This window comes from Clostridium sp. Cult2 (assembly GCF_021655075.1).
Taxonomy (GTDB): Bacteria; Bacillota; Clostridia; order Tissierellales; family Tepidimicrobiaceae; genus Schnuerera.
Genome location: NZ_PPXX01000059.1, coordinates 1 through 43,366, shown reverse-complemented (window position 1 = coordinate 43,366; position 43,366 = coordinate 1). Strand labels below are relative to the sequence as shown.

Below are 43,366 nucleotides of genomic sequence, written 5' to 3'. Positions count from 1 at the left end.
TCTTTCTATAAACAAATTCATCTTCTTTCATATTGTTTCTAAGTCGCATAGATGCAAAAAGAGTGTTTTCATAGGCTGGCGGAAAAGGATTTCTAATCCATTCCCAATTTTCCCTATTGAAAAAATCTATTTTCTCCTTCCCCATAATTAAATTTAAACTTCTTTGGATCATGGTCTTTTTTCTCCAATAGGATGCAGGGCTTCCTAATACACTGTCATTTTTTTGAGATAGTATATTCATTAGATCCCATAATTCTATTGGATACATTTGAATAGGAGTTGCAGTAGCTAAAAGCATACTTTTAGTTTTAATAGAAATATTGAGTAAAAATTCATAGAGATTATTGGGATCTGGGCTATGCTCCTCTTTACCTTCTCCTAAATTTCTCCTTCTAGCTCTATGAGCCTCATCAACAATTACACATTCATATTCTTGTTCTAAAAGTTCTCCAATAACTTTTGATTTAGCCACAATCAATCCTTGAGAAATAATTCCTACCCTTCTTGGACACTTTTTTATACCTCTGCCTATATATTCATGACCTTCTTCATCAACCCAAAACTTACCATCCCAAACAGCAGAAGGCATATCTAAAAGTGAATTCATTTCATCTTGCCATTGCCAAATAAGTGTCTTTGGTACTATTATGAGTATTGGCTTGTCTCCATATAATGCCATTAGTTGTGCTGCCATAGCCAATTGTATAGTCTTGCCTAATCCAACCTGATCTGCAAGTATATACCTTGCACCATAGGACTTTTTGTGATCGTGAAAAACCCTATCTACAAAATATTTCTGATGTTCCCAAAGTCCTAGTTGCTCCCTATATACTGGAGATTCTACAGCCACGACCGCTGGTTCTGGTTCTTTTTCCTTCCAATCTTCTACATTTTCTATAACTTCTCTTTCTGAAATTCTTTTTATATCCTCAATTATGAATTCAGAAAGAGGGATAGCAGTTTCATCATTCCAAAGAGAATCAAATTCTTCTTGAACCCATTCTATAGCTTCTTCTGAACTATCTTCCCATACTAGCTCATAGTTTAATTTCCATCCAGATAGGGATTCATTAGCACTGCCTAAAAAAGATGTTTTTGTGCCATCCTTGAAGGTTATAACCCCTGCTTTACCATGAATAAGCCCAAACTTTTCATTTGGTAATACTCTTACTTCCATCTTGCCACTTGATAGCAATTCATATAATTTTGCAAACCTATCATGTCCATTTGCTATCTTTTCTGGTTCAGACTTACACCATTCTCTTCTCAAGGCATTATTTGCAGCTTTTGCAGTTTTCACATCTCTAATATCTAAATCCGAATTACAAACTACTCTTATTTTCCCTTCGATATCATCTACATACTCCCCTGCAATCTCTAATATAGACGAATTAAAGTATCCAGCAATTCTATCATAACTCCTTGCATTTTTTAACTTTTTGTTAAAGAGAGAGTCGGATAATGACTCTCTCCTAGATGAATATCTTTTAATCAAAAGACCACCCCTTATACACCATCATTTCTTAGTGCTTCTCTTAAAACTTTTGCATAATAACCTGTGTTTTCCCAGTGTTCCATATGGGGTATGTTTTCTACCCTTGATATAAAATCTAATATTTCTATCATTCTAGATTTTAATGACCAATATTTATTGTCTTCTTGATAGATATTCTTTAAATAACTTATTCCCACTGAGGTTTTGCCTTCTTTTATACTATCATTTATAGCTACAAGTAAATGGCGAGTTAGAGTACTACCAAATTCTTCTCCACCTATATTACTTCTTCTAAATTCCTCTGCAGTTTTAAATCTAGTTTCATTGGCTTTTGTGGATTTAAACATATCTTTGTAATCTTTTACTCCAAATCCACGGGCTAGTTCTTGATAAGCACCATTTTCATATATATTGTTCATTTCCAGCTCTAATCCTCTTATAAAAAACCTTTCAGAGGCTTCTAAATCCCTCCAAATAAATTTATCAAATCCATCTGGTATTAAATAATCATAGGCTATTTTTTGTGCCTTTTTAATTAGTGCTTCTATTGGATTTTCTTCTTTACTATCTCTTCCCTGTCTTAACCAATAGTCTACATCTATTCCAGCAATTTCACTATAGGAGGTAATAGCCTTAAGGGCAGCTGCATAGGAAGCTAGTATAAAATCTGCATCATTAAAATCTGGATCCTCTTTATCATTTAAATCCTTCATACTATCTATCATGGATTCTACTTCATATTCTATTTCATCATAAAGTTCATCTGGAAAAATTACATCATCATCTAATTGTTTTTTAAGTGTTAAAAGTACAGTACCTGTTACATAATTTCCTGACTTTAATCCTCCAGTGGCAGTTTCTGTAGAAATTGTCCAAGCTGAAGATACTCTAAGGCCTGAAGCCCAAAGAATCATTGCAAGCTCTGCCCAGACTCTTACATCTTGATGTGTAAACATTACTACTTGAGTTCCATTATCAGGCATGTTCTCTCTTAAATTAGAATAAATTTCTATCATAGATTCATTAAATTCTTCTCCTACCCCTCTAACAGCAAGTATTCTTTTGGAATCTGTGTACCATTCTGAAAAGGCTCTTTCTAAAAGTGCTTTATCCCAAGCTAAAAAGAATTCTGTCAGTTCATGGTAGTTTACTGCATCTGCATAGGGTGGGTCTGTAATCCATAAATCGCAGGATTCGTTGTTATCTCTTGCATCTTTAGTTTTAATATCAGTTTTTGAAGTTATTTTTGAATTGTTTATATTAAAAATCCATGTAGTATCCAAAGCTATTATTGGTCTAGTAATATAATTATACATAGTATTTAAAGCTTGATTACTGAAAACTTCTTGTCCTTTCTCTACACCTATTCCCGGATTCCATCTTGATAATTTTGAATTCCAATTTGTTAATCTATTAACTCCCAACAATCCCATAGCTTTTTCCTTCTGTCCACTAGCTATTTCACTAGCCACTTTTGCAAACAATCCATTAATAAATAATTGTCTAGGATTAAATAATTGATGCCAATATGCCCATCCTCTTTCACGCTTTAATCTTGTAGTCTCAACACCATCTTCAATTGTTGCTGATGGAATATATCCTGCTTCTTGCCATTCACTAAATCTTTCTGAAAGTAAACTTACTACTTTTTCTTCTCTTTTTAAATCTTCCTCTGTTGGTACTATATAATATCTCCCACTATCCGAAACATATCTTATACAATACAGCCTTTCTTGAAAAACATCATCTTCTCTTGGTATAAATTCATCTCTTTCCCATTGTCTCAAGCCATATATAATTTCTCCATCTTTATCTTTTCTATCTCCTCTGATGGAAGTTATAGGTGTTTCCATCTTACAATGGGGACAATATATATTGTTTCCTCTCACTGTTATATAAGAGTCTGCATTTTTCATAGCTTCTTTACTTACATTTGACTTTATATCTATATCAAATCCATCTATCCCATTATCTTCAAGTATAGCTATGGTCTTGGTACCTCTTCCTATTACCCAAGAAGGGGCAAGGGGAACTTTCCATCCACACTCTGGACAAATGGTTTCCATACAGTAAAGATAAGAGTCTGCCCTATGACCCTTTTCATTGTATTCTATTTTTAACTCTGTTACTATTCTGTCCACTTCACTATATACCTTTTCTTGAAACTCCTTTAATCCTGCCACTTCTTCATCACTGGAACCAGCTATATTTAAACTTGACCAAGTTAAAAGAGAAGCTACAGGATTAAGATCTGATGCATATACATCTGCTCCAAGCCTTGCAGCTTCAAAGGGGATACTCCCTCCACCTGAGAATACATCTCCTATTTTAGGTCTTCTTCCAAATCTTTTCATTCCTAATTCTTCTATTAAAGATTGAAAACTATCTGCATTAGTATCTAAATGTTCATTTATTTCATCCCATGTAGATTGTGGTAATTTTTTTATATGCTCTGGTCTATTACACAATCTTAATTTTTCATCATAAGTTAGTTTGCTAAAAGCATTTTTTTGAAGCAATTCCTTTTCATCTTCCTCTATTCCTTTTATATATACAGGCTTTCCTTTGTCATTTAATTCCATATACCTTCTTTTTAAGCCCTCATCACATAGTTCAAAAAGCTGTTTTTGGGTGAAGTTTTTATTTTTTCTTAAATATAGCCCTTCTTCATCCATAGTCATTAACTTTAAGAAAATTTCTCTATCTTTTTCTGGGTTATCAGATACAGGTAAAAGAGCACCAAGTATTGCAGCTCTTACCAGTACTAGTGGCTTTCTTCCCCACCATTTACCAAGGCCTGTTAGTGTTTGACCTAAATTAGCCATTCTCTCTTTATAGCTTTCCTTAGATACTTTAGATACTGGAAACTGGGTCTCTATAAAAGATCTTTCATAATCTAACATTTTTTCCTCCTTATAAATCAAATAATTTAATTTGTCCTTTTTCATCTATTGGATTTTCTGTTATTGCATATCTTATAGCTTTTCTCCATCCACGTTTATCATCGGCATGTCCCGTGGTTGCATTAGTCATAGTAAAAAGCCACCATCTTTCTTCTCTACTAAAACCTAACCAATTTCTTATGGCAACTGGTATAAGACTTGGATCAGAATCTTCTATGGCCCAAAGCAGTAGTACCATTTCTTTCCCTAATAGCCTTTCAACTGGTATTTCATCTCCTACTTTAAATCTACCTACTATTGTATTGTTTTCTTTTAATGTATTATTTAATTCATTTTGTATAGCATCTTTTACTAAATCCCATTTGTATCGTGAAATTATAATCTTTGTATTTTCATAATTCATATCTGTCTTTTGTTCACCATCATCCCAATGAAATCTTTCAAATACTTGTACTTTTTCCTGCTGACTTCTTGGTATCTTAACTAAGAAATGATGACTTGTTTCTTCGGGTATAAATCCGAATCCAATTCCTTGGATTTTCGCCATCTTAAAACCTCCCTATTGCCTAATCTTGTCTTTGTAGTTTTCTATATTTTCTTTTTTACTGGAAACCCATCTTTCAAAGTCAGCTCCTGTTTTAAATGTAATTTTATTTATATTTAAATACACCTCAAAATCTTTTCCATCAAAGAAATTTTCTATAATATTTTCCAATTGCTCTTCTAAAAGTTTTGGACTATCAATATCAAATCCGCCCATGGAAAGTTCTATAAATTCATTTACCATATTATTTTTATCATTGGATATTCCCAAAGTAATGCCTGATATAGAGGCATTAAATTCTTCTAATTCTTCTAATCCATTGAAAACTTCTGCTGTACTATTATATGGGGTAGGCTCTGTAATTTCGACTTTTTTATCCTTATCTATTTCAAACTTTTTATCTTTTATTTCTATTTGTAATGGTTCAGAGTATATGCCTAATTTTTCATTTACAGCTACTGCTTGAACAAATTTTGTACCTTTTGGAATTTCTATCTCTCCATCATAGACTCCCCCATTTTCCCTAGGATTAGAACCATCAGTGGTATAAAGTATTTTTACACCAGGCGCAGTAGCTTTAAGCTCAATAATTTCTTTTTCCCCTTTTGTATATGGTGGATTATATTTAACCTTAATTTGTCTTGTCCATTCCACTGGCTTACCTGTTGGGTTTTTCCCTTTACTATCTACACATAGGAAAGATAATTTCAGTTCAGATGTTTTAAAATTAGATAAATCCTCTACTTTAGAAGAAGATTCTGTTGCATCTTGACCTATTTCATAATATACAATATCCCCATATTGTGGTGTTAATTTTAGAGTTACATCTCCAGTTTCTTCATCTTCATAAATTTCTCTGACTGTTACTGTAGTTTCAGGAGCTGGAGGTTCTTTATCAATATATCCTCCCGTTTCAATCCACTCACCACGTCTTAGCATATTAGATTTTAAATCCTCTAATGCATCTGGGTGATGCCAAGACCAAGAGGTTGTAGTAGCTGCTCTTTCTTTTATATGATTCCATAACATTTGTCTATTTGTAAATATTCTAGCTTCAAATTTTTCCCTAAATTCTTTGCTATCAATATCTGTATCAAATTTCATCTTGTCTATTAAAAGATTTTTTATCTGTTCTTCTAAATCATATTTGTTTTCTTCAAATTCCATTGTTATATCGTCCTGTACAAGCCCTCTTCTCTTAGGATAGTATAATGTAACAAAGGATTCCCTTAAATTACTTAATAATTCTAGATTTACTTTATCATATAAATCCAATGCTTGTTGGAATTGGGGATCTGATTCTGGTAATTTATCTTCATATTTAAGATTATAGATTATTTGATTAATGGCTACATAATTTTTCCCTACCCTAACTAGATTATCCATTGAATTTCTCTGTCCTGTTAAAAACATCACTCTATTTTTATATGTTGTATCTTCAAAAAACTTTTCTAATTCTTTTTTAAGTCCACTAGCATCTTTAGAAGGCTCTGTTAATACTAGTGTAACTTTATCTCTATTTAAATCTATTTCATCTATAGATGGGAAAACTAATACTTCTTGATAACAATCTTTTTGTGTTGGCATAAATTTTTCCTCTAAAAATTCTTTTATTTTTGCTTTTGAAAAATCATAAGAGTAGGTATCTACTAAAGATATTAGTTCTGCATTAACATTTTTTATATCTTTAAAGAATAGTCTATTATTTTTATCTTTATATAAATACCAAGCTCTAGTACTATATTCATCTAAACTTTGTTTTAAACCTGTTAAGTCTCTTCCTGGTTCTACTATATATCCCATTAATTCTTGCATAGAAAGACCTATTATGGCATTTGACACATTTCCTAGGGAAGATACTAATATCAATTTACTAATATCTTGAATATCAGTCTTTCCCGTATCCCTATCTATTATTTCTGCTACAGAACTACCATTGTCTGCTATATCATGGGCTATAGCATTTGATATACTAGACTTTATTCCTTTAACAGTTGTAACTAATTCCCCATTATTTAGGTCCATATCATAGGCATTTATAAGGGATTTTTCTTTAGCTTTTATAATTCCATTCTCATCCTCTGTATATAAATCCTTAACCATTAATCTTGTAAGTCTTATATAGCCTCTAGTTTGTTGAAAACCTGGATTCTCCTTAAATCTTGCAAATAAATCCCTAATGGAAGGATGGAAGGGGTATGAATTCTTTATGCCCAAAGACAATTCATCTACAGTATAGTTTGTATATTGCATTTGCCTTGCTTCATTTAAGGCATCTTTATACTCCTCTATTATTTCTAATACATCTTCCTCTGTACCTACTTCTTCAAAAAGTCTAGTTCTTAAAATATTATATAAATCATCTGTATTAGCCCCTACTGGCTCTATATTAATGGCAGATCTGCCAATTTCATTGTCTAATTCCTTAAAAGAATGTTGAAGTATTTTGGAACCTTCTTCATAGGTTGCTTGTAAATCTGAAACTACTATACATACATTGTGTAGTTCCGCTTTATTAACTGCATTAAATAGATTTGATAATGCCGTTGTTGTTATATCTGCTAATGTTCCCGTACCTATGGGTACAGCTCTAGCGTTTTGTAAATATGGTGGTAATTCATCTAAAAGAATTAAAGTTGGCTTTTCATCTTTTAACAGATTAATCCATGCTGACTGACCTGGGGCCATAAGGGGACTATAGTAATCTTTAAAATAGTCTTTTTTCCCCAATTGTTCTGCTATTTCGCCCCAAATACCAAATTTTAAATCGCTTTCTCTTCCAGTATAGGCCACAACATTTATATCCTGATCAAAATCCTTGAATTTACCATCTAATACCTTTTCTCTTGCCTCTTTACTTTTAGCTAAAAGCCCTAACGCAAGCATATTGTGAGTCTTGCCGCCTCCCATTGCCTGAGTTAGTTTAATGATACCACTAGAAGACTTTCCTTCAAATCTTTTAAAGGCTGTGTCAAATAAGAGATTCATTCCCTCTGTTATGTAAGTCTCCCTAAAAAATTCTTCGCTATCTATTGAATCGTCTAATAAATTGGATAAATCCAATGTATCATCTCTTTTTGATTCATCAAACACAGTTTCTCTTGGTTTACAAACATCATATAGTATTTTCACTCTAATCCCCCCAATAATTAAGTATTTTAATCTAATCTATATAGTAATTATTTGTAAATTATTAAAGTCTAATTATGCTATTAATTACCTCTAAAACATTCCTTTAACATATAGTATCTTATTATAGGGAAGTAATTTAAAACATAAATAGGCGAATCTATAATTCTACTATATTCTCTTCTATATTTCTTTTCCCAGAGGAAGTCTCGTATTCCATTCCCTTGGCTGATAATCACCTCTATATTTTTTAAATCTTTCTTTCAAAGTTTTATGTTTTTTTGCAGATATTTTGATTACTTTCCTATCCTTGGATTTCAATATTAAATGTTTTTTGTCCTTATATGCACAGGCACCACCAACTTTTATAAAGTAATATATAAATATTTTACCATAAGTAGACATCATTCTCTAATTTTTTAGGTCTTTTGTACCCCTAATTTTCTCCAATTCTTCTACGCTCATCCCTATTAATGGTTTAATGAACTTCTAATACCTTTTCTTAGAATTTTTACTTACTTTATTTATATATAATATTCTACATGTTTTTATTTTCATTTTATTTAGTTTATAAATTTCTCATCTACTTCACTGCATCAATCTTATAATCACAATGAATTGTATCTAAAAATTGATTACTTACTGTATACCAATAATAAGATACGTTGGCGTCATATTCATATCCATCTTCAAATTCCTTTGCTTCTTTTTCAGCTATTTTAGATGGTATAAATTTTCTTTCTCTTTCCCTAAAAAGCTTATCATGGCCATTGTTTGGCATTTCTGCATATAATACTTCATGATATACTAAAAATTCCATTACAAATCTAAGTACTTAACGTTTAACTTTTACTCCTATTGTTTTAGCTAATAACTCTATTATCACTTAATCAACTTTTTTCAAAACCAAAATATGTCAAAATTAATCCTATTGTACACGTTGTTATATACATATTTCTTAGGATTTCTAATTCAACCATACTCTCTTGGTATTTTGAAAATACCTCTGTGTACTATTTGTCTTTTGATGCTGGTTCAGACTCCTATTCTCTTTTTATACTTGGTTTTCTCATTCCAAATTTCATTATATCCATCTCCTAATTGGGATACAGAATTATCTATGTGTTGTTATGTTACATAATGTTTAAGGTGATGTCAATTTTCCTTGATTATTCATGCTATTATATTACTTTATCTTTTCATATTAAGCAAAAACCACCAACTTCCTGTTGGTTTCAAATTATAATCACTTTACTCTATAAATTATTTCCTCGTTGTAACCTGCCAGGGCTCTTATATATCAATGACCACCAATTAGCCGCCAACACATTATAAATATTTAATGGAGTATCATTCTCATCCAATAAAAAGCAATAACTCCAAGGGCATATCTAACATCCTACTTGCCTCTCCTATATCCTAAGATCCTACAGTAGATTTTCTCTTAACTATTACCTTAGGTTTTAAATCTAATGCAATTATTTCTTTATTATTCTTAATATATATCCCTACAAATCTTTCTAAAATGCTTCTCTAACAATTTTCCACGCATTAGAAACAGCAACTTTAAGCAATCTATCAGGTACTAATATAGCATTATCATTATTTTTTATTGAAGAAACTGCACACATAGCTGGATAAACTTTTATTGGTTTGATTGCTCCATCAATATTTACACTGAAATATGAATCTCCGCTACCTTCAATTATTCCATAATTATCGCCACATTGTAATTTAATTATCATATCTATAATATCTAAGTGTTTTCGTTGTTCATTTTTAGGAATATTTGTCTCAACAACTCCATCTCTAACCCATTTTAATAATTCTAATCCTGCTTTTCTATCTAAATTTTCATGTACTGATTGGTTCCAAAAATGCCTTATACATTTTGGACAAGAAGAATCACAATCACAGGAAATTAATCTTTTCTCAACTTTATCTAGTACATTGTCTATTAAATACGCAACCCTACTTGAATAACCTGCTCCACTTGAAAGGCTATCATATAAATATACATCTGCATAAATACAATTTTCACCATAGCGAATTCTATATCCAGATTTTAAGTCGCTAAATTCTACATCCAGTTCCTCACTAGCAGATAGTGCTAAAACCTCGGCAAAAGTTGTTAATGCAGGAATAAGCCATAAGTTTAAATTTTTTTCCTCTATATTTATTTTATGTCCCTCAAGTTTTAACTCTATAACCAACATATCAGTCTTAAAATCATATCCAAGAAAAACATTTTCTCTATTATGAGAACAATCCTGAGTATCATTTTTAGGAAATGAAACCTTATAGGGTCGTTTTCTATTCCTTTTTTCATCCTCTAAACATATTGCTGGATCAGTAGCTCCACATTTATTACATAAATCAAATCCTTTTTCCTTAGGTCCCTTATTTATCATTATTATTTGTTGATCTTGTCTGTTTTCCATTTTCATTAAACCAGTTTTAGATATTATTTTCATCTTACTTAAATCCTGAGGCATTGATGAATATGATGGTATACTTATAGTTGAATATTCTTGACTATCACGTGTTTCTGGTATATTTTTCCCTTCTCTAGCTGCGAATCCCCAAGGCTTAATCATAGTATGCTTTTCTACTGTAGAACCACATAGCAGGCATCGTAAATTCTCATTTTCCAATCCAAACCAACCACAGTTTTCATTGCTACAACAGTATATATCTTTATTATACTCTTTCATTTCAAGCCATGGTTTAGCTGCTTTATATTTAAATTCTTTATCATATTTTGTATAATGATTATATATGGCTCCAGAAATATATGATTTTTTATTTACTACAATCATTCTACCTGGTGCATATTCACTTAAAGCTATATCTATACTTCTTTCAGGACTTTCTCTTATTTTCCCATATTGATCTTCTATCCAAAAATTGACTACATTTCTTGGGAAAGAATATGTTGGTAAAAAGCTTTCGGTAAACAATGTATCTAGTAACATAATATTATTATCTTGTTCGCTCTCAGAATTATCTGTTTTAGATGTAATTTTCCTTTTATATTTTATTGGATTGTCTTTAACATTTTCACCCAACAAATTTATTTCTTCAATAAACCCTTTTTTATAATTAGTCCAATTAAAATCATTAGAATTAGGAATTAAAATTTTAGTTCTTTTTTCTTCTAATGGAATTTTTAAATCTAACCATTGAATAAAATCTTCATAGTTATATGAAATATTAGGATTAAAAAAGTTTATAGTGTCAACTTGATCAATACTCATGTCTTTTTCTATAAAATATTCTTGAAGGAGTATCATATTTAAATGTCTTTTTATAAGCTTATGATTGTCATAGTCAATCCAAGGTATTCTTGGTTCCCCCGATATCATTTTATCTGGCTCCTTATAATACCACGAATCGTGGGGACCATCTTCTGTGTAAGTAACTATAGTTGATACTGCTGAGCCCTTTCTCCCAGCACGTCCTGCTCTTTGTTGATAGTTTTCTCTCATAGGTGGAACATTTCTAAGTCCTACTGCTGTTAATGATCCAATATCTATACCTACTTCCATAGTAGTAGTACAACTCAAAATATCAATAGGTTCACTGTCTTTTTCTACCACGATATCTCTAAATCTCATCTCATATTCTTCAGTTGTTGACCAAGCTTTTTCTTTTTGATCTTTATGAGATAATTGGGCTGTATGCTCTTCTGTTGTAATGTTTTTTATACTAGCACCATTTATTGCTTGAATAACAGGCTTTCTCCAAAAATCATACCTAGATAATTCTTCATCAGATATTTTATTTATATGTTTATTACTTCCACAATAAATACAACTATCAAACAAAGTAAATGTAGATGTACCCGCACATCTATTACACCTATACCAAATACCATCTTCATTTGTCTTTAAGGTCAATAACCCTGGTAATATATATGTCCTATTGTGATTATTTTCAGTATCATCTCCCTTCTTAGTAAATAAATGAAACCTATCTTTCATAATATCCATTTGTTCTTTACAAATACCATTCTTCTCAAGTAATTTCCTTAAAAATAATGGAAAATTATCATCTTCATCTACTCCAAAACCCGCCCTATCAAAAGGAAGAATACTAGTTCTAACACTATCTTTTACTTCTGGAAATATGGCAATATCTTTTACTATTAAACCTTGTATCCAAGCATTATATATATCCCTAATAATATCAACATCTATTTGAGTTTGTTCCTTAACTATTTCTAATAATTCATCAACATCTTCACCACCCTCTCCACCTTCAATAAGAAGAACTTGACCTAAACATAGATTATTGAAAGATCTAAAACTATCACTTATATTCTTTAGCAATAGTTGATAAAACATTTCTGGTGGATTTCCAATAGTATCTTTCATTCGATGATATCTAGGACTTGTCCTATGTCCATATAATTCATAATAGGTATAAAGTTGGGATTTAAATGTATCTTTTTCATCTCCATAGAAAAAGCTTACATTATTATCATAAACAACTTTTAAAAAAGCATAATACAATAGATTTATAGGTACATTACCTCTGCCATAGTGCTCTTCTAACAACTTATCTGCAAGAAATAAAGCTTGTCTTCCTGCATCACCATCACTAGCTATGGTTAAATCACGTGCTAATGTAGCTGCACGTTGTCTACTATCTGAAAAAAGCAATACTTTCTTTCCCTCATTTTTTAAGTTTTTACTTCTTGAAGGTTGAGTCCATAATTGTTCTATAACAATATTTGCAAATGGCTCATTTCCTCTTGTCCTAAATGGGGTTAATTTGGTTTTATCTCTTCCACAATTAGGACAAGTTGGAAAAGTAAATGCTTTTAAGGTTTCATTCATCTTTAATGGAATTAAAACTTTTATAAAATTTTCATCATTTTCATATGTATCGTCATAAAACAAGATACCTGTTCTTGAATCAATATAACCGAATTTTGAATTTTCTCTAGCTTTACTTTTCTTAACAGTATTTTTGAAAATATCTGTCCTATCTTTTGGTGCTATCCATAAATGTATCTCTTCTGGTTTATGCAATAATTTATTCTGTTCTTGCCATAAAAAATTATAAGGATCACTATTATCTTTAAAAGCACGTATAAATAACGTTCCACATCTTCTATCTCCGATTAACTCAAACACCCTTGCTCCACACTTTGGACAAGTAAGATGACCTTCCTCATATATATTTCCTATTTTAATGCCCATAACCTCATGACTATATTTACAGTTTGGATTTAAACAAGCAAATATTCCATTTAGCCCTTTAAATAAAAGATGTACTCGAGATGGTAGCAACACTTTGTTTTCCTCTGATTTGGCTAATGTTCCAAGTGAAAGCAATATCTCGGCTGCTTTTTCAGCCTCCATTTGATTTGTATTTTTAAAAACACTACTGGTTATTTTACTAAACTCTACACCCTGTCCACTACATAATTTTATCAATTCTAACATAGGTGGATATTTAGATAAATTATCATATAAATATTCATAAATGTTATCATCTACTTCTTTCCAACCTAATCCTTGGGCTAAAATCTCAACTTGAGATTTTAATTCTTCATCACTTCCTTGCAATTTATCATAATCTAATCTTGTTAAAATTTCTATATCAGTTACATTTCCTTTTCTATTCCCACTAATTTCTTCAGTTTTCCCCCGTATAATAGAAAAATTATCTTTTATTAAATCTTGTCCTGTTAATCCACAGGCAAATTTTCTCAGTTCATCATCTTTTCCCTCTGGTACACTTGCACTTGTCAATATGCATCTAAGCTTATCTCTACTAATTTCTAATTTATCCATGAGCCTCCTTATTAATAACGAAACTTCACCACCAGAGGCACCTCTATACATATGTGCTTCATCTATTACCAATAATAGCCTATTTTCATCAGAACTATTTAACCACTGTTTTGTTTGTTTCCAAAAACAGTGTTCTATAGGCCTCATAAGCATAAATTCAAGCATACTATAATTGGTTATCAATAGATCAGGACATATCATTTGCATTTCTCTACGGGTAAATAATTCAGAATCATCTACTCCTGTAACCTGCTCTCCTCTCAAAAGATTTGCTGCAAAGGTATTTAGATCTTTTGAAGGCATTCTTCCTATTTTATATAATTCTTCTTTAATTTCATCTGTGCAATTAATATAATTTTCCGATATTACTTTCCCTAAATCTTCATTCTTTTTAGGATCATCTATTCCAGGATAAGGCGTTCTTCCAGTATACATTCCAAATCGTGGTCTTCTAACATGTTTCTTTGATAAAGATTTAATAATGTTCATATAAGCATCATCTTTACTTCCAATAATATTTCTAATTCTACCAAGTTGATCAGATACTAATGCATTCATGGGATATAGTACTAATGTTCTAATACCTTGCATTTCCCATGTTTCAGGAGAAGTATGAACTTCTCTAATCATTTCGGTTAACATTGGCCATATAAAACATTCAGTTTTACCAGAACCTGTACCTGTGGTAATTAGCAAGTCTTTACCTTTGTAAAAATCCTCTAATGATTTCACCTGGTGGTAAAATGGAGTATTAAATACACCAAGATTTCTTTCAATAAGTAAATTTAAATATCTTCTTATATTCTCTGGCAAATCTGCATTATCAAATCCATCTTTTACAATTTCATAACTTTTCGTTGCCTCTATATAAGGTTCTTGAAAAAGCACCCCTTCTCTAGTTAATAAATCTTTAGTTGCTTCAAGCAACAATTCATTTTCAGCAAAGTATTGTGCTTTTATATAATTTGACAATCGTTTCTTTAATACATCATGTGTTTCCCTAATACCAAATTCACCCATATTCTTTCCCCCTTTAGCTATTGATATATTCAATTTTAATTCCCAAATTAACTAACATATCTTCTATATCATTCCAGAGAAATCTAGGAATTATCCTATAAAAGATATCATTATAAAATCTTTTAGGCCATGATGACATTAATAAAATTCTCATTTCAGGATTGGGTAATTTACTATGACAATGAAGAATTACATAATTATCATAAATTTCTACTTGAAAAGTTGCTGGTGTTTCATTATAACTATCAAGAACATACATAATTCTATATATTTCGTTTTCATCGTAATACCATTTATCAAGTCTAGCAGTAGATACGGCATCCTTATTCTTCTTTACTAATATATAGCCACCGTCAACTTCAATGTTTTTTAGTAGAGATATACCCTGTGGAATTTTCGATATATTTAAATCCTGCCAAGCTTTATAGTAGAAAAAGTTTGTACCAACTTTAAAAATTTTGTATCGACCATTTAAATTACTTTCTTTCCAAAATGCAGATTCCACTAATGTATTATAATATTCATCAGATGAATATTTAGGTATGTTAAATATTTCTTTATAGTTTTCAGTTAATTTTACAGTCTGTATCCATCTTCCAAGCCCAACAGAGGTCAGCTTTTTGCCAGATATTTTCCACTGTTCCCCGCCCAAAACAAGTTGGTTGTTTTTAAAATTAGCATGTCTAATTGGTGAATTAGTTAATCTTCTAGAATCATTAAGTTTAGATAATTCATAACAAAAAATTAAATTTTCAATTATAGTACTAGCAAGATCACTACATTGGTCTTCAATGCTGCTATTGATAAACCAATCTTTAGAATGTGGAATTGACATTAGAAATCCATAAGCAATTTGTGTTAATCTCACTTGAATATGCATTATATCTACATTGTGATAATTAGCATTTACATATTTAGCTTCATAATATAAGTCAGTATAAGATTTACCCAATACGAGGGTTCTTGCCCAAGCTGCAAAAGCAGTATATATAAGTCTGTTTCCATATTCTTCATTAGATTCGTTGTTATATTTATTAATATTTAAATCAGAGGATATTTTTCTAACTATATTTTTATTCATCTAATCCTCTCCTAATAATTTCTACCAAGCTATCGTCTAATTGATATTTTTTTATATTGTTTTCCAAATTAACAAGTGTGTTATTACAGCTACATATAAACATAAGTTCAGACCTTAGGTATCCCTGTAAAGCTGCTTTAGAATTTGATAACTTTTGAGAATATGCAATAATTTTAGATCTTAGTATTTCATATGGATTCCCTAATTTTAAATTAAATAAAAGCTTTTCAATAATTCTATATTCATTTTTAAAACTATTTAATGATGTAAACTGTTCTAATACATCTCTTGCATCACTAATTTCATAATCAGTATTTTTACTAATGTCATATTTACTTATCATTACAAGAGCAACTTGATTTAATAGGTTAGACGGCATATATTTTATAGAGTCTATATTTTCCGTTGATAGCAATAAAATTTTAGTTAAAAATCCCTTCTGTGCCCTTTCTCTTAGTAATGGCATTAAAGCATTTTCATTCATAGTTCCAACAGCATCCTCAATTAAAACAACATTAGACTCTGCTAAATTATATATTTCTACTAATTCTTTTGAATTTGTATAGCCATTTGGCAATGTAATTATATATGGAGTTTCTCCACTATACGAAGTACTAATTGCAGTTGCAATTTCTCTAGCCTTATATCCACAAATTAATGGTGTCATGCCTGCTGCCAAAATACCAATAATATAATTTGCAACTTCATCAGCTGTACTTTTTACACCTATATTTTCTAAATTAATTGCAATATTTTCTGCAAAATCATTTACTTTGATACATTTATTTATATTTGTTGCCCTTTCATTCTTTTTAATATATAAATTAGTAGATTTATTATCTATATTTTGAACTTGTATCAAATTATTAGAATTATATTTTAATAATGAATCATATAAAGCCTTCTCAATTAACTTTTTATCAATATTGTCAATGAAGTTGTAAGTAATATTTTTATATTCTGAAATTTTATCTTCTAATTGAACTTTTTCAACTTCTAACTCCCGAATACTCTCGACTAATTCATTTTTTATTTTTTCTAAATCATTATAATTTTTTTCTAAGTTTTTTTGTTTTTTCAATAAACTCTCATTTTCTATATTCCATTTTTCTTGGGCAATAAAACAATATTCATCATATCTTAATTCTAAATCCTTATTTAGATTTTCTATAATTAAATCTTTTTTTTCAATATTAAATTTTAATTTGAGCCTTTCATTTTCTATATTATCAATTTGAAAACATAGTTTCTCAATATGCTTTTCCAAAACATTAATTTCATCATCTTTTTCTGTTTTTATTTTTTCTATATCTTGCATTAATGAACTTGAATGCCTATTCTCCCTGGAAAGCTCTGCTTTAATATTATTTAATTCTTTTTCTATTTTTTTTATTTTTTTATCTTGGTTTTGTTTTTCTACTTTATTTGCATCCTTAATATTCTTGATTTCTACCTTATAGTCTTGGGCCAACTCTTTAGATATTTCTTCTCTTAAACCTCTTTCTATTATCATTTTCTGCGATTTTTTATCAATATAATTATTTTGTTCATCACTAAGTTCCTGATCCATTAACTTGAAAAATAATTTAATGTACTCAGGCCTTAATTGCTCTGAAATGATATCCATTAGCTCTCTAATTTTACCAATATCATTACTAGCTATTGTTTTATTTAAAAAATTTTCATCTGAGGTCACTTCAAATATATGTTCATTAACTATAATTAAATCATTATTTGCACTCATCCTTACAATTTCAATAATATTGCCATCACTCTTTTTTATTCTATTAAAATATATACTAGGAAGCCTATTTATTAACATTTTTGATTTTTCATTTATCCAACACCCTTTTGTTTCTTCTCTAAATTCTTTTGGATACTTTTTTATGGGATATAAAAGCTGTTCATTTGGAATTGCATCTATTAGTAAGTATATTTCTTCATCACTTAGCTTGTCTAAAAAGTCATCAGATAATTTAATCCTATTATTCATTTTTTATACCTCCTCTAAAGACTTAAATATTCTATCTAAATGATTTATCGCTGAAACAGGGATAGAATTGGTTTTTATCCAAGTTTCAAGTAGTCTGTAAAGCTGTATGTTTTTTTCATTAATATTCTGGGATAATAGATATAATAATTGAAAATGCTGATTATTAGCCTTAGTAATTGGTACAGTGCATCTGTAAAATCTGGTATACTCTAGTTCCCAATCTAAATTACTTTTTGCTATTATTTGAGGTTTCTCCCTTTTATATTTATAGCTTTTTATTCCAAATGCCCTACTATTGATTTTTAAGTCCACCAGATAATCTATATTTTCAAAACATTTAGTACTTGAAGATATTACATAATTTTTATTATTTACTGTAGTACAAAAAGGGATGTTGGATTCTATATAGAGTTTTCTATCCTTAGGTAGCTTTAGGTTTTTTTCATCAAAATTCATTTCTATATTATTTATATCTTTTATTTTAATTACTGGTTCAATTGATTGTTTTTTTACTAAGGATTTATTATATATGGTACTATATTTTATTTCCGAATTATACTTTCTTATTTCTTCATCTGATATTACTATAGATCTATCGTTATAAACTTGTAGTTTTACAATAGAATATCTCTCGTTTTTTATGTCCCTAATTTCTAACAAACTATTATATAAAGTTAAGTACAATTTCTCTTTTCCTGAATTATTGATATGTAAAAAAAATGCTTCTCGTTGATTAAAGATTATTTCATTTCCCTTAAATACTGCTGGAGGCCATAATGGTATTAGTTCATTTGATTTTTCTACTAAATGGTATCCTTTGCCTTCAATAAATTCCTTAGCAGACTCTGTATAATTAAATATATTCATCTCATAAATACCAATGAGTTTTCTTATTGACTTTTCTCTAAGCCAAATTTCACCTATTCTTTCAAAATTTATCCCTTCTATTTTAGGTGGATATTTATCAAACATAATTCTATAAGTTTTCCCCATAATAATATTAGATTTTAGGGCAACCCTATAGCCACCATCTTTGTTAGAATGATATATATCATTTTCTATATCAACTCCTCTGATACCCCATAACCATTTTCTGTGTACATCTATCTCGGAAATACATGGTTTACATTCCACATAGATCCATTTTTCAATTGTATTTATAGGATAAAAATTTAAATTATCAATATTATATATTTTTCTATCTATTTTTGAATAAGCCTTAGTATTAACATAGACCTTGGCTCCTAATTTTCTTAACTTGTTAAAGCTATCCTCACTAATCGTTGGAAAATAAGCTCTAAGTTGAAAATTTTCGTCACTATTACATAAATATAATGGAATCCCACCATTATTTATATAAAGAATATCTATTAGATTATCAATTTTGCCATAACGGGAGGTCCCCTCATGATATTCTGGACATGTTCTCTGTAACGGCGTTCTATCGGGAATAGGTCTATGATAAAAGCAAGCATTCTTGCCTGTACGAATGAATACTTTTTCTAAACAGTCTGGACATTTATATAAAACCGATTTTTTTGCATTAGAATGATGTACATGGTTGCCACTTTTATCTATAGCATATTCCATAATTATCGCCTCACTTTTTCCTAATGATAAATATTTTCATATATATTTAAAAATAAAGAAAAGAAAAATTAATAATTAGTATTTATAGCTAAAATTCATATCTTTTCCCCTATAACCGTCTCCCCTTCCCCTCCAAATTTCCATATTATATTATATAATTCTACAAATGTTTAATATTTCCTCCTATTGTTTCAATTAATAACTCTATCTTCACTTAAACAACTTTTTCAAAACTTTAAATATATCAAAGGTAGTCCTATTGTACGCTTTATTATAAACATATTTTTTAGGATTTCTAATCCAGCCATATCCTCTTGGCATTTTGAATCCACCTCTATGGACAATTTGTCTTTTGATGCTGGTTCTGGCTCCTATTCTCTTTTTTATACTTGGTTTTCTCATTCCAAATTTCATTATATGCATCCCCTTTTTTGAGATATTAATTTATCTATGTAATATTATATTACATAATAATAGAGTCTCTGTCAATTGTATATGGATTATAGTGCTATCATATTACGTTTATCTTTTCTAATTAACAAAAACCACCAATTTTTTGGTGGTTTTAAATTACAATCCTTTTATTCTATAAATTATTTCTTCATTATAACTTGTGAAGACTCTCATATATCTATTGAACATTTTATTTACCTCATCATCGCCAGTATCTACTAAGATTGGTTGTCCTCCTAAAGAGACGATTTTGTTTTTTGTTGCAATAATCCGTATATTATCCTTTCCTACCATCCTAATAACATTTCTACTCAGTTGTTGATTGCCTCTACCGAAGATATATCCTTGACCTCCAATGACTGTAACTATGATTTGAGCCTTTTGACCATTGATAATTTCCAAAATTTCTTTTTCCCCAACATCAGAAGCTACAAGTTCTTTGTTTTTTACTATGTCTATACCTAAAAGGGTATTAGGTAATCCTAACTTTTCCATAATAGGTCTTGTAGAGGTTCCAGACCCTATTATATAAAAAACATCAGGCTCCATTTCAGAGATTATTCGATCTGCTATTGCTTCTCGTGCTGATTCTTCTTGTTCTGGTCTTCCCGCTTTAAGGCTTTGGACCAATTGACGTTCATAGGGTACCTTCATATAACCATATAGTTTTGCTGTTATTTGTCCTTTCCTATAGGCTTCTTCATCAATATCCATTACTTCAGCTTCCCTTATTGTTTTAAGTTCACCTTTTAAATATTTTAATGCTACCTCTCCAGCATTTCTAGGATGATTAGCATAAACTGCTGAATGAATCTTTACCCCTGCTGGTATACCAATGACTGGTAGCTTGTCACTAATTACATTATATACATTTCTTGCAGTACCATCTCCTCCTGCAAATAGCAACAAATCCACACCTATATCTAGCATCTTCCTTGCTGCTTCTTCAGTATCCTCGGGCCCTAGGATAGACTTTCTTTCCCCTATAACCTTAGGTTTAAATCCTAATTCAATTGCTTCATCTTCCCCCATGCTACCAGGACAGGTTATTATTTCAATTTGGTCATTGAGGGGAATTAGAATTTGTAAAGCTTTTTTAGCTTTCTCTGGTGCTTCGGGATATGCACCTAACTGGCGAGCTTTTTCCAAAACCTCTTTTCCATCAGTACCCTTTAAACCTACTTTGCCTCCCATGCCTGCAATAGGGTTTACTATAAATCCTAATTTCAAATTTTTACCCCCTTGTTATGATAGTAGATTTTTATAACGCCTGCAAAAGTCTGCAGACCTTTGCAGGCGACTCACTATAACTTTAACAATTACCCCTTATTGTGTTTCTTTAAATATGCTCTCCAAGTTACTGCCCATTTTTCTGGATCATTTAATTCTTCTGGCTTAGCTATTACATTGCTTGCACATTTATGTGGGGAAGCTTTTACAAACTCGGGGTCCTTTCTAGCTTCTTCTGCTATTCTCTCTAATACTGCTGCATATTCATCAAGATCTATCTTTGAGTAGGTTTCGCAAGGTTCAAGGGTAAAGGGTTCAGGTACTACCCAAGGGTGATGACTAGTCCAGTAATGCTGTATACCATAATCCCCTATCCTACGCATTATATCATCGGTACCTACTCCTGTTTCTTCTTCAAGTTTCATCCAATTGTATCTTACTTGTTCTAATCGACGACGGTCTCTAGCATACCAAACATCTACACCTGGAATTTCTTCTATCTTCTTCTGTAGATAATTATTGTTTAATACAGAGATTTCAGCTACTTCCTTAAGTCCTTCAGCACCTAGCATCATTACCCAACTGTATGCTTTAAGAACTACTGGTGCAACTCCAAAGAATCCTCTTACTTTTCCAATGCTTTCAGGTCTATCATAATCCAGATAATATCTATCTCCATCAAATTCCACTGTAGGAACTGGTAAAAATCGAGCTAAATGTTCTCTAACCCCCAATGCCCCTGTACCAGGACCTGAACAACCATGAGGTGTACCAAAGGTTTTATGTACATTGAAATGGCACATATCGAAACCAGCTTCCCTAGCCCTAGCTATACCTAACATGCCGTTAGCATTAGCTTGGTCATAGAAACATAGGCCTCCAGCTTCGTGTACTATTTCAACAAATTCATCAATTTGCTTATTATAGATTCCTGTATCCTCAGGATTTGTTATAAATACTGCTGCCGTACGTTCAGATACTGCCTCCCTTAAAGCTTCTATGTCTGGAATACCAGTTTCTTCGTTTGGAAATAGTGTTACGACTTTAAATCCTGCAGTAGCAGGTGTTGCAGCATCACAGGGATGTGAAAATATTGTAGTAATAACCTCATCTCGCTGTTCTAGTTCCCCATTTGATTCATGATAAGCTCTAATTATTGATGCAGCTGTATATACTGCATGGGAACCTCCACCAGGTTGTAATGTGAATTTATCCATTCCTGATATTTCTTTCAAAAAATGTTCAAATCTATAGTAAATACCTAGAATCCCTTGCATAGTGCTTTCATCTTGTGATGGGTGTACGTGATGAATAAGGGTTGTCAATTTTTCATTAATTCTAGGATTATATTTCATGGTACAAGTACCTTGACTTATATCATTATTTAAGTTGGAACCTAATGTTTCTTGAGAAAGATGTAGATAATGGGCTAAAACATGTTTTTGAGATATTTCAGGTAAATTGGGTTTTTCTTTTCGACGCATATTTTCTGGTAGCCTTGATAATACATTTACTGCTTCATCCTTTATCTCCTTATCCGGTTGTGGAACCAATATCCCCCTCTCTCCAGGTGTGGAAAGTTCATATATAATAGGTTCGTCCCATCTTGCTTGATGGTAATTTTCACGTATCTTTAATTTTGCCATATTAATACCTCCCTTATCATTTAGACTTTTACGCTAATACTTTCTTAAGGGTATCTGCTAATCTATCTATATCTGACTTTGTATGAATTTCTGTAATACAATATAGGGCACTATTACCTAACTCTGGGAATTCTTTGGAAAGGTCTTTCCCACCAAATATTCCATAATCCAATAAACTTTTATTTATCTCTGATACTTTTTTACCTGTATCATCAAAATTTATTATAAATTCTTTAAAGTTAATTGAGCTAAATATTGGCACCTTTACTCCTGGAATTTCGCTTAATATCCTTTGGGCATAACTTACTCTCTGCATTATTCCTTCTCCCAATTCCTGCATACCCCAAGGTCCCATTAGAGCAAGATATACACCAGCTGTTATACCCCATAAAGCAGTTTGAGTACCTAAAAAGTCCTTAGCATTTTCTCTAGAAGCATAAGAAGTTCTTTCAAAACTTACATCTCCAAATCCATATTCTCCCTCTTTTGTAGTTTCCGTTATTCCCCAAAGTTGAGTAGGATATTCTGCAACATGTTTTTCTTCATCTCTAGAAGCAATGAATCCTGCAAGACCTCCCCCAGCATTCATATGGATACCTAAAGGTTGCAATTCTCCACATGCAATGTCTGCTCCATAATGGCTTGGAGGTGCTAATACTCCCAATGAACTTGGGTCCACTCCGACTATGCTTATGGCATCTTTTTCATGGGTGATCCTAGAGATCTCTTCTACTTGAGTCTCTATAAATCCAAGATAGGATGGATTTTCAAAATAAACAGCTGCGGTATTATCTGAAATCTTGTTTTTTAAATCTTCTAAGTCAAGTAAACCCGATTCCATATCATAATCTATTAGTTTAATATTAATAGTTGGTTTACATAGGTTTTTAATACATAGATAGCGATCTGGTGCTATAGTTTTAGGAATTAATACTTCATTTCTTCCTGTCATCCTTGCTGCCATTCTTATTGCATAACCTGCTGCCATACCCCAATCATATGTAGGCGTACTAACAACATCAAAATCTAATAACTCTCCTAACATACTGGCAAATTCAAACATAGCTTGGTATTTGCCATGGTCTGCATAAGCTGCTCCTACATAGGCTGTTAAAAATTCATCCCTTGAATTAATAGTGTTACATACCTCTGGTACATAGTGCTGCCAAGTTCCTCCCCCTAAGAAACTCAAATATTCCTTACAGTCCTTGTCTTGTGCAAGTATTTCTTCTACATGTCTTTCTAGTTCATATTCTGATAAAAGAGGTTCTGGTAAATCCATTTTACCTTTAAACCTTAAATGTTCAGGAATTTCTGCATAAATATCTTCCACATCTTCTAGACCTAGTTCTTTTAGCATCTGTTTCTTGACTTCTGGTGCTGAATTAGGTATGTAAGGATATACTATTTTATCCATATTCATCCCTCCATTAATGATTCTTTTTGTTTATTACTTTGCTTGAAAATTCACAACATAATTAACCTAATCTATAGAGACCACCCCCTAAGTATAGGTAAATTTAGAAAGTAAAATATTAACTTGATTATTTAATTTGATATTTTAAGATATAATATAAATGGGAGAATGTTACAATAATAGATATTCATTTATACTTGATTTTATTCTATTTTGAATTGAATTTTTGAGTTGTAAAATAATGTATTTAGTATTTTCGATTTAATTATAGCGAATATTTTGAATATTGTCAAATAATAAAAGCCTAAGCAACATGGCATAGGATTTGATTTATAAATTCTAAAGTATTTTTCAATTCTTCGTTAGAAGTATGTTTCAACTTTAAAACCCTTTTTAAGTTCTTCCGCTTTATCTATTTAAAACTCTGTCGACTTATTGAACGTATCATATTGATAATTTGATGTGAAGTTCTTTGCCCCTTAATCTAATCCTAAACATATAACATTCTCCTAACCTAGTCCATCTAATTTTGTATTATGTTATAATAAACTAGGGTGAGTATATGAAAATATTTGTAGATGCTGATGGATGTCCTGTAGTAGATTTAGCCATAGATATTGCTAAAGAATATGGGTTAGAAATAGTCGTTGTAAAAAACTATGCCCATGAAATTTCCGATTCCTATGCAGAAATTGTTTCAGTAGACATATGTCGTGATAGTGCAGACTTTTATATTGTAAATAAAATAGAGAAAAAAGATATTATAATAACCCAGGATTATGGATTAGCTGCCTTGTGTTTATCTAAAGAGGCTTTCCCAATAAACCAAAATGGTATAATATTTTCAGAAAATAATATAGATGGAATGTTGAATCGTCGTCATATCCACGGAAAACTTAGGAGACAAAATAAATATTATGGCAAAACTAAAAAAAGAAATCCTAGGGCGGATGAAATCTTTGAAACAAATTTAAGAAAATTAATTGAAAATTTCTTTTAGAAGCATAAGAAAACCTCCTTGTAAGATAACATTACAAAGGAGGTTTTACTTGTCAATATAGATTTATGGATATTTTAATAAATATTTTTTCGCCGATTATGGTATCATACCCTTTGGGAAGTTTTATTTACACTAACTTCTATATTAATTTATTTGTTAATTATTCTGGTATATATCCAGTTGTTGTGTCAATTCCTATTGTTTTAGTTGTAGAATCCCATGTTATTCCAAAATCGAAGGTTTCTCCTATATCCCTAAGTTTAAAATAATTGTTACCTTTGATTGTATATGCTTTTAAACTAATAGCTTCACCGTCCTTGAATATAGTTGCATTTGATTCTACTGGTTCTTTTTCACTGCCATCTCCTTTAGATAATTCACCACCCACTACTGTATAAGATTCACCAGATATAAGGTTTATTACATTTTTTGTACCATCCCAGGTGACTTCAAATTGCTTCTCAGTTCCACTTAATACTTTTGCAATATCTCTTAATTTAAAATAGTTATTCCCTTTTATTGTATATGCATCAAATTCAATATTTTCACCATTTACTAACACCTTAGAACTATTAGGTACTGCTTTTAATTTTGGTGTTGTTTGTACCGATTTTTCAGCATTACTGTTAATAAGTCTTGGATTTGCTACCAAAACACTGGCTGAGTCATCGATGGAAAAATAGAATGTCAAGCCATCAAAATCGCTAATATCTAATTCTACAGTTTCCCATTGGTTGGACGCTACAATAGCATATCTGGTGTTAAATTCTCCGTCTTGTATCCAGATTTGAACTGTTCCTTCTAAAGAAGGAAATTCTCCATTGCCTATTGTTTCAATATTAAACTTATCATTAGTTCCTGATGTAAATATATAATCTTTTTTATAATCATCATAATTTGGTGATTCTTCCTTATGAAATTTATTCCATGATATGTACGCTTCTAAATCGTTGAACTTTTCTTGTGTTAAGCCACATACATCAAATACTAGCTTATCATAATCCTTTACATTTTCTACTTGTAAAAATTGTTCAGATGATCCTGGTCCATAATTTCCCCAAGGAAAAAATTCAGCATAAATTCCTTCTTTAAAATCAGTTTTCCCTGTTTTTTTAATAGCTTCAATTATTTCTTTATCCCCTTCTGCAGTAATTTTACAAGCATTGCCATATGACATTGCCAAATCCCCTGTATCCCTTACTAGGGATTTTTCTCCCGCTGCAAATACTGTTGATACTGATAGTATTATCATTGCAAAAATAATTAATGATATGTTTTTTAGTAATCTGCTCATTTTGTCCTCCTTTAGTTGTTATTTACTACTATAGTATATATTATTAGACCGTCAAAAGTCAATTTTTATTAATTTATATATTTATTTAAAAGTCCCTACATCCTCCACCCTAGTTTTTCTATTTGATTGTATTTGGCGTACCATCCGTCCTTTCCTGCTAGTTCTTTTGGTGTACCTGTTTCTACTATTCTACCCTGTTCCAGCATAATGACTTTGTCTGCGTCGATGATTCCTGATATTCTATGGCTTATGGTTAGGATTGTTCTATCTTTAGAAACTTCTTCTAATGCTTTGAATACCTTCCCTTCCGTTATAGAATCTAAACCAGAGGTTACTTCATCAAGGAGGAGTATAGGTGGATTGCATACCAAAGCACAGGCAAGGGTTAATAGCTGATATTGGCCGTAGGATAGTTTTATCTCACCTTCTCCAATAACAGTATCATATCCTTTGGGAAGTTTTATTATATCTTCATGAAGCCCTACAATTTTAGCTGCTGCTATGACCTCTTCCTCTGTAATGGATTCATCATATAATGTTATAGCGTCTCTAATAGTTCCATCATATATTGGGAAGGATTGGGGTACGATGCCTATAGTTCTTCTCCGGATATTTGTAGGCATTTCAAAGGGATCAAATTCCCCTATTTTAATACTACCTTGATCAGGTTTATATAAACCTGCTACAAGGTTTAGAATAGTACTTTTCCCTGCTCCTGTTCTCCCTACTAGTGCAACCTTAGTTCCAGGTTCTATATCAAAGGAAATATCTTTAACTATATTTTTACCTTCTTCATAGGCAAAGGTCAAACTTTCTACGGAAATTGATAGTGGTTCCGAAACCTTTTTATTCAATAATGGTTCTACTCTAATTTCTTCCTGTTCCCTATGGAATTCATTTATTCTCTCAAGTCCCGAAAGGGCCTCTTGTATGGTTTGAAACTCTATGGCTATGGCTTCAATTGGTGCAAACATCCTAGATATTAGATCTACTGCTGCTGCAACGGAACCAATACTAATACCTAGCGCACCTAAATCCGTTGGTGCAGCAATTATAACTGTAATAGCTATGATAATCGCCCTAAGTATTTGCATCAAACAAGGGAATATAGAATTCAGTGTGCTGGTTTTATTTACTGCTTGAAGGTTCTGGTGTAAAGGGTTTTGAAAATCGGATATGGATTGGTCCTCCATTCCAAATATCTTAATGGTCCTTGTTCCATTGAATATTTCTTGGACAAAACCATTAATATGTGCTACTGCCCTTCGGGATTCCATTTGTGCTTTGAAAGTATTGGATTTAAAAAACTTGGTTATTAGATATATTATAGGAATTAATATCAACATACATAGTGCTAATTCAGGACTTAAAATATATATGGATATCAAAATTCCCACTGCTTTCAAGCCATCGGATAGTAGGCCTATTAGACCAGATGTAAATAGAGTACCGACAGCATCTACATCTGAAGTAAATTGACTCATTATCTCCCCAACAGCCTTGTTTGAAAAATATGATATGGGTAATCTTGATAGTTTTTTGGCCATATTTAGCCTAATATTTAATAGTATATCTTGGCCAAGGATTGCCATCATATACTCTCGCATAAAATCAGCAGCCCCACCTAATACTACAGCTAGTAGATAATAGTAGGACAATTTTAGTACCCCTTCATATATTCCTTTTGAAACATTGTTATCTATTATGCTTCTTAATATTTGAGGTGGAAGTAGTTGCATTAGTATTCCAGCAATAATAGCAATAATCAATAGTATAATATATGCTGATTTGTTTTTACAAGTAATTTTAACCGCATTAGATACCAATCTGTTTCTCAATTGCTCCACCTCCCCAAAATTGTTGTGAGTCTACAATTTTACTATAGATACCATATGTATTGATTAGCTCATTATGAGTTCCTCTTTGAACAATTTTCCCTTCATCTAGAACTAAAATCATATCCATATATTTAAAGGCATCTAGTCTATGGGAAAAAATGAATGTAATCTTATCTCCTGTGCTTTCCCTTAGATTTTCCATTATCTTAGCCTCTGTATTAATATCTATGGCAGAAAAAGGGTCATCTAGTATTATTATATTGGCATCTTTATATAGGGCTCTTGCTAAGGCTACCCTCTGTTTTTGCCCACCAGAAACTTTTATGCCTTTTTCTCCTACTTCCGTATCTATACCTTTTTCAAAGTTTTCAATATCCTTATTCAATGATGCAATGTTTAATACTTTATCTAATCTTTCAACATTATTATCCTTCCAGGTAATATTGTTCTTTAAACTGTCTGAAAAAAGAAATGGGTCGTGGCCCATATAACTGATAGTTGCTAATCTTTGGCCATAGTCCAAATCCTTTATATCCACATCATCTAGAAGAATCTTTCCATCATAATCATAAAGTCCCGTTAAGGCTAGGGCTAGAGCTGATTTCCCTGAACCTACGGAACCAGTTATACCGACTATCATACCAGATGAAGCTTCAAAGGATATATCCTTGATGGTATATTCATCATTAGTTGGATATTTAAAGGAAAGATCTTCTACGGATATCCTATTTGGATTAAGTCCAACTGCTTTATCAATAGACCCTTGACTTTGATTATTTATTAATCCCAAAACTCTATCCCAGGATGCCTTTGCTCCTTGTTGAATATTAAAAACCTTTGCAGCCGTTGTGGTCCTAACTGCTAAGGCTGTAAACATGGATATATAAGCTGTAAAGGTACCAATGGTCCAATTGCCATCTATAACCTTATTACCTCCTAAAAATATAACTAGGATGATTCCTACACTGGCTAGGGAAGCATATATAGGTGCTAGCCCATTTTTTAAGATTGTAACTACCACATTTCTATTAGCTTGATGGGATAACCTTTCTTTTAATCTTTCTACCTCCGCCTCTTCCCTTCCATATAGACGCAATATATTTACTTCTGAAACCATCCTTCTAATTTGAATAGTTGATTTTGATGTAGCTAATCTAGCCTCTCTGGATTTGGAGTGGACTGTTTTTTTCATTAGTTGGGTCATCAGTATTACTAACGGAATAGGAATAGAAGCTATTAATGTTATTTTAGGGTCATAATACATCAATGCAATCCAGTAGGCAGCCATGAGTACCCAAGTATCCCATAGTTCAGTAATGGTCTTTCTTACTGCTTCTACAACTATATCCACATCTCCTATGGTAGTAGACATCATATCCCCAGGATTTTGTCTTTCTAAAATATTTAAATCCATATATAATATGGATTCCATAATACCTATGCGCATATCACCACTCATCCCATTGGCCATATCCCTAACGAAATATCGTTTGAAAAATCGAGCTATCTGAAAGGATAGGGTAACACCAATAAGTTGTAATCCAGCTCTTTTTATTCCCCCTACATCTGGTGAATTCACTGAAGCATCTAGTAGTTTCCCTTGAAAAATTGGTCCTAATACTATTGCTGAATTAAAAAATATACCTGAAATAGCGGTGATCAAAAATTGTTTATGATATTTTAGTATATAGGATAATAGTCTATCCTTATATTTAGGTGGAGAAAATTTATATTTTAACTTTTCTTCTTTCATTAGAATTCATCTCTTTTATTATATTTAAACCGTATATACTATATATTTTAGCACTAAATATAGTTTTTTCCTATGGGATTAATAAATTTTAAAGCTTCCTTTAGCTCATCATAGGATATTTTTCCATTTTCATAATTGGCTTTTACATACATAATATATTCTTGAGGAATATAGTTTTCCTTTGAAGGAACTATTAAATCTATATTAAATCCTTCTTCTTTGGTTATTTCCTGAAGTCTATCCTTATTTTCCAGAGAAGAGATTTTAACTAGTTCTGAGTATTTGGCCTTTGAACATAGATTAAGTTGAATAAGTCTTTTGAGCATTGCCTTGTAACTTACTTTGAAGTAGTTATACATTCTAACTACATGTTTAGGTTGGATTTTATTTTTATCGACATTTGCAATTTTGTAAAATACCTCTTTTACATAATCTTCAGACATTAAAAATTCAGCAGCAAATACATCTGCTTTTGTCTCTTCTTCTTTATATTTTCCTTTGTCTAGAAAGACTTTTTCTTTTTTTAATATATCTTCATTGTATATAATATGGTATAGCTCATGGGCAGCTGTGTATCTTTCATGGCCTAAGGTAAAATTGCTATTTAAATATACAATGAAATGTTTATCAAAATAAGTAATAAAACCAGAAAGGCCTTCTATATCTAAGGGCTTTCTAATTAAAAAAGCAGTTTCTGAGAGGATGTCGAATATATCAGATAACCCTTTTTTAGCAAATTTAATCCTAACTTCTTCTGCTAATTCTTTGATTTTTAGTCTAAATAATTCATCAGGAATATTAATATTATTTTTCATGGCTCTTCCCTTCTTTATATATCTTCTCTTGATTTATAAACATTTTCACCATATCTTGAAGCTTTGAAATTTCCTCTAATGTGTTTTGAGAAAAATTTCTTTTTCTAAAAAAAGTTACTAAATCATCCGAATCTTCTTTATTAAAAAAATCCCTTATATCCACGTCCAAAACATCTGATATGGCTTTTAGTTCTATAGCGGAAATAGACCTATTATTGTTTTCAATTTTACTTAGCGTTTCTCTACTCATATTTATATCTTGTTCTTTAAGTTTTTCTACTACTTCTGATTGGCTTAATTCTTTTTCTTCTCTGATGGTTTTTATCTTTTTTCCAATCTCAAACTCATTAGCCATTTAAAAACCTCCCTTGTAATATAATATTACATAAGAGGTTTCAACTTGTCAATATAGCCTATTACATTGTTGTTTTTTATTACTCGATTAATTCTTAATGGATAAAATACTATCCTAAAATTGTAGAACAAATAAAGTGTTAATGATACAATATACTTAATATTATCAATTTTAGGAGGTCATATTTATGATTAAAACAAATAAAGACAAGCTTGTTATTCAATCGGTACAGGGTAAAATATCTAGTCCATCTGCTGGTAACAATCCCTATAGAATTGATAAAGAAGGTTTGGCTCATATACTTCCAGCAACTGGCGGCATTTGTTATAATGTCAAAATAGGGGATTCTTGTATGAAATGGGTGGGAGACCATATTGAGCCTGGTGTTAGTATTAAAAGCGATAATGTTGCAGAAAACAAGGCATTAATGCTTCTAGCATGTATAGGAAATGAAGCTAAAGTAATAACAGGTGATGCAAAAGGAGCCAAAGGTTTTGTAACAGGTATGCATGGTGGAATCGATCACACTTTGATATACTTTAAAGGCGAGGATTTAGAAAAAATGGCCATCGGAGATACTATTTTAGTAAAAGCTTGTGGCCAAGGTCTATCTATAGAAGATTATGAAGATATTAAGTGTATGAATATAGATCCTGAACTATTTGACAGATTAAATATTAATATAACCTCTAGAGGAACTTTAGAAGTTCCAGTAGTTGCAGAAATACCATCCTATCTAATGGGTTCTGGTGTAGGAAGTTCTACTGCCTTTTCTGGCGATTATGATATAATGACTGGAGATAGAAAAGCTAATGAAAAGTTTGGAATTAACAAACTTAAATTTGGTGATTTAGTTTTGCTAAAGGATTGCGACAATACTAATGGTCGACAATATTTAAAGGGTTCTGTTTCTATAGGAGTTATAGTACATAGTGATTGCATTAAATCTGGTCACGGTCCAGGAGTTACTGTTATTATGAGTTCTAAAACTTCTAATATTAAAGGGGTTATAGATGAGAAAGCTAATATAGGCAATTATTTAGGAATTCTTTAAATAAAATATACCTTCCATATCTTATAATTATTTAATTATAATATGGAAGGTTATTTATTTGCATTATCTTATTTCAGCTCTAATTTAGTCACTTGATTTAAATTGTTTTTTTCATAGTATTCAATATTAACTTCATCATCAACTTTTATAAAGGGTAATTTTTCTGATACTCCAATATTAGCTATAAATATTTTGTTGCTACCATCTAATATGAAATAATAGTGGGTGTTTCCATCAATAACCACAGATTCTATACTTATTATTTTACCCATTGTATTAAAAATTTCCGTTGGTTCTTTATCTTCTTCAGACTGAAGGTCAGTTATGTCTTTTCCTATATGAGTGCTAACAACATTGCTTACCGTTGTACCTATTGATACCTGTTGATAGTTTTGAGCATCGACTAAGGCATACATTTTAACCAATCCTGCTTCATCTTTTAAGGACATGAAATAGGTTGGTTTATTATCTATATTTAATAGTATTGGAAAAGTTGATATATATCCTTTTTCTTGTACTGCCCCTTCAGCACTTTCCATAGCTGAAAATTCTTCTGCTGATGACATTTTATAGAATTTAGTTTCTTTTGTTCTTAAGTTTACAAGTACAAAGCCAACATTAGATTCATCAGCTCCTACAGAAGTCATGCCTGTATACAGATAAACATCATCATCTATAGCTAGATAGTTATATCCTTCCGTTGTTTGCAATACTCCTTTCTGAGCAAATAGGGAGTTTAGAAATCCTGATTGAAGTCCCCCATTCCAATTAAGCTGTCGAATTATTTCATCAGCATTATAAATCCTATCCACCCATTTTGGTACATCCTCTATAGCATATTTTGTAGTTTCTCCATTTGTTGCATTGGTTAATATTACCTCTTTTACATCTAATCCTCCAAACCAACCAATTGTATTATGATATACTGGTGCTATCCAATAAGGAATTCCTTCTTCGTCTATTTCAAAATTGATTTCAAAAAACATATCCAATGGATATTTTAGTCTCAAATATCTATAAATATCCCTTGAAAATTTATCGGATTTAGAGAATTTTATATTGTTTTTAAGTTTCTTTAACTCTACTTTACCATCTATCATATCTACTATAATATAGTTGGGTATGCCTTCATTTTTGTTACCTAACCACTTTAAGAATCCATTATATTCTAATGGAGTAACCCTTACTGGTTTATCATCATAATTAATTTGAGTATAAGCATTAGATACATTGTATTGAGAGACTAGTTCTAACATTTCTCCCATTTTTCTACTGCCTAACCTTTGTGCTGTGTCCCTATCCACTGTAGGTACTTGTTCAAATGAGGCTTCTTTTATATCTTCCTCAAAAGAGCTACTTTCCTTATTAATTAAATTTGCATATCTTGTTGAATGAAACATTGTTGCTGAAAACACTTTTAGTACAAATAATAATCCGAGTAAAATTGCAGGTATTATAAAAAATTTATAATATTTTTTATCAAATGTAATCAAAATAATTATGGTATATACTAAATTAATTATAAGAAAAATCCAAAACTCAAAAGAATGTAAGTTGATTGCTGGTAAAAATATATACCACAAAATAAAAGCTAATAAAGGTATTGATACTATTGCTGCAACTTTTGCTAAATTCACTTGTTTTTTCATAGAAATTTCGCCTCCTAATATTAATAATTTTTTTATTATGTTACCAATATATCATAAATATTCACCCTAGTAAATATTTGACCCCGGCACTAACTTGTGAACTTATTTGTATTTAACTATAAAACCATAATATAATAATATAAAAATGTTATAATTGTATATGATGGTTAATATAGGAGGTGTAATTAATGCTAGTTATTAGCTGCAAAGAAATGAAAGCCATGGATAGTTATGCTATTAATAATATTGGTATTCCAAGTATTATCCTTATGGAAAATGCAGCATTGAGAGTAATAAAAAATATGGACTTGCATACTATGAATTCCTTTACTGTTGTTTGTGGAGTTGGAAATAACGGTGGAGATGGTTTAGCTATAGCCCGTCATTTAATATTAAATAATAAGTCTGTAGACCTATTTATAATTGGAAACTTAGAAAAAGGAACTAAGGATTTTAATATCAATCTAAATATACTTAATAATATGGATGTGGACTTTACATATATAGATGATGATAAAACTTTAGATAGGTTAAAAGATTCAATAAGCAACAATGATTTGACTATAGACTCCATTTTCGGAATAGGTATAACTAGGAATATTGAAGGATTATTCTATGATGTAATTGATATTATAAATAGGTATTCAAAAGATATATTATCTGTTGATATTCCCTCTGGTTTAGATGGAGATACAGGTAATATATTGGGTATATCCGTGAAAGCAAATAAAATTGTTACTTTCCACCATATGAAAAAAGGTGTAGAGAAAAATATAGATTGTATTGGAAAAATAGTAGTAGAGGATATTGGAATTCCTGATAAGGCTACTAAGGCAATTTTGGATACATAAAACCAACAAAAAACTACTCACATTATTGACGTGAGTAGTTTTTTAATATGTTAAGCTAAGCGCTTAGAGACATTGATTATCTCCTTTTATGGTTTATAAATCTTTTAATACTTTAGCTAGTCTTTTGATTCCTTCTATTATTTTTTCCTCATTCATAGTTGCATAGTTTAATCTAAAGTGATTTTTGTCTCCTCCATTAGGGAAGAATGAATCTCCAGGTACAAAAGCAACTTTTGCGTCTATAGCTTTTTCAAATACGTCCATTGCTTTTACATCTTCTGGTAGTTCTACCCATGTAAATAATCCACCCTTAGGATAAGTAAATTTAATATTATCAGGAAACTCTTCTTTCATTGTATTAAGCATAGCATCTCTTCTGCTCTTATAAGATTTTATTATATTGTTTACATGTGCGTCATAATCATACATTTTAGCAAAAGTAGCTATTTCTCTTTGAGCCATGGAGTTTACCTGTAAATCTGCACCTTGCTTAATAAGTACATATTTTCTTATTATATCAGGATTTGCTGCAACCCAGCCAACTCTTAGTCCTGGACAGAAAGTCTTGGAAAATGTACCTAGATGAATAACAATTCCTTCTTTGTCATAGTATTTGATAGGAGGTAGTTTTTCACCTTCAAATCTTACTTCACCATAAGGACTGTCTTCAACTACAGGAACACCATATTTACTAGCTAATTCAACTAGTTTTTCCCTTCTATCTGCACTCATAGTAACTCCAGTAGGATTTTGAAAATCTGGAATGGTATAAATAAATTTAGCATTTGGATTTTCTTTAAGAGCTTTTTCTAGTTCTTCAATTATCATACCATTTTCATCCATAGCTACTTCTACATATTTTGGTAGATATGGATTAAATGCTCCTATTGCTCCAACATAGGTAGGGCTTTCACAGATTATGACATCCCCCTCATTTACATACAATTTTGCAGAATATTCAAGACCTTGTTGTGAACCACTTGTTATGAAAATATTGTCAGCAGTTACATCAATACCTTTACCTTGCATTCTCTCAGCAATAAATTCTCTTAAAGGTTGATATCCTTCTGTTGGACCATATTGTAAAGCAGATGCACCATCTTCTTCCAATACTTTTTGACATACTTTTTCCATTTCTTTAGCTGGGAAAAGTTCTGGAGCTGGCCATCCACCAGCAAAAGAAATAACGCCAGGCTGTTTTGTAACCTTCATTAGTTCTCTAATTGCAGAAGGTTTTACATTGTTCATTCTATTAGCAAAATCGTTCCCTACACATTTTTTCATACAACCTACGCCTCCATTCCTATTTTTATACCTCTTTCTAAAGCTTCAATGTTTAAATCAATTACTTTTGGTTTGCTTGCGAATCTATCTTTTATAGCTTCAATAATTGATTCTTTTTTCAGAATCCCTGTTTTCTGAATTATTATTCCTACAGCTATTACGTTTGCAACAGCAACATTTCCTAGTTCTAAAGCTATATCATTAATTGGATATCCGAATTGTTTACCTTTGGATTCCTTAGTATCTTTAATCAAACTACAATCATATACTAAGATAGAATCTTCATCTAATTCAGATACATATTTATCATAAGCAACTTGTGCTAATGCTAATACTATATCAGGTTTGGAAACTTCAGGATAACTAATATCTCCATCACTTATTATTACATCTGATTTTGTAAATGTTCCTCTGGTTTCAACTCCATAGGAAGTTACTAGTGTAGCATTTTTATCTTCATATATTGTGGCTGATTCGCCTAAGATAGTTCCACTTGAGACTAATCCTTGTCCACCAACACCACTTAATATTATCTGACAAGTCTTGCTCATTTTTACACCTCCATTAGTTATAAAGTTTTTTTCGCTTTTTCAATAACTCTGTCATACCTAGTGCCATAATCGTCTAATTCTTTATCAATAAATTTACCTAGAACGAATTTCTTTTCTCTCTCTTCTGGAGATAATTTTTCAGCTTGACTAATAGAAACTGAATTATCCCTTAGCCATTTCATAGCACTTGCAGAAGTTTTCATTCCATTTCTTCGTCCATAATGAGTAGTACATGATGAAATAACCTCAACAAAAGAGAATCCTTTTTTCTGTAAAGCTTCTTTAATAAGTTTTTGAAGTTGTACTACTCCATATACAGTAGCTCTAGCAACAAATGGAGCACCAGCTGCTTGAACGAGTTGACATACGTTAAATCCATTTTCAACGTGACCATATGGTGATGTTGAAGTATTACTATTATAAGGTGTTGTTCCTGAGTATTGTCCACCAGTCATACCATAGTTTAGATTGTTTACCATAATTGCAGTTACATCAACATTTCTTCTTGCAGCATGTATTAAATGATTTCCACCAATAGTAGCACCGTCACCGTCTCCCATTAATACAACAACATTTAAATCTGGATTAGCTAGTTTGATTCCTGTTGCAAAGCCTAATGCTCTACCGTGTGTACCATGAAATGTATTTGTACTTATATAATCGTCTGCTTTACCCCAGCATCCAATACCAGTTACAACTACTGTGTTTTCTTTATCATAACCAAGTTCTGCAAAAGATCTTAAAATTGCGCCTAAAACTACACCATTACCGCATCCTGCACACCAGAAAACAGGTAATTTTTCCTTAATTAAATAATCTTCATAGGTTTTTATAGACATTTCTCTACCTCCTCTAACTTATCTAATATATCGTTAGGAGTTATCATCAAACTATCCACTCTATTAACGCCTTCTACTGGTATACCGTAGTCATTTACTTTTTTAACTTCACCAATTAGTTGACCTAAATTCATTTCTGGTACTATTACTCCTTTTACTTGTTTCAATACTTCTCTAACTTCATCGTCAGCGAAAGGCCATACTGTTACTAATTGTAATAGACCAAGTTTTATTCCTTTGCTTCTTGCAATTTTTACTGCTTCTAAAGCTGCTCTAGTTACGCAACCAAAAGTAATAATTGCATAGTCTGCATCTTCTAGGTTGTATTTTTTAACTATTGTAATATCCTTCTTATTCTTTTCGATTTTTTCTGTAAGGTGTCTAATGAATTTATTAGCGTTTTCAGGTGTTGAATTTGCCATACCTGTTTCGTTATGAGTAGTACTATTAATTCTGAAAATATATTTACTACCATAAGTAGCTAATGGTGCTATACCATCTTCTTGATCGTCAAATTTAAATGGTTGGTAATCCTTTGGATCACAAGTTGGTTGTTTTCTATTAACTATTTCTTCAGGTGCTACATCTCTATAAACTACTTTTTCTCTTAAATGACCAATTGTTGCATCTGATAGAAACATTACTGGAGTTCTATATTTTTCAGCTAAATTGAAAGCTTTAATTGTAAGATCATAGCAATCTTGTACAGAAGAAGGTGAAATAACAATTATTCCATGGTCCCCATGAGTTCCCCATCTAGCTTGCATCAAATCACCTTGGGCAGGCTTGGTAGCTAGTCCAGTACTAGGACCTGAACGTTGAACATTTATTAATACACATGGAACTTCACCCATTACTGCAACTCCAATATTCTCTGACATCAATGAAATACCAGGACCACTAGTAGCTGTATATGATTTCTTACCAGCTAAAGAAGCTCCTATTATTGCTGCCATACTTCCTATTTCATCTTCCATTTGCACATAACGACCCCCTACTTGAGGAAGACGTGTTGCTGAACCTTCTGCAATCTCTGATGATGGTGTAATTGGATAACCCGCATAAAACCTTGCACCTGCAGCTATTGCTCCTTCTACTACAGCTTCGTTACCTTGTGCAAATTTAACCTTTTTATTTGTTGTCATCTTTGTTCACCTCCACTTTTATAGCAAAATCAGGGCATCTTAGTTCACATAGTTTACATCCTATACATTTTTCTTCATTACTAATTACAGGAGAACCATCTAATTCTCTTGTATATACATTTACAGGACAAAATTCTACACAGATGCCACATTTCTTACATAGCTTCCTATCAATTGTTATTTTATTCATTTCATTACTCCTTTCTGTATATTATTTATAAAACTTATATAAGCATTATTTATGCTCTTCTGCCTCCCTATGAACTCCAACAGGATTAAGAGAGAAGATTACGAGCATTAAAATACTAGCAAGGATTCCAATATATAATGAATCAATATTACTCATACCAAAGATTTCCCATAATATTGTTGAAATTGGAGCTACTATTATTGCAATCAAACCTGCTTTTTCACTAACTCTATCTTTAAAGAAAATTGCTGCTAATAGAGGAATGAATACAGTAGTTCCCCTTAAGGCCATAGATAAAAAGCCCCATTTCAAAATAAGTGAATCAGCATTTGTAAATAACATAAGTAAAGCTAAAGCAGAAACTCCAAATACGGATAATCTTAAAACTTTTAATTGAGTTTTATCGTCTGCTTTAGGATTGATGAATCTTAAGTAAATATCCCTATTCACCATGGTGCTAACACCAAGAGTAAGACCTGCTCCTGTTCCAATTACGGAAATTATCAAAGCTGCTATTGTTATTCCTCCTACCCATGGATTTAAATAGTTCAATATAAATGCTGGTAAAGCTTCTCTAGGTACTAAGTTTGGATTTACTGTTCTCATATACATTCCAATCAATGTACATACAAAGCCTATAGGTGGAATTAATAAGGCTGATAAAAATGCACCTTTTCTTGATTCCTTCCCTGTCTTACCTGCAAACATGGCTTGTAAATATGTCTGTGTCGAAGCAACACCTACTACCATAGAAAAACCTTGAGCTAATCCAGCACTAACTCCATTGCTAAAAAGATTTAACCAAGGTTCCTTTGGAAAAGCTGCTACAAAACCTTGAGTTCCTCCAAAAAACTTTAATGTCAATATTCCACTAATACCTAATGTTAGATAAAGTAAAATCGTTTTCATAATTCCTACTATACTGGTACCTAAAAATCCGCCGAAAAAGATATAAGATATTATCATTGCAACTGTTATAATTGCTGCTAATGCAACTGCCATATTAAATAATGATGATAATATCGCAATTGAAGAAATAAATTGACCAGTTATGTGAATAAATATGGCAAACGAAGTGATAATGCTAGCTGCAACCCCAGCATATTCTCCATAACTTCTGGATAAAAACTGAGATACAGTATCTACTTCTGCCTTTCTAAGGGGAATAGCCAAAAATAATCCTAAAAATAAACAAGCTATACTACTTCCTAATGTAAACCACATAGCATTTATACCTTGTTGAAAGGCAAGCTGTGCAGTTCCTATAGTTGAAGCTCCTCCTACAATAGTTGCAATTATACTTCCTGCAATTTTTGTAGTACCTAACTTCCTACTACCTACAGCAAAATCTTCAGAAGATTCCACTTTTTTTGATGAAGAAAATCCTAAAAATGAAACTATAATAATTGTTATTAAAGTACTGATATAGTGGACTGGTGTAATCATAACATCCCTCTTTTCTTAATATGTTCATTAATAAATAATGCAAATTGTATGCCAACGCTATTTTTTTAGCTAATACTTCAGAAACCTCTAAATCAAGCTAAATGGAAATTATCGAATTTTTTAAATATATTGCTCGTTTAAATATTTAAACAATAAAAATAAAAGGTGTTTAATATATGAACGTACTATATATGGAAAATTATTTTATATAGCATATTACACAAAAAAAGAGACAGGTTAACCTGTCCCTTAAGTTAATAAAATATATAGAGAATATTTAATGGATTTCTTCTAACTCCTTCATTTTTTTCCATAAAGTTGTTCTGCTTATATCTAGTTTTTCTGCTAATAATGTTTTATTGTCATCAAGTCTATTGTTTAATTCGTTGATAATCTGTAACTCCATATTGTTTAATGTATCTAGCTTTACTTTAATAATATCATTATTGTTATCAATTTTTTCTATTTCACTTTCTTCACTAAAAGATTGATCAAATATATTTTTAATAAAACTTTTCTCTACGATTTCATAGTCTGATAATATAACCATTCTCTCTACAAAATTCTCAATTTCCCTTACATTCCCTGGCCAACTATATTCCATTAATAGCTCCATAGCTTTTGGTTCTAATCCTTTAATTTTTCTATTATGTTTCCTATTCATTTTTCTTATAAATTCGTTTACTAATACTGGTATATCATCCTGCCTTTGTCTTATGGGCGGAATCCTTAGGTTCAATATGTTTAATCTAAAATATAAATCTCTTCTGAATTTGCGTTCATTAACCATTTTATATAAATCAATGTTTGTGGCTGCTACTACTCTAACATCTACCTTAACAATATGATCTCCACCAATTCTTAAAACTTCTTTTTCTTGTAGCACCCTTAGAAGCCTACTCTGAAAACTTAGAGGAATTTCACCAATTTCATCTAAAAAAATCGTACCACCATGGGCTAGTTCGAATAGGCCTGGTTTCCCTCCTTTTTTAGCCCCAGTAAAAGCTCCTTCCTCATACCCAAAAAGCTCACTTTCCAGCAAATTATCAGGTAATGCAGCACAGTTTACTGCTACAAAAGGTTTATCTTTTCTATCACTAATATTGTGAATACTCTGGGCAAAAAGCTCTTTACCACTACCTGTTTCTCCTTGTATAAGTATAGTGGTAGACGTTTTCCCAAACCTTATTGCATTATTTATAGTTTCTTTTATGGCTTTGCTAACTCCTAAAATATCACTAAATGTATGTTTAGCTATTAGGCCTTTATTATAGAGTTTGTTTCTTACAGTTCGTTCTAGGCTTTGGAGCTTTGATACTTCCTGTAAAGTAATGATAAGTCCAGATTCTTCACCTTCCACCATGACTGGGATTCTATTTAAAATTAACTCAATATTGTTTATTTTAATTATTTCCTCCAATTTATAGTTTCCGTCACCATAGACCAAATTTAAATCACGCAAATGTCTTAAATCAGAAATATTTTTACCTAATACAAAATCTGCTTCTAATTCAAAAATTTCCTCTGCTACAGGGTTAAAAGTTGTAATAACCCCGTTCTTATCTATAGCTACTATTCCTTCAGAAGAGTAGTCAATTATCGTATTAAGTCTCTCAGCCCTCTCCTTTTCTCTTTTACTTAAATCACAAATATTTTGGGCATCAATAATAGCTTGTTTAACTGCATTTCTGCTACTTTTTATAATCACTGAGTCTATTTTTTTTCCTCTTGAAGTTTCCAATATACAGCTACCCATTCCAACTAATGCAAATTGATTTTTGCTAAAAATATTCTCCGTTTGCTCTACAAATTCTTGTTTATTTCCATAATTAACAACTTCAAAATCAACATTTAGTATGCTTTTTAAGTCTTGGAGTTGATTTAACTTCTCAGATCTATAACAAAATAAAATAATCTTTTTATTATACTTTTCTTTCGCTTCCAATAATGCTTTTAATATGTCTCCAGTAGTCACTTCTACAGAGACCACTGGTATGGAAACAACTTCTTTAATAGCTTCTAACGTTCCTCCTTGACTTATTATTACATCAAACTTATTCTCCATCTTTTTAGCATATAAATGCCCATCTTTCATTATTCCGCCTTTATAAATGCTAATAGCTATTCCTAATTCCTTAGATATCTCTTCAAACATTTCGGTTAGCTCAGGATAAATTGATACAACTAATATTTTTGGGTTCATATTTACCTCCATTATGGCTTTAATCCTCACAAATAATTTGATAAGTTTATGTATCTTACCATTTTATATTAAAAATAATTATTTAAATAATTTCAGCTTGAAACATTTATTTAATTATATCATATTATCCAGTTAGATTGTTATTTCTACATCTATGTAAATTTGCTGGAAACATTGATTCCATATATGGATTAGGGATAAGTTGAATAAAATTACCGCTTTCTGGATACGATTCAAGGTTTTGGATTAGAGTTCGATTTAACCTTAATATGGCTTTAAAAAGAATTTTCTATGATTATTTTGACTATATAGAATAGGTGATTTGCAATACTGAAGTAAGATTATTTGTTTGGATTAATCATTATACGCCAATTGTTAAACTGATAGTTCAGAAGTGCCTAGGCACTTCTGAACTATCAGAAACTATTTACTAATCGGAATTGTTATTTTAATACCATCCTCTTAATTTCATTACATCTGCTACCTTTTTAACTGAAAGCATATAAGCAGCTTGTCTTATTGTAACATCTTTCTCCTCTTTAAGGGCCCATATATCATTAAATGCATTAACCATTGCAATTTCTTGTTTTTCTTCTACTTCATCTTCTTCCCAATAGTATCCATATAGGTTTTGTACCCATTCGAAATAAGATACTGTAACTCCACCTGCATTTGTTAATATATCTGGTGTAACCGGGATTCCTCTTCTTTCTAGTACTTTGTCAGCGTCTGGAGTTATAGGTCCATTAGCTGCTTCACATACTAATTTAGCATTTATCTTTTCTGCAACTTCT

General features: G+C 31.3%; 29 protein-coding genes and 1 pseudogene. 3 read left to right on the top strand and 27 right to left on the bottom strand.

The features are described 5' to 3' along the window. The 13 genes from C3E90_RS06790 to gcvPA form a co-directional block, all read right to left on the bottom strand. Positions 1-1,495, bottom strand: a 1,495-nt coding sequence (locus C3E90_RS06790) for an SNF2-related protein (RefSeq protein WP_236914909.1), incomplete at its 3' end; no start/stop codon positions are given. 11 nt (positions 1,496-1,506) lie between these two features. Beyond that, positions 1,507-4,398, bottom strand: a complete 2,892-nt coding sequence (locus C3E90_RS06785) for an anti-phage-associated DUF1156 domain-containing protein (protein ID WP_236914908.1) — start codon at positions 4,396-4,398, stop codon at positions 1,507-1,509. A gap of 10 nt (positions 4,399-4,408) precedes the next feature. Beyond that, complete coding sequence (locus tag C3E90_RS06780) at positions 4,409-4,945, bottom strand: DUF3780 domain-containing protein (RefSeq protein WP_236914907.1); 537 nt, start codon at positions 4,943-4,945, stop codon at positions 4,409-4,411. 12 nt (positions 4,946-4,957) lie between these two features. Further along, entirely contained in the window at positions 4,958-8,074 is a 3,117-nt protein-coding gene (locus C3E90_RS06775) for a DUF499 domain-containing protein (protein WP_236914906.1), read from the bottom strand. 580 nt (positions 8,075-8,654) lie between these two features. Then, positions 8,655-8,891: a hypothetical protein gene (locus C3E90_RS06770; protein WP_236914905.1), complete on the bottom strand. Its 237-nt coding sequence runs from the start codon at positions 8,889-8,891 to the stop codon at positions 8,655-8,657. 700 nt (positions 8,892-9,591) lie between these two features. Beyond that, entirely contained in the window at positions 9,592-14,895 is a 5,304-nt protein-coding gene (locus C3E90_RS06765; protein WP_236914904.1) for a DEAD/DEAH box helicase, read from the bottom strand. 13 nt (positions 14,896-14,908) lie between these two features. Continuing rightward, positions 14,909-15,976, bottom strand: a complete 1,068-nt coding sequence (locus C3E90_RS06760; RefSeq protein ID WP_236914903.1) for a hypothetical protein — start codon at positions 15,974-15,976, stop codon at positions 14,909-14,911. Then, positions 15,969-17,969 carry a hypothetical protein gene (locus C3E90_RS06755; RefSeq protein WP_236914902.1) on the bottom strand — a complete coding sequence of 667 codons (2,001 nt, stop codon included), beginning with the start codon at positions 17,967-17,969 and terminating at the stop codon, positions 15,969-15,971. Before C3E90_RS06755 ends, C3E90_RS06760 begins: the two co-directional genes overlap by 8 nt. A gap of 3 nt (positions 17,970-17,972) precedes the next feature. Then, positions 17,973-19,559 carry a hypothetical protein gene (locus C3E90_RS06750; RefSeq protein WP_236914901.1) on the bottom strand — a complete coding sequence of 529 codons (1,587 nt, stop codon included), beginning with the start codon at positions 19,557-19,559 and terminating at the stop codon, positions 17,973-17,975. Between the two features lie 210 nt (positions 19,560-19,769). Beyond that, positions 19,770-19,973, bottom strand: coding sequence for a hypothetical protein (locus C3E90_RS06745; RefSeq protein WP_236914900.1), 204 nt, complete (start codon positions 19,971-19,973; stop codon positions 19,770-19,772). A gap of 156 nt (positions 19,974-20,129) precedes the next feature. Further along, positions 20,130-21,242 (bottom strand): ATP-NAD kinase family protein, encoded by a 1,113-nt coding sequence (locus C3E90_RS06740; RefSeq protein WP_236914899.1) that lies wholly within the window; start codon positions 21,240-21,242, stop codon positions 20,130-20,132. 89 nt (positions 21,243-21,331) lie between these two features. Beyond that, entirely contained in the window at positions 21,332-22,888 is a 1,557-nt protein-coding gene (gene gcvPB, locus C3E90_RS06735; RefSeq protein ID WP_236914898.1) for an aminomethyl-transferring glycine dehydrogenase subunit GcvPB, read from the bottom strand. A gap of 28 nt (positions 22,889-22,916) precedes the next feature. Then, positions 22,917-24,305 carry an aminomethyl-transferring glycine dehydrogenase subunit GcvPA gene (gene gcvPA / locus C3E90_RS06730; RefSeq protein WP_336513015.1) on the bottom strand — a complete coding sequence of 463 codons (1,389 nt, stop codon included), beginning with the start codon at positions 24,303-24,305 and terminating at the stop codon, positions 22,917-22,919. Positions 24,306-24,867: 562 nt separating this feature from the next. Here gcvPA and C3E90_RS06725 point away from each other — a divergent pair. Further along, positions 24,868-25,305 (top strand): YaiI/YqxD family protein, encoded by a 438-nt coding sequence (locus C3E90_RS06725; protein WP_236914896.1) that lies wholly within the window; start codon positions 24,868-24,870, stop codon positions 25,303-25,305. 160 nt (positions 25,306-25,465) lie between these two features. Here the strand turns inward: C3E90_RS06725 and C3E90_RS06720 are convergent, their stop codons facing one another. The 5 genes from C3E90_RS06720 to C3E90_RS06700 all read right to left on the bottom strand — a co-directional run bounded on the left by C3E90_RS06720 (position 25,466) and on the right by C3E90_RS06700 (position 31,360). Continuing rightward, on the bottom strand, positions 25,466-26,599 hold the full coding sequence (locus tag C3E90_RS06720; RefSeq protein ID WP_236914895.1) for a copper amine oxidase N-terminal domain-containing protein: 1,134 nt from the start codon (positions 26,597-26,599) through the stop codon (positions 25,466-25,468). Between the two features lie 95 nt (positions 26,600-26,694). Next, positions 26,695-28,437, bottom strand: a complete 1,743-nt coding sequence (locus tag C3E90_RS06715; protein ID WP_236914894.1) for an ABC transporter ATP-binding protein — start codon at positions 28,435-28,437, stop codon at positions 26,695-26,697. Beyond that, on the bottom strand, positions 28,415-30,190 hold the full coding sequence (locus tag C3E90_RS06710) for an ABC transporter ATP-binding protein (RefSeq protein WP_236914893.1): 1,776 nt from the start codon (positions 30,188-30,190) through the stop codon (positions 28,415-28,417). Before C3E90_RS06710 ends, C3E90_RS06715 begins: the two co-directional genes overlap by 23 nt. Positions 30,191-30,243: 53 nt before the next feature. Beyond that, positions 30,244-31,005 (bottom strand): ImmA/IrrE family metallo-endopeptidase, encoded by a 762-nt coding sequence (locus tag C3E90_RS06705; RefSeq protein WP_236914892.1) that lies wholly within the window; start codon positions 31,003-31,005, stop codon positions 30,244-30,246. After that, entirely contained in the window at positions 30,995-31,360 is a 366-nt protein-coding gene (locus C3E90_RS06700) for a helix-turn-helix domain-containing protein (protein WP_236914891.1), read from the bottom strand. The genes C3E90_RS06705 and C3E90_RS06700 overlap by 11 nt, the downstream gene beginning before the upstream one ends. 187 nt (positions 31,361-31,547) lie before the next feature. Between C3E90_RS06700 and C3E90_RS06695 the strand changes: the two genes are divergently transcribed. Beyond that, the gene (locus tag C3E90_RS06695) at positions 31,548-32,414 is read left to right on the top strand and encodes a DUF4438 domain-containing protein (RefSeq protein WP_236914890.1); all 867 of its coding nucleotides are present in this window, start codon (positions 31,548-31,550) and stop codon (positions 32,412-32,414) included. Between the two features lie 68 nt (positions 32,415-32,482). Here the strand turns inward: C3E90_RS06695 and C3E90_RS06690 are convergent, their stop codons facing one another. Continuing rightward, positions 32,483-34,063: a hypothetical protein gene (locus C3E90_RS06690; protein WP_236914889.1), complete on the bottom strand. Its 1,581-nt coding sequence runs from the start codon at positions 34,061-34,063 to the stop codon at positions 32,483-32,485. A 188-nt stretch (positions 34,064-34,251) separates the two neighbouring features. Here C3E90_RS06690 and C3E90_RS06685 point away from each other — a divergent pair, with 188 nt between their 5' ends. Continuing rightward, positions 34,252-34,914 (top strand): NAD(P)H-hydrate epimerase, encoded by a 663-nt coding sequence (locus C3E90_RS06685; RefSeq protein ID WP_236914888.1) that lies wholly within the window; start codon positions 34,252-34,254, stop codon positions 34,912-34,914. Between the two features lie 93 nt (positions 34,915-35,007). On the opposite strand, the gene C3E90_RS06680 is transcribed toward C3E90_RS06685, so the two are convergent. From C3E90_RS06680 to C3E90_RS06645, 8 genes and pseudogenes are all read right to left on the bottom strand, one after another. Then, complete coding sequence (locus C3E90_RS06680; RefSeq protein WP_236914887.1) at positions 35,008-36,198, bottom strand: aminotransferase-like domain-containing protein; 1,191 nt, start codon at positions 36,196-36,198, stop codon at positions 35,008-35,010. Positions 36,199-36,203: 5 nt separating this feature from the next. Then, a complete protein-coding gene (locus C3E90_RS06675; RefSeq protein ID WP_236914886.1) occupies positions 36,204-36,749 on the bottom strand; it encodes a 2-oxoacid:acceptor oxidoreductase family protein in 546 nt (181 codons plus the stop codon). A gap of 17 nt (positions 36,750-36,766) precedes the next feature. Next, positions 36,767-37,588 carry a 2-oxoacid:ferredoxin oxidoreductase subunit beta gene (locus tag C3E90_RS06670; protein WP_236914885.1) on the bottom strand — a complete coding sequence of 274 codons (822 nt, stop codon included), beginning with the start codon at positions 37,586-37,588 and terminating at the stop codon, positions 36,767-36,769. Further along, entirely contained in the window at positions 37,579-38,733 is a 1,155-nt protein-coding gene (locus C3E90_RS06665) for a 2-oxoacid:acceptor oxidoreductase subunit alpha (protein WP_236914884.1), read from the bottom strand. Before C3E90_RS06665 ends, C3E90_RS06670 begins: the two co-directional genes overlap by 10 nt. Then, a complete protein-coding gene (locus tag C3E90_RS06660; RefSeq protein WP_236914883.1) occupies positions 38,720-38,923 on the bottom strand; it encodes a 4Fe-4S dicluster domain-containing protein in 204 nt (67 codons plus the stop codon). The genes C3E90_RS06665 and C3E90_RS06660 overlap by 14 nt, the downstream gene beginning before the upstream one ends. Before the next feature lie 45 nt (positions 38,924-38,968). After that, entirely contained in the window at positions 38,969-40,369 is a 1,401-nt protein-coding gene (locus tag C3E90_RS06655) for a sodium:solute symporter family protein (RefSeq protein WP_236914882.1), read from the bottom strand. A 277-nt stretch (positions 40,370-40,646) separates the two neighbouring features. Then, the gene (locus tag C3E90_RS06650; RefSeq protein WP_236914881.1) at positions 40,647-42,572 is read right to left on the bottom strand and encodes a sigma 54-interacting transcriptional regulator; all 1,926 of its coding nucleotides are present in this window, start codon (positions 42,570-42,572) and stop codon (positions 40,647-40,649) included. Between the two features lie 448 nt (positions 42,573-43,020). Then, positions 43,021-43,366: pseudogene (locus C3E90_RS06645) on the bottom strand (glutamate dehydrogenase); the annotation flags it as partial.

What these genes read in the sequence shown, in the direction of transcription:
- C3E90_RS06785 (WP_236914908.1), bottom strand. Translation starts at nt 4,398, where the DNA reads ATGTTAGATTATGAAAGATCTTTTATAGAGACCCAGTTTCCAGTATCT.
- C3E90_RS06780 (WP_236914907.1), bottom strand. Translation starts at nt 4,945, where the DNA reads ATGGCGAAAATCCAAGGAATTGGATTCGGATTTATACCCGAAGAAACA.
- C3E90_RS06770 (WP_236914905.1), bottom strand. Translation starts at nt 8,891, where the DNA reads ATGGAATTTTTAGTATATCATGAAGTATTATATGCAGAAATGCCAAAC.
- C3E90_RS06765 (WP_236914904.1), bottom strand. Translation starts at nt 14,895, where the DNA reads ATGGGTGAATTTGGTATTAGGGAAACACATGATGTATTAAAGAAACGA.
- C3E90_RS06760 (WP_236914903.1), bottom strand. Translation starts at nt 15,976, where the DNA reads ATGAATAAAAATATAGTTAGAAAAATATCCTCTGATTTAAATATTAAT.
- C3E90_RS06755 (WP_236914902.1), bottom strand. Translation starts at nt 17,969, where the DNA reads ATGAATAATAGGATTAAATTATCTGATGACTTTTTAGACAAGCTAAGT.
- C3E90_RS06750 (WP_236914901.1), bottom strand. Translation starts at nt 19,559, where the DNA reads ATGGAATATGCTATAGATAAAAGTGGCAACCATGTACATCATTCTAAT.
- C3E90_RS06745 (WP_236914900.1), bottom strand. Translation starts at nt 19,973, where the DNA reads ATGAAATTTGGAATGAGAAAACCAAGTATAAAAAAGAGAATAGGAGCC.
- gcvPB (WP_236914898.1), bottom strand. Translation starts at nt 22,888, where the DNA reads ATGGCAAAATTAAAGATACGTGAAAATTACCATCAAGCAAGATGGGAC.
- gcvPA (WP_336513015.1), bottom strand. Translation starts at nt 24,305, where the DNA reads ATGGATAAAATAGTATATCCTTACATACCTAATTCAGCACCAGAAGTC.
- C3E90_RS06725 (WP_236914896.1), top strand. Translation starts at nt 24,868, where the DNA reads ATGAAAATATTTGTAGATGCTGATGGATGTCCTGTAGTAGATTTAGCC.
- C3E90_RS06720 (WP_236914895.1), bottom strand. Translation starts at nt 26,599, where the DNA reads ATGAGCAGATTACTAAAAAACATATCATTAATTATTTTTGCAATGATA.
- C3E90_RS06710 (WP_236914893.1), bottom strand. Translation starts at nt 30,190, where the DNA reads ATGAAAGAAGAAAAGTTAAAATATAAATTTTCTCCACCTAAATATAAG.
- C3E90_RS06705 (WP_236914892.1), bottom strand. Translation starts at nt 31,005, where the DNA reads ATGAAAAATAATATTAATATTCCTGATGAATTATTTAGACTAAAAATC.
- C3E90_RS06700 (WP_236914891.1), bottom strand. Translation starts at nt 31,360, where the DNA reads ATGGCTAATGAGTTTGAGATTGGAAAAAAGATAAAAACCATCAGAGAA.
- C3E90_RS06695 (WP_236914890.1), top strand. Translation starts at nt 31,548, where the DNA reads ATGATTAAAACAAATAAAGACAAGCTTGTTATTCAATCGGTACAGGGT.
- C3E90_RS06690 (WP_236914889.1), bottom strand. Translation starts at nt 34,063, where the DNA reads ATGAAAAAACAAGTGAATTTAGCAAAAGTTGCAGCAATAGTATCAATA.
- C3E90_RS06685 (WP_236914888.1), top strand. Translation starts at nt 34,252, where the DNA reads ATGCTAGTTATTAGCTGCAAAGAAATGAAAGCCATGGATAGTTATGCT.
- C3E90_RS06680 (WP_236914887.1), bottom strand. Translation starts at nt 36,198, where the DNA reads ATGAAAAAATGTGTAGGGAACGATTTTGCTAATAGAATGAACAATGTA.
- C3E90_RS06675 (WP_236914886.1), bottom strand. Translation starts at nt 36,749, where the DNA reads ATGAGCAAGACTTGTCAGATAATATTAAGTGGTGTTGGTGGACAAGGA.
- C3E90_RS06670 (WP_236914885.1), bottom strand. Translation starts at nt 37,588, where the DNA reads ATGTCTATAAAAACCTATGAAGATTATTTAATTAAGGAAAAATTACCT.
- C3E90_RS06665 (WP_236914884.1), bottom strand. Translation starts at nt 38,733, where the DNA reads ATGACAACAAATAAAAAGGTTAAATTTGCACAAGGTAACGAAGCTGTA.
- C3E90_RS06660 (WP_236914883.1), bottom strand. Translation starts at nt 38,923, where the DNA reads ATGAATAAAATAACAATTGATAGGAAGCTATGTAAGAAATGTGGCATC.
- C3E90_RS06655 (WP_236914882.1), bottom strand. Translation starts at nt 40,369, where the DNA reads ATGATTACACCAGTCCACTATATCAGTACTTTAATAACAATTATTATA.
- C3E90_RS06650 (WP_236914881.1), bottom strand. Translation starts at nt 42,572, where the DNA reads ATGAACCCAAAAATATTAGTTGTATCAATTTATCCTGAGCTAACCGAA.